Source organism: Rhodopseudomonas pseudopalustris (assembly GCF_900110435.1).
In the GTDB taxonomy this organism is placed as follows: Bacteria; Pseudomonadota; Alphaproteobacteria; order Rhizobiales; family Xanthobacteraceae; genus Rhodopseudomonas; species Rhodopseudomonas pseudopalustris.
Genome location: NZ_FODT01000012.1, coordinates 112,817 through 166,703, shown reverse-complemented (window position 1 = coordinate 166,703; position 53,887 = coordinate 112,817). Strand labels below are relative to the sequence as shown.

At 64.2% G+C, this 53,887-nt stretch carries 51 protein-coding genes (1 of these 51 only partly in view); 16 read left to right on the top strand and 35 right to left on the bottom strand.

From position 1 onward, the window contains the following. The first annotated feature begins 271 nt into the window (after positions 1 to 271). Positions 272 to 1,417 (top strand): GGDEF domain-containing protein, encoded by a 1,146-nt coding sequence (locus BMY71_RS20590; RefSeq protein WP_092685978.1) that lies wholly within the window; start codon positions 272 to 274, stop codon positions 1,415 to 1,417. Between the two features lie 178 nt (positions 1,418 to 1,595). Then, positions 1,596 to 2,474, top strand: a complete 879-nt coding sequence (gene yghU, locus BMY71_RS20585; protein ID WP_092685977.1) for a glutathione-dependent disulfide-bond oxidoreductase — start codon at positions 1,596 to 1,598, stop codon at positions 2,472 to 2,474. Between the two features lie 65 nt (positions 2,475 to 2,539). On the opposite strand, the gene BMY71_RS20580 is transcribed toward yghU, so the two are convergent. Next, complete coding sequence (locus tag BMY71_RS20580) at positions 2,540 to 3,037, bottom strand: MOSC domain-containing protein (RefSeq protein ID WP_092685976.1); 498 nt, start codon at positions 3,035 to 3,037, stop codon at positions 2,540 to 2,542. Positions 3,038 to 3,097: 60 nt separating this feature from the next. Continuing rightward, positions 3,098 to 3,508, bottom strand: a complete 411-nt coding sequence (locus BMY71_RS20575) for a hypothetical protein (protein ID WP_092685975.1) — start codon at positions 3,506 to 3,508, stop codon at positions 3,098 to 3,100. 250 nt (positions 3,509 to 3,758) lie between these two features. Between BMY71_RS20575 and BMY71_RS20570 the strand changes: the two genes are divergently transcribed. Next, positions 3,759 to 3,977: a porin gene (locus BMY71_RS20570; protein ID WP_244526121.1), complete on the top strand. Its 219-nt coding sequence runs from the start codon at positions 3,759 to 3,761 to the stop codon at positions 3,975 to 3,977. A gap of 78 nt (positions 3,978 to 4,055) precedes the next feature. Then, complete coding sequence (locus BMY71_RS20565) at positions 4,056 to 4,700, top strand: CPBP family intramembrane glutamic endopeptidase (RefSeq protein WP_080506366.1); 645 nt, start codon at positions 4,056 to 4,058, stop codon at positions 4,698 to 4,700. A gap of 25 nt (positions 4,701 to 4,725) precedes the next feature. On the opposite strand, the gene BMY71_RS20560 is transcribed toward BMY71_RS20565, so the two are convergent. The 3 genes from BMY71_RS20560 to BMY71_RS20550 form a co-directional block, all read right to left on the bottom strand. Next, positions 4,726 to 5,001, bottom strand: coding sequence for a hypothetical protein (locus BMY71_RS20560; protein ID WP_092685974.1), 276 nt, complete (start codon positions 4,999 to 5,001; stop codon positions 4,726 to 4,728). 360 nt (positions 5,002 to 5,361) lie between these two features. Next, positions 5,362 to 7,224 (bottom strand): potassium transporter Kup, encoded by a 1,863-nt coding sequence (locus BMY71_RS20555; RefSeq protein WP_011503334.1) that lies wholly within the window; start codon positions 7,222 to 7,224, stop codon positions 5,362 to 5,364. Between the two features lie 381 nt (positions 7,225 to 7,605). Further along, a complete protein-coding gene (locus BMY71_RS20550) occupies positions 7,606 to 8,475 on the bottom strand; it encodes a tetratricopeptide repeat protein (protein WP_244526120.1) in 870 nt (289 codons plus the stop codon). 758 nt (positions 8,476 to 9,233) lie between these two features. Between BMY71_RS20550 and BMY71_RS20540 the strand changes: the two genes are divergently transcribed. Together BMY71_RS20540 and BMY71_RS20535 are read left to right on the top strand one after the other, a co-directional pair. Next, positions 9,234 to 9,407, top strand: coding sequence for a DUF1328 domain-containing protein (locus tag BMY71_RS20540; protein WP_011503336.1), 174 nt, complete (start codon positions 9,234 to 9,236; stop codon positions 9,405 to 9,407). A 190-nt stretch (positions 9,408 to 9,597) separates the two neighbouring features. Then, positions 9,598 to 9,894 carry a hypothetical protein gene (locus BMY71_RS20535; RefSeq protein WP_011503337.1) on the top strand — a complete coding sequence of 99 codons (297 nt, stop codon included), beginning with the start codon at positions 9,598 to 9,600 and terminating at the stop codon, positions 9,892 to 9,894. A 131-nt stretch (positions 9,895 to 10,025) separates the two neighbouring features. Here BMY71_RS20535 and BMY71_RS20530 read toward each other — a convergent pair whose 3' ends face one another. The 3 genes from BMY71_RS20530 to BMY71_RS20520 form a co-directional block, all read right to left on the bottom strand. After that, complete coding sequence (locus BMY71_RS20530; RefSeq protein ID WP_011503338.1) at positions 10,026 to 10,646, bottom strand: GNAT family N-acetyltransferase; 621 nt, start codon at positions 10,644 to 10,646, stop codon at positions 10,026 to 10,028. 272 nt (positions 10,647 to 10,918) lie between these two features. Then, entirely contained in the window at positions 10,919 to 11,317 is a 399-nt protein-coding gene (locus tag BMY71_RS20525; protein ID WP_092685993.1) for a PaaI family thioesterase, read from the bottom strand. A gap of 244 nt (positions 11,318 to 11,561) precedes the next feature. Further along, complete coding sequence (locus tag BMY71_RS20520; protein WP_092685972.1) at positions 11,562 to 12,842, bottom strand: ArgE/DapE family deacylase; 1,281 nt, start codon at positions 12,840 to 12,842, stop codon at positions 11,562 to 11,564. A gap of 129 nt (positions 12,843 to 12,971) precedes the next feature. On the opposite strand from BMY71_RS20520, the gene BMY71_RS20515 reads away from it, so the two are divergent. Then, positions 12,972 to 13,235, top strand: coding sequence for a DUF6719 family protein (locus BMY71_RS20515; protein WP_011503341.1), 264 nt, complete (start codon positions 12,972 to 12,974; stop codon positions 13,233 to 13,235). 41 nt (positions 13,236 to 13,276) lie between these two features. On the opposite strand, the gene BMY71_RS20510 is transcribed toward BMY71_RS20515, so the two are convergent. Both BMY71_RS20510 and BMY71_RS20500 read right to left on the bottom strand, forming a co-directional pair. Then, positions 13,277 to 13,642 carry a hypothetical protein gene (locus tag BMY71_RS20510; RefSeq protein ID WP_041805352.1) on the bottom strand — a complete coding sequence of 122 codons (366 nt, stop codon included), beginning with the start codon at positions 13,640 to 13,642 and terminating at the stop codon, positions 13,277 to 13,279. 1,196 nt (positions 13,643 to 14,838) lie between these two features. Continuing rightward, positions 14,839 to 15,387: a CreA family protein gene (locus BMY71_RS20500; RefSeq protein ID WP_092685970.1), complete on the bottom strand. Its 549-nt coding sequence runs from the start codon at positions 15,385 to 15,387 to the stop codon at positions 14,839 to 14,841. 258 nt (positions 15,388 to 15,645) lie between these two features. Between BMY71_RS20500 and BMY71_RS20495 the strand changes: the two genes are divergently transcribed. From BMY71_RS20495 to BMY71_RS20485, 3 genes are all read left to right on the top strand, one after another. Then, positions 15,646 to 17,334 carry a L,D-transpeptidase gene (locus BMY71_RS20495; protein WP_244526119.1) on the top strand — a complete coding sequence of 563 codons (1,689 nt, stop codon included), beginning with the start codon at positions 15,646 to 15,648 and terminating at the stop codon, positions 17,332 to 17,334. Positions 17,335 to 17,558: 224 nt separating this feature from the next. Continuing rightward, positions 17,559 to 18,500 carry a polysaccharide deacetylase family protein gene (locus BMY71_RS20490; protein ID WP_011503345.1) on the top strand — a complete coding sequence of 314 codons (942 nt, stop codon included), beginning with the start codon at positions 17,559 to 17,561 and terminating at the stop codon, positions 18,498 to 18,500. 39 nt (positions 18,501 to 18,539) lie between these two features. Further along, a complete protein-coding gene (locus tag BMY71_RS20485) occupies positions 18,540 to 19,103 on the top strand; it encodes a dihydrofolate reductase family protein (RefSeq protein ID WP_092685968.1) in 564 nt (187 codons plus the stop codon). 3 nt (positions 19,104 to 19,106) lie between these two features. Here BMY71_RS20485 and BMY71_RS20480 read toward each other — a convergent pair whose 3' ends face one another. From BMY71_RS20480 to aspS, 3 genes are all read right to left on the bottom strand, one after another. After that, on the bottom strand, positions 19,107 to 19,559 hold the full coding sequence (locus BMY71_RS20480; protein ID WP_011503347.1) for a DoxX family protein: 453 nt from the start codon (positions 19,557 to 19,559) through the stop codon (positions 19,107 to 19,109). A gap of 143 nt (positions 19,560 to 19,702) precedes the next feature. Beyond that, a complete protein-coding gene (locus tag BMY71_RS20475; RefSeq protein ID WP_092685967.1) occupies positions 19,703 to 22,012 on the bottom strand; it encodes an NADP-dependent malic enzyme in 2,310 nt (769 codons plus the stop codon). A 52-nt stretch (positions 22,013 to 22,064) separates the two neighbouring features. Beyond that, complete coding sequence (aspS, locus tag BMY71_RS20470) at positions 22,065 to 23,837, bottom strand: aspartate--tRNA ligase (RefSeq protein WP_092685966.1); 1,773 nt, start codon at positions 23,835 to 23,837, stop codon at positions 22,065 to 22,067. A gap of 270 nt (positions 23,838 to 24,107) precedes the next feature. Here aspS and BMY71_RS20465 point away from each other — a divergent pair, with 270 nt between their 5' ends. The 3 genes from BMY71_RS20465 (at position 24,108) to BMY71_RS20455 (ending at position 27,798) form a co-directional block, all read left to right on the top strand. Continuing rightward, the gene (locus tag BMY71_RS20465; protein WP_092685965.1) at positions 24,108 to 25,586 is read left to right on the top strand and encodes a protein adenylyltransferase SelO; all 1,479 of its coding nucleotides are present in this window, start codon (positions 24,108 to 24,110) and stop codon (positions 25,584 to 25,586) included. Between the two features lie 113 nt (positions 25,587 to 25,699). After that, complete coding sequence (gene rnd, locus BMY71_RS20460; protein WP_092685964.1) at positions 25,700 to 26,878, top strand: ribonuclease D; 1,179 nt, start codon at positions 25,700 to 25,702, stop codon at positions 26,876 to 26,878. Further along, positions 26,875 to 27,798 (top strand): bestrophin family protein, encoded by a 924-nt coding sequence (locus BMY71_RS20455; RefSeq protein WP_011503352.1) that lies wholly within the window; start codon positions 26,875 to 26,877, stop codon positions 27,796 to 27,798. The genes rnd and BMY71_RS20455 overlap by 4 nt, the downstream gene beginning before the upstream one ends. 16 nt (positions 27,799 to 27,814) lie before the next feature. On the opposite strand, the gene ppx is transcribed toward BMY71_RS20455, so the two are convergent. The 4 genes from ppx to BMY71_RS20435 all read right to left on the bottom strand — a co-directional run bounded on the left by ppx (position 27,815) and on the right by BMY71_RS20435 (position 32,957). Further along, complete coding sequence (ppx, locus tag BMY71_RS20450; RefSeq protein WP_092685963.1) at positions 27,815 to 29,320, bottom strand: exopolyphosphatase; 1,506 nt, start codon at positions 29,318 to 29,320, stop codon at positions 27,815 to 27,817. A 12-nt stretch (positions 29,321 to 29,332) separates the two neighbouring features. Further along, on the bottom strand, positions 29,333 to 31,528 hold the full coding sequence (locus BMY71_RS20445; protein ID WP_041805353.1) for an RNA degradosome polyphosphate kinase: 2,196 nt from the start codon (positions 31,526 to 31,528) through the stop codon (positions 29,333 to 29,335). A 147-nt stretch (positions 31,529 to 31,675) separates the two neighbouring features. Continuing rightward, positions 31,676 to 32,353 (bottom strand): P-loop NTPase family protein, encoded by a 678-nt coding sequence (locus BMY71_RS20440; RefSeq protein WP_011503355.1) that lies wholly within the window; start codon positions 32,351 to 32,353, stop codon positions 31,676 to 31,678. 46 nt (positions 32,354 to 32,399) lie between these two features. Next, complete coding sequence (locus BMY71_RS20435) at positions 32,400 to 32,957, bottom strand: CDP-alcohol phosphatidyltransferase family protein (RefSeq protein ID WP_092685962.1); 558 nt, start codon at positions 32,955 to 32,957, stop codon at positions 32,400 to 32,402. Between the two features lie 101 nt (positions 32,958 to 33,058). Here BMY71_RS20435 and BMY71_RS24550 point away from each other — a divergent pair, with 101 nt between their 5' ends. After that, entirely contained in the window at positions 33,059 to 33,274 is a 216-nt protein-coding gene (locus BMY71_RS24550) for a hypothetical protein (protein ID WP_139202704.1), read from the top strand. A gap of 2 nt (positions 33,275 to 33,276) precedes the next feature. Here BMY71_RS24550 and BMY71_RS20430 read toward each other — a convergent pair whose 3' ends face one another. After that, positions 33,277 to 33,927: a phage tail tip lysozyme gene (locus BMY71_RS20430; RefSeq protein WP_139202703.1), complete on the bottom strand. Its 651-nt coding sequence runs from the start codon at positions 33,925 to 33,927 to the stop codon at positions 33,277 to 33,279. A gap of 72 nt (positions 33,928 to 33,999) precedes the next feature. Here BMY71_RS20430 and BMY71_RS20425 point away from each other — a divergent pair, with 72 nt between their 5' ends. Together BMY71_RS20425 and BMY71_RS24545 are read left to right on the top strand one after the other, a co-directional pair. Then, entirely contained in the window at positions 34,000 to 34,428 is a 429-nt protein-coding gene (locus BMY71_RS20425; RefSeq protein WP_092685960.1) for a hypothetical protein, read from the top strand. Further along, positions 34,415 to 34,762, top strand: coding sequence for a hypothetical protein (locus tag BMY71_RS24545; RefSeq protein WP_139202702.1), 348 nt, complete (start codon positions 34,415 to 34,417; stop codon positions 34,760 to 34,762). The genes BMY71_RS20425 and BMY71_RS24545 overlap by 14 nt, the downstream gene beginning before the upstream one ends. A 70-nt stretch (positions 34,763 to 34,832) precedes the next feature. Here the strand turns inward: BMY71_RS24545 and BMY71_RS20415 are convergent, their stop codons facing one another. The 17 genes from BMY71_RS20415 to BMY71_RS20335 form a co-directional block, all read right to left on the bottom strand. After that, positions 34,833 to 37,763: a hypothetical protein gene (locus BMY71_RS20415; RefSeq protein WP_092685958.1), complete on the bottom strand. Its 2,931-nt coding sequence runs from the start codon at positions 37,761 to 37,763 to the stop codon at positions 34,833 to 34,835. Beyond that, positions 37,760 to 39,202 (bottom strand): hypothetical protein, encoded by a 1,443-nt coding sequence (locus tag BMY71_RS20410; protein ID WP_092685957.1) that lies wholly within the window; start codon positions 39,200 to 39,202, stop codon positions 37,760 to 37,762. Before BMY71_RS20410 ends, BMY71_RS20415 begins: the two co-directional genes overlap by 4 nt. A gap of 1 nt (position 39,203) precedes the next feature. Further along, entirely contained in the window at positions 39,204 to 39,845 is a 642-nt protein-coding gene (locus BMY71_RS20405) for a hypothetical protein (protein ID WP_139202701.1), read from the bottom strand. A gap of 44 nt (positions 39,846 to 39,889) precedes the next feature. Then, a complete protein-coding gene (locus BMY71_RS20400) occupies positions 39,890 to 40,654 on the bottom strand; it encodes a hypothetical protein (RefSeq protein ID WP_092685955.1) in 765 nt (254 codons plus the stop codon). Further along, positions 40,654 to 41,106, bottom strand: coding sequence for a GNAT family N-acetyltransferase (locus BMY71_RS20395; RefSeq protein ID WP_092685954.1), 453 nt, complete (start codon positions 41,104 to 41,106; stop codon positions 40,654 to 40,656). The genes BMY71_RS20400 and BMY71_RS20395 overlap by 1 nt, the downstream gene beginning before the upstream one ends. Continuing rightward, a complete protein-coding gene (locus BMY71_RS20390) occupies positions 41,107 to 43,185 on the bottom strand; it encodes an autotransporter outer membrane beta-barrel domain-containing protein (RefSeq protein WP_092685953.1) in 2,079 nt (692 codons plus the stop codon). Beyond that, complete coding sequence (locus BMY71_RS20385) at positions 43,182 to 43,889, bottom strand: phage adaptor protein (protein WP_092685952.1); 708 nt, start codon at positions 43,887 to 43,889, stop codon at positions 43,182 to 43,184. The genes BMY71_RS20390 and BMY71_RS20385 overlap by 4 nt, the downstream gene beginning before the upstream one ends. An 11-nt stretch (positions 43,890 to 43,900) precedes the next feature. Continuing rightward, positions 43,901 to 44,398 (bottom strand): hypothetical protein, encoded by a 498-nt coding sequence (locus BMY71_RS20380; protein ID WP_092685951.1) that lies wholly within the window; start codon positions 44,396 to 44,398, stop codon positions 43,901 to 43,903. Positions 44,399 to 44,463: 65 nt separating this feature from the next. After that, positions 44,464 to 45,129, bottom strand: coding sequence for a hypothetical protein (locus BMY71_RS20375; protein WP_139202700.1), 666 nt, complete (start codon positions 45,127 to 45,129; stop codon positions 44,464 to 44,466). A gap of 70 nt (positions 45,130 to 45,199) precedes the next feature. Continuing rightward, the gene (locus BMY71_RS20370; protein WP_092685949.1) at positions 45,200 to 46,279 is read right to left on the bottom strand and encodes a phage major capsid protein; all 1,080 of its coding nucleotides are present in this window, start codon (positions 46,277 to 46,279) and stop codon (positions 45,200 to 45,202) included. Positions 46,280 to 46,296: 17 nt separating this feature from the next. Next, on the bottom strand, positions 46,297 to 47,289 hold the full coding sequence (locus tag BMY71_RS20365; protein WP_092685948.1) for a hypothetical protein: 993 nt from the start codon (positions 47,287 to 47,289) through the stop codon (positions 46,297 to 46,299). A gap of 75 nt (positions 47,290 to 47,364) precedes the next feature. Then, positions 47,365 to 49,602, bottom strand: coding sequence for a hypothetical protein (locus BMY71_RS20360; protein WP_092685947.1), 2,238 nt, complete (start codon positions 49,600 to 49,602; stop codon positions 47,365 to 47,367). Next, complete coding sequence (locus tag BMY71_RS20355; protein WP_092685946.1) at positions 49,603 to 51,249, bottom strand: terminase large subunit domain-containing protein; 1,647 nt, start codon at positions 51,247 to 51,249, stop codon at positions 49,603 to 49,605. Positions 51,250 to 51,255: 6 nt separating this feature from the next. Next, positions 51,256 to 51,606 (bottom strand): hypothetical protein, encoded by a 351-nt coding sequence (locus BMY71_RS20350; protein WP_092685945.1) that lies wholly within the window; start codon positions 51,604 to 51,606, stop codon positions 51,256 to 51,258. Next, the gene (locus BMY71_RS20345; RefSeq protein ID WP_139202699.1) at positions 51,607 to 52,236 is read right to left on the bottom strand and encodes a hypothetical protein; all 630 of its coding nucleotides are present in this window, start codon (positions 52,234 to 52,236) and stop codon (positions 51,607 to 51,609) included. 1 nt (position 52,237) lies between these two features. Then, entirely contained in the window at positions 52,238 to 53,089 is an 852-nt protein-coding gene (locus BMY71_RS20340; RefSeq protein ID WP_139202698.1) for a hypothetical protein, read from the bottom strand. Further along, positions 53,086 to 53,887, bottom strand: the 3' portion of a protein-coding gene (locus BMY71_RS20335; protein ID WP_139202697.1) for a carbohydrate-binding protein. The gene runs 452 nt beyond the window's last position; only the last 802 of its 1,254 coding nucleotides appear in the window; its start codon lies beyond the right edge, outside the window; it ends in the stop codon at positions 53,086 to 53,088. Before BMY71_RS20335 ends, BMY71_RS20340 begins: the two co-directional genes overlap by 4 nt.

Below are 53,887 nucleotides of genomic sequence, written 5' to 3'. Positions count from 1 at the left end.
TGACCGTGGTGACTACGCTCGTGTGCTTTTTTACTATGCACACGAGGCCGCGGACGCGTCGTGCGTCCGGCGTTCCGCACGCCCTCTTCTTCGAGGGCGGAACGTTCCTCGCAAAGCCCGGGCGCAGATGCGCCGCGGAAATGCGAAGGCATGAGTTCTTGAAACGCGGCCGAATCCGGCATTCACCTCACCTTAACGATACCACACCCAGGCACCATTCAATTCACCCACTTGCGATTGGTTGTTAGGAACTCCCCGACATGGTGCCGGAATGCCCTACACGGTGTTCTCCAGATTCCTGCATCCCGACCCGCGGATTCGGCGCGAGCTCGTCGATCTGCTGCACACCTCGCTGCCGCAGGTGACGGCGATCAGCCTCACCTCCGTCACCGGCGCGGTGATCCTCGCGACGATCACCGGAGACCTGGGCTACGCTGTGATCTCGTTCTTCATTCTGGTGACGGCCACGGCCCGGATCGTCGCGCTGCTGCGCTACGAGTCTCACGCGGCGGAATTCTCCGATGCCGATGTGGTGCGGTGGGAGCGGATGTACGGCGCCGGCGCATGCGCCTTCGGTCTCGCGCTCGGCGCACTGTCCTATCGTTCGCTCGAACTCGACGATGCGCCCGGCGCCTGGCTGGCGTTCGGCCTCTCGATGTCCTACTGCGTCGGCATGGTGTCGCGTGCGGCGATCCGCCCCTGGATCATCCTGACCGCCGCGGCGACCTTGCTGCTGCCGACCATCGTCGCCGGCCTGCTGCGCAGCGAGGTGGCCTACCAGATCGGCGCCGGGATGCTGGTGTTCTTCTGGCTGACATTGCGGGAAGCCTCCAAGCATCTCAGCGAGGCCTTCGTCGAGCGGCTCGAGGACAAGCATCGCCTGGCGCGCCAGGCGACCCATGATTTCCTCACCGGCCTGCCGAACCGCGCCGCATTTCTCCAGGCGCTCGCGACCATCGAGGGCACTTTCACCATCATCGCCATCGACCTCGACGGGTTCAAATCGGTCAATGACCGTCACGGTCATCACGCCGGCGACGAATTGTTGCGTCAGGTCGCGAAGCGGCTGGCCTTGTGTACCGGCGCTGACGGCATCGCCGCGCGGTTCGGCGGCGACGAATTCATGCTGCTGAAGTCGATCACAGCCGGCGACGACGGGCGCGCCGAGGCGCTCGATCTGGCGCGCAGGGCCGTGATCGATCTCTCGATGCCTTACCGGTTGTCCGACGTGCCGGTTCGCATCGGCGCCAGCGCCGGCATTCTGGTCAGCGACCACGCGCTTGCGGCCGGCTCGACATCGCAACTGCTGGAGCGGGTCGACCGCGCGCTCTACAAGGCCAAGCGCGCCGGCGGCGGCACCGCCTGGTCGGACGCCGAGCCAGAGCCCGAACCCGAGCTCGAACGCCGCGCGAGCTGACATCCCCGCCCAAGGCGTTCAGGCACGGCGACGGACCATGGCCCGCGCATGGCCAGCATTCCCGCCCGCACGCCCCTTGCCATTTGCCGCCCACGCGCCAATCTCTGCCTCCCGCCCCCAAGACAGTCAGCTCAGCGACCGTTCGCACAGCGACAGTCCGCACAGCCCGGAGCCCCGCATGACCGACGCCCCCTACACGCCGCCCAAAGTCTGGATCTGGGACAAGGAGAACGGCGGCAAATTCGCGTCGATCAATCGGCCGGTCGCGGGCGCGACGCACGACAAGGAATTGCCGGTCGGCCGACATCCGCTGCAGCTCTATTCGCTGGCGACGCCGAACGGCCAGAAGGTCACGATCCTGCTCGAGGAGTTGCTCGCGGCCGGCCACAAGGACGCCGAATACGACGCGTGGCTGATCAAGATCGGCGACGGCGATCAGTTCGGTTCGGGCTTCGTCGCGGTCAATCCGAATTCGAAGATCCCCGCGCTGCTCGATCGCTCCGCCTCGCCGCCGATCCGCGTGTTCGAATCCGGCGCGATCCTGCTGTATCTCGCGGAGAAGTTCGGCGCGTTTCTGCCGACAACGCCGGCCGGCCGCGCCGAGTGCCTGTCGTGGCTGTTCTGGCAGATGGGCAGCGCGCCGTATCTCGGCGGCGGCTTCGGCCATTTCTACGCCTACGCGCCGGAGAAGTACGAATATCCGATCAACCGTTTTGCAATGGAAGTGAAGCGGCAGATGGACGTGCTCGATCGCCGCCTCGCCGAGACCGAATATCTGGCGGGCGCGGACTACTCGATCGCCGACATCGCGGTGTGGCCGTGGTACGGCGGCCTCGCCAAGGGGCTGCTATACGGCGACAGCGCCAGCTTCCTCGACGTCGAGAGCTACAAAAACGTCCAGCGCTGGACCAAGGCGATCGGCGACCGGCCGGCGGTCAAGCGCGGCCGCATCGTCAACCGTGTCACCGGCGATCCCGCCAGCCAGCTCCACGAACGCCACGACGCCAGCGACTTCGACACCAGCACGCAGGACAAGATCGCCGCGAAGACGGCGTAGGTGCGCGGCGCGTCAGAATAATAAGCTGGAGCTCCGGTTCTGATTCGATCGAAACCGGAAAAGCTCTAGATGCGTTCGACGCGATCGCCGATCCGGATCACGCCGCCCTCGAGCACGCGGGCGGTGAGACCGCCGCGGCCGCGGACGGCATTGTAGCCGCCTTCGCCGAATCCCTCTTCCATCCGACTGCACGGCGCGCAGTCCCCGGCCCCTTCCAGCAAGGCTTCGCCGATCCGAAACCGCTGCCCCTTCAGCGCCACCAGATTGATGCCGCGCGTCACGAGATTTCGCCGCAGCAATTCCGCAGCGACGTCGTCGCGGCCGAGGAACGCGGCGATCGCGGCCAGATCTTCGGCCGCGATCAGCGTCACCTGTCGGGCGCCGTTGGTGGTGGTGCGATAGCGATCGCCTTCGACGCCGCGGCCGGCGATCAGCGTCGCCTGCTGCGTGATCCGCATCGGCGCGCGACGCGCCGGCCGCAGCCCGATCCAGTCGAGCCGTCCCGGCCGCATCGGAGCGGCGATCAGTCGGCCGAGCGGCGTATCGGGTGCGAAAGACGTCATGCGGTCAGCGACAAGGCCGCAGCGCGGCGGTTGTTCCCGCGGTGCAGACGGCGCAGCCCGTCAGCTCTTCGGCAGCTTCGGGACCGACTCGGCGAAACCGTTGAAGCAAGCCAGCCGCTCGTCCTCTTCCTTGGTGAAGCGACAGTCGGCGACCGCCTTGGCGGCCTTCTGCTTGGCGCCGGGCTTCACCGCTTTCGGCTTCGGCGGGAAGATCGCGTCGTAGCAATCGAGTCGGCCCTTGCTGCCGTCCTCGATCTCGAGGCAGGCCTGCAACTGAACCGCGATCGACTGCTTGCCGGGCTTGGCCGGCTTGGCGTCGGCGTCGGTCGTGGCGATCTTCTCGCCGCGCGGCTTGACCTGCACCAGCGGCCGGTCGCCGACCATCGGCGGCGGGGAGCTCGGCGCGCTCTGGCTCTGCGCCAGCGCTGCGGTCGAAGCCAGCAGCGCCACCATGACAACCATCGTTCTCATCGAGATCCTCGTCGAATGTCGTCGAATGCGCTCGCCCAGCGCGGACCCGTGCGCATTCTGAGCGGCTGTTCAAAAGCGATCGCTTCCTCAAACCGGAGCGCGACGGCGCCGTCAAGCGCATTGGCCCGCGCACCCCGCGGTTTCCACCGCAGGCCACGCTCAGCGGCGAGATTGCGGCGGGTTTGGGGCGAACCGGCCGCATCCACCGCTGGAAAGCAGGCTGCTTCTGCGATAGTCAGGCGTCATGAGAATGTTGCTGATCGCTATCATCGGCGCTGCGCTTCCGGTTGCAGCAATGGGCGACGATAAACGTCCGACCAAGCCGCTGCCGGCGCCCGCGCCGAAACAAGCCAAGGGTAATCCTTGCGCCGCCTTCGGCGCCGGCTTCGCCCAGGTCGAAGGCAGCTCGACCTGCGTTCGAATCGGCGGCGCGCTGGAGGTCGGTGTCGGCGGCAGCAGCCGGCGCTGAACGGCCGGCCCGGACGCATCACGCAGCGCTGGCGCGGTTGTGACTGGCATGATTGCGGCGAATGCCAATGATTGCCGCATGACAGTTCTGCAACATCAGCGCCCGCCGCCGACCGACATCCCCGCCTGCGCCGACACCTGGCGGCTGGCGCCGCTGGCCGGCCTCGCTTTGCTGCTCGCTGCCCCCGGCATCGCCATCCACCTCGGCCTGCTTCCCTTCGCGTATCGGGTCCACGCGCTGTTGCTGGTGTCCGGCCTGTGCATCGGCCTGTGCGTATGGGCCGGCGTCTCTTTCTCGGAGCTGGGCTTTGGCAAGCCGCACCAATGGAGCCATTGGCTCGGCTGCGCGGCCGTCACGCTCGCGATCGCCGCGGTGATGCTGCTGCAGACGCAGATGTTCACGTTCGAAGCCAAGCCGCCGGCATGGCTGAGCTTCGCGCCGTTCTACGTGCTGGTGTCGAGTCCGTGCCAGGAAGTGGTGTGCCGCTCGATCCCGAAGCTGATCACCGACAGGCTGCAACGCGGCGGCTGGGCCTATGTGCTTTACTCGGCAGCGATGTTTTCGCTGATCCACCTCTGCTACGGCGACCCGGCGCTACTGCTCAACACGTTCCTGCTCGGCCTGGTGTGGGGCGCGGCCTATTTGTGGATGGCGAACATCTGGCCGCTGATCGTCTCGCACGCCGCAATCGGCACCCTGGCCTTCGCACTCGGACTGGCCTGAGCGCGAAGGCATTGTCGCAGCAAGGTCAGCGACCGCCGACCAGCGCCGTCGCCGGCAAACGCTGCAGACAGTCCTGATAGCCGACGCTGCTGAGCGCATACTTCGCGCGGCAGCCGCTATCGTAGCGCACCGCCACCACCGCCGCCGTCGTCATCGATGCCGACGCCTGCATCGGGTCGCTCTGACGAACGTTCTTGGCGTGAACGTTCTGCTTGCCGGCTTCTTCAGCGCTGGCGCTGAGCATCAACGGCGGCGCCAGGCAGGCAAGAACAACGGCGCCGGTCAGAATCGTCTTCTTCATCGTGTAGTCTCCATCTCGTAGTGGACTTGCGTGGTTGCCGTGTGGCGCGACACGCAACGCGGGGGCATTCCGATGACTACACGCAGTCCGCTGACGATTCGCTGACGGAGACTTCGCGAAATCGAACTAATTTAGCTTGTTAAGCAATCATTAAATCGAAGGCGGTTGCGTTGCCCTCGCATCTCGTCGCGAAACCGCAGGTTCCATCACCGCGCAAACCTGCGACGCATCGATTAGAGCGTCGAGCGAAGTGGAAACCGGTTCGCGTGAAGAAAACGCGTCAGAACAAAAAGTGAGAGCTCCGGTCTGATTCTATCAGAACCGGAAAAGCTCTTGTCCGTATCGCCGGCGTGGCAGTGATCAGATTTCGAGCTGCGTACCGAGTTCCACAACGCGGTCGGTCGGGATCTTGAAGAAGGTCGTCGCCCGCGTGGCGTTCAGCGTCATGAAGCTGAACAGCCGCTCGCGCCACAACGCCATGCCGGGATTGAGGCTCGGCACGAAGGTCTCGCGGCTCAGGAAGAACGACGTCGACATCATGTTGAACTCGTGTCCGAACTGTTTGCACAGCACAAGCGCCGCAGGCACGTCCGGCGTCTGCATGAATCCGTAGCGGATAATCAGACGATGGAAGCCGTCGCCGATATCGGTCATGTGCACGCGTTCGCTGTCCGGCACATAGGGCGTCTCCGCGGTGGTGACGGTCGTCAGCACCACGCGTTGATGGACGGTCTGGTTGTGCTTCAAATTGTGCAGCAACGCCGGCGGCACGCCGTCGGTCGCGGCGGTCAGAAACACCGCGGTGCCGCGGGCGCGCGACACGTTGGGTCCGAGCGCGCGCAGCACCACGTCGAGCGGCACCGCCTGCTTCTTGAGCTGCTTGCGCACGAGGGCGCGGCCGCGCCGCCATGTCGTCAGCACGGTGAAGGAAATGAAGCCGATGAACAGCGGGAACCAGCCGCCCTGCGCGACCTTGATGATATTCGCCGAGAAGAATGCGATGTCGACGGCCAGCAACGTGCCGACCACCGTGATCACCAGCGCCATGTTCCAGCGCCACAACAGCGCCATCACGAACGACACCAGAATGGTGTCGATCATCATCGTGCTTGTGACGGCGATGCCGTAGGCAGCCGCCAGATTGCTGGAGGACTGGAAGCCGACCACCAGCGCCATCACCGCCAGATACAAGGTCCAGTTGGTGAACGGCACGTAGATCTGCCCGGCCTCTTCGCCCGAGGTGTGGACGATCGTCATGCGGGGCAGCAGGCCGAGCTGGATCGCCTGCCGCGCCACCGAATAGGCGCCGGAGATCACCGCCTGCGATGCGATGACGGCGGCGAAAGTCGCCAGCGCGACCAGCGGCACCACCATCCATTCAGGCCCCATCCGGAAAAACGGATTCTGGATCGCGGAGGGATCGTGAATCAGCAACGCGCCCTGGCCGAAGTAATTCAGCAGCAGCGCCGGCAACACGAGGCAGAACCAGGCCAGCCGGATCGGGAAACGGCCGAAATGGCCCATGTCGGTGTAAAGGGCCTCGCCGCCGGTGACGGCGAGCACCACCGAGCCGAGCGCGTAAAAACTCATCAAAGGATGGCGGAACACGAACTCGAACGCGTAGGTCGGACTGATCGCCTTGAGCACGCCGGGCGCGTTGATGACGTTGACGATTCCGAGCACGGCGAGCGTGATGAACCATAGACACATCACCGGACCGAACAGCCGACCGACCAGGCCCGTGCCGCGCGACTGAATCGCGAAAAGCGCGGTCAATACGACCGCTGTAATCGGGACGACGTAAGGGCGCAGATCCGGCGTCACCACCTCGAGCCCCTCGACGGCGCTGAGCACCGAGATCGCCGGGGTGATCATACTGTCGCCGTAGAACAGCGCCGCGGCGATCACGCCGAGCATCATCAGCGGATAGTGCACGCGCCGGCCGCGCGTCAGCTCCGTCACCAGCGCCAGCAGCGCAAGACTGCCGCCCTCGCCGTGGTTGTCGGCGCGCATGATGACGATCACGTACTTCACCGTAACCAGCAACATCACGGTCCAGAACACCAGCGACAACACGCCGAAGATGTTTTCCGGGTTCACCGGAATCGGATGATGTCCGGAAAACGTCTCTTTCAGCGCGTAGAGCGGACTGGTCCCGATGTCGCCGAAGACGACGCCGACGGCGCTGACCAGCAGTCCGACACGGTTCTTGTGCTGGCTCATTGTCTACCCCCTGGGCCACGCTTGACCCACGTCTGGCGCGATTCAACCGGTCGGCCCGGACGCGAGGCGCGGCGCGCAACCGCATCGCCGACACGAGACGAATGGCGCGTCGCCGAGACCTTTCGGCCGGCGTCCGACCCCGGTGCCGTGCTTCTATTCATAGTGGCCGCGCCCTGTTGTTGACCTGGATCGGACAGGCTGACGTCGCCGGCCGCTCCAAGCGGTGATCCAATCATCGATTCGATACAAGATTGTGGGTCAGGCCGGATGACGCCGGACCGCTAGATCAAGAGGACGCATCGTCGAATCGCCATTCTGCTCTCGATTTCTGTTTGAGCCTGATCTGTCACGAAACCGACATCCACTTTTCGGGATCATGCTCTAGAAGCACAGGTTGCTCACAAGCTTCCCCTGCTTGTCCTTGATCACGAACGGGCAATCCGCCCGTTTCAGCGCCGCGGCGGCGTCGGAATTGCCGAGCGCGGCCGCCTTCTCGTAGAACCCCTTGGCTGCGGCTGTGTCCTGCGGTCCGCCGCGCCCGGCCTGGGCGAAAGCGCCCATTCGTTCCAGCGCGCCCGCATGCCCCTGCGCCGACGCCTTCTCGAACAGCGTCCGGGCGGCGACGTCGTCCTTCGGACCCCCGACGCCTTCCGCCAGCATCATGCCCAGCTGATACTGGGCTTCCGCGTTGGTTTCCGCCCCTTTGGCCAACAGCGCCCTGGTCTTGCCGGGGTCGGACGTCGTTCCGCCGCCGAGCGCCGCGAGATTGCTGACGCCGCGCGGATTGCCAGCGTCCGCAGCGCGTTCGAACAATTGCCGCGCCCGGCCGTCGTCCTTGGCGACGCCGGCGCCGGTCGCATAAGCGACGCCGAGCTCGACCATCGCCGAGCTGCTGCCCTTGTCGGCCGCCTTGCGGAAGGCGGCGATCGCGTCTGCCGATTGCCCGTTCGCGGCATAGGCACGACCGAGCGCGTATAATGCGCGGCGCGAACTGCCGGCGGCCGTACGACAATATCTGATCGCGGTCTCGATATCCGCCGGGGCGATGTCGGCGACGCCCCTGACGCCGGAGGGCTTGTCCGGATCGGCCGGGTCGGCCGCAATCCGGTCGCACAGCACGAGGTCCGCGGACTGCGCCAGCGCCGGCGCCGGCGCTGCGGCGCCCGCCAGCAGCAGCGGCACGACAAGTCCTCTGGCGATTCCCTGGGTGAACCCCTGGGCGATCGAACGCACGCCTGCAAATCTCGTCATCGGTCTGATTGTCCCTTTCAGCGTCGCGCCAGCTTCAGTGACGCCGCTGAGACGGATGTGATGCTGGCCCGCCAGCACGACGGCTCCAGCTCTGCCCCGTCGCCGTCACGATGCCCCCGAAAAGCCGATACCACGTCCCCGGCCGCCAAAGATCGGATGCTTATCCTTGGCCGGCGTGTGTTCCTGATCGAGAATTTGGCCTTTCCGGCGGCAAGCGGCGGACCTCTATAGCGTTTTCGAGCGAAGTGGATACCGGTTCGCGTCAAGAAAACGCGTCAGAACATCAAGCCAGGGCTTCGTTCTGATTCAATCAGAACCGCAGCCCTGGGCGCCAAATTTATAGAAGAACGCGTCGTCGCCGAGAATTCGCCCATCGGAGAATAGAATCATCCCCGTCAGGCCGGCTTCCACGCCGGTCCGATGCTGGCACATCCAAAAGGTGATGCATTTGCGCGTCGGATGTTGCGAGCCGCACAAGCGGAATATTTCGCCGGCGCACAACCGCTGCTACTCAAATGCGAACGCGCCGCTCAGGTCGGGCACGAATGTGATCAGGAGCAAGAGCAACGCCAGATTGCAGGCGGTCAAGATCAAGGCAGGTGGCAGGCATCAAGAGCTCCGACGATTGCGCCCGATCGATCGTGCGAGCCGAGTGACGACCGTGACTGCCGTCACGCTCAATCATCGGCGGCCGCGACGCTTGGAACCAAGGTAGACGTTCCTGGTTCATGCAGCACTCTTCACGAAGGACGATATCAATGACGATCTTGAAATGGGCTCTGATCTTTCTGGTGATTTCGGTGGTCGCCGGCATCTTCGGCTTCACCGGCGTCTCCGCGGCCTCCGCTGATCTTGCGCGCATCCTGTTCTATATCTTCGCTGCGATCTTCATCGTGCTGCTGATTCTCGGCTTCACAATCTTCCGGGCTTAGCGGGTTCGCGACGGGTTGACGCAGCCCTGACGTCCGCACGACGCAGGGCTGCCATAACCCGCATTTATGATTGATCTGCCGCAATCGCGGCGCGGCCGATTTCGACCAAGGTCTTGCCCGCACCGCCGATTCCATATTGCATTGCAACATCGGCTCCACTACGTAATTCCGCAACAAATGGGGCGGGTCGATGAGCGAAGATTGGAATACGAAGTACGGCGTCCGCCGCGTGCGGCGCGATCCTCCGACCTTGGAGGAAGCCATCTTTGCCGCGATGGGCATCACCGACGATCTGGAATCGCAAGCCGAAATCGCCGCGTCGCTGATGGGTCTGCCGGTCGAGCAGGTGCAGAGCGAGGTCCGGAAGGCCGGCCGCGCGGCCGCGCGCACGACCCGGGTTATTACTGGCGAGCAAGGCAGCCAACGATCGGTGGTCGTGGAGCGCCGGGTGTCGCGCCGGGTGATTGGTAACGACAAGCGGATCTGAGGGCGTCGCGGCGTTGTGAACGCTGCACTGCGCTTTCATGGACCACAAAGAAAACGCCGCGGGCATCAGCACGCGGCATTGGCATTTTCAGGGTAGCTGAATCGGTTTCTGGGTAGTTGAATCGGCAGGCATCAGGCTGCGCGATTGATGCCCGACATCTTGAGAAACAGACTCCAGCACGCGTGATTGAAATCGATCAGCGCGCTCGCCGCGCCGGCCGGGATTTCGATCGTCGGCGCATCTGTACGCGAGACTTCCTGATTGAGATCGATCGTACCGGTGGACTCACCCTGCCTGAAGGTCAGGTGAGCGCCGAACTTATTCGCGAGCGCGCGCATCGCCTGATTCTGCGATCCGGTGGTGATGCGCAGATTCTCGTAGCCGAGCGAACGCGCCACCTCCATCAACTGCTTGAACAAGATGCTTCCGATGCCCTTGCGTCGGAGGTGACCTTCCACGCTGAACGCGATTTCAGGCAGAGGATCCATGGAAAGATCGGGCTGATGCAATTCGGCCGCCGCATGCACGGCGCCGTCTTCAGCGAAATAGGCGATGATGATGGTGCCGTCGCCGCCGCACTTCATGGCATAGCGGTCGATGAAACCTTCATCCGCATAGCCGTTGAAACGATCGCGCCGGCTCTCTGCGTCCAGCCGCAGCAAATGGTCCCTCAGCAGCGGCAGTTCCTGGTTGATCAGCGACCTGATCGTCCCTTTGGACCCGGTGAGATCGGCGATGAGAGCGTCATACATTGATTCACATCTCCTTTGGGGACGACCCTCAAGGAGGCGTTCGATTCCCTAGACCAAAGGTATATTGTGCAACGCACAATATTTTTCAAGATCAAATGGCGGGCACGCCAGGGAAAACGACTGGCTTACCGCCATCGAACTTTGCAAAAACATCAATAAATCCAAGCTGCTTAACAAACCTTGAGCGAGCGCAAATTGACGCACCCGAAAGGTGCGTGTGCACCGCACTCTAGGGATGATACGAAGGCACGCTGGGCAATCGGCAACAGGTGTCAGAGCACCATCTGCGTCTGCGTCACCAGCGCGACCAGCCTGCCCTCCTCGGTCTCGATCCGGGTCTGCCAGACCTGGGTCCGTTTGCCCCGGTGCACCGGCGTGGCGATGGCGCGAACGGTGGTCCCCGCTTTGGCGGCCGCCACAAAGTTCGTCTTGCTCTCGAGCGTGGTCGTGCCTTTGGCGTCCGTTGGAAGATTGACGAAGGTCGCCGCGGCGCCGACCGTGTCGGCGAGCGCCATCACCGCTCCGCCATGGATCGCGTGGCCGAGGGTGCAGAGATCAGGCCGCACCAGCATGGTTGCGACGACGCGGTCCGGCGTGGCTTCGGCGAAGCTGATACCCATTGAAGCAGCAAACGGCAGCGGTTGCGAATTGATCAGCTCGAGCGGCGTCATCATCCCTCCTCGCGGCCCACTTGCACGCCGTGCGGCGGTGCGGGCTCGGTGTTAGTCCGGTGTGTCTTCGAACGTCGGCGGAACGTGCGTGCTTCGCCCGCCGAACACAATGACCTGTCAGGTCATGGCCCTCTATAGCGTTTCGAGCGAAGTGGATATCGGTGGATAACAGCTCGCGTCGAGAAAACGCATCATAACATCAAGTGAGAGCTTCGGTTCTGATTCAATCAGAACCAAAAAAGCTCTAAGTCGGCTCGACGCCGCACCACTCGGCAATGAACAGTGCGGTGGCCTTGGTGGATTGCCGCAGCGATTCGAGGTCGACGTATTCATTGAAGCCGTGCATCGCCGCGCCGCTGGCGCCGAAGCACAGGCTGGGGATGTTGTAGTTCAGCCCGTAGAACCGCGTGTCGGTCAGCGCGGTGAACACGAGATCCGACACCGCGCCGCCATAGACCGCATTGTAAGCCTTGCCGAAGGCTGCTTCGGGCTCGGCGGAATCCGTCAGTTCGTACCCGTCCGACAGAAAGCCCGACCACTCCACCTGCGGCGGATTGTTCGACAGAAACCGGTGATCGCGCGCTGCGGCCGCAACGCAAGCGAGGATCTCGGCCTGATGGTCGGCGACCGACCAGCCCGGCAGGATCGCGATCCGGCAGTCGACATCGCACCACGCCGGCACGCTGGAAGCCCAGTCACCGCCCTTGATGATGCCGGGATTGAAGTTGATCGGGTGCACTACGCCCTTGAAATGGTGGTCATCCGCCGCGCGCTTATTCCACTCCGCCTCGAGTGTCTCCAGCGCATGGATCAGATGATAGGCCGCCGTGATCGCGTTCGAGCCGGAGCCGGCTTCGAACACATGGACCGGATGGCCGCGCACCTTGAGACGAAACCAGATCACGCCGACCTGCGAGCGCACCATCTTTCCGCCGGTGGGCTCCGGAATGAAGCAGCAATCGGCACGATAGCCGCGCTGCAACGTCGACAGCGCGCCGACGCCCGTGCTCTCCTCCTCGATCACCGATTGGAAATGGATGCGCCCGGTCGGCGCCAGCCCCGCGGCCTTGATGGCGTCGAGCGCGTACAGCGCGCCGATGGTGCCCGACTTCATGTCGCACGCGCCGCGGCCATACATCCGGCCGTCCTTCACGACCGGCGAAAACGGCGGCGTGTCCCACATCTCCAGCGGTCCGGTCGGCACGACATCGCAATGTCCCTGCAGAATCAGCGAGCGGCCCGCGTTGTTCGCTGGACGGTAGGTCCCGACCACCGTTCGGGCCTTGGAGAAGTCGTGCGCGATCGGACCGTAGCCGCGCAGATCCTTCAAATCATCGAGGTCGATGTACCAGTCGTCGACCTCATAGCCGCGCTGCCGCAGCAGATCGCCGATCATATCCTGGCAAGGGCCTTCCGCGCCGCGCGTACTTGGGATCGCGACAAAATCTCGCGTGGCGGCAAGCTGGGCATCGAAGCCGGCATCGACGGCGTCAAGGATTCGGCGTTGGCGATCGTTGACACTCATACGGCGGTTGCTCCGTCTTGTTGTTGATCCGGCGAACGCGATCAAACCACAGATTGCCAAAATTTCCAGAGAGTTTGGTTGGGCCGTCGAATCACGCCATCGTCGGACCCGGCCCACGAAGGAGACCAGATGCCCTACGCTCGCTATGCCCGCCTGCCCTGTTCCGTCCTGATGTTGACGGGCGCCGTCGCATTGCTCTCGCTGGCGGGCCCTGCGGCTGCGCAGCACGTCTCGCGCGAACAGGACATCATCGATTTGCGGCTGGGTCAGAAAGTCCTGGTCGATGACGGATCGTGCCCCAACGGGCAGATCAAGGAAGTGATGGGAGCCACCCTGACCGAAGCAGGCGTCACCCGGACTGTTAAATGCGTGGCGCGCCTGCAGCGGCGTTGAACGGGCCGGATGGGTGAGATTGCCCGCGTGCGGCTATCCGGCTAATCGGCCGGGTCGAACATGCATTGCAGCGCCGGCTTCGCGATCAGCGTGAATGTCGCGCTGATCAGCGATTGCTTGGACGCAGGCACCCACTCGCTCTCGATCGTTGGCACGCCGCTTTCGCGCATTCCCCGCAGCAGCGCCTCGCGCAGGTCGCTATCCGGCACCACTGCAGCGGCGTGGTCGTGAAGACAACCGCAAACGGCGTCTGGATGCGCCCAGCGGCCCGCCATATGCCCGGTGCACTGGCGGATGAATTCCGTCCTTGGATCCTGAACCGCCAACAACGAGCGCGCCTGTGCCTGCGCGCTATTTCCTGCCATCAGCAAGCCTCCCAGCGCGACCGCACAGATACGGGACATCATCGACAGCCGACCAAGGCTCAAGTCAATCACGCGAGCAGCCCTATGTCTCGGCCACGATCATCGGCGCCCTGTGCGGCCGTCCAACCGATGTAAGAGAAAGCTCCGGCGCCCGGCAATCCGCCTTCGGAGGAGCCCGCAATCGACGGTCCGGCAAGCACGAACGCACAGGCGAGGAGCAGGCTCAGGATTCGCATCGACGTATCTCCGGATCGGACTCGGGCAGCGCGACCGCCATGATCTGTTGGCAGGCAGCTTGATAACCAAACGCTGTTTCCGGACGTCTGCTTCCTAACGGAAAATGGTTTCGTCGCCGATCCGATTGTTTCATCGCGGGGCGGAGCCATGAAACACAACGGAAGAAACGCGTTTTGTTTCAACAATCCGGTTCCGAAGGTCTTCCAGGTGATTTTGGGCGGCAAGCCATTCGGGCGTCAAACCATTCGCCCCAGTGCGAAACCGAGGCAAAATAACGCGGGCTGACATCAGAATGTCATTGCCGGAAGCTAATCAGACTACAGCCACGGCTGGGGCCGGAAAGTCCGGTGCTCCTGTGGCCTATTACTTCATGGGACTCGTTGCCACAGCCGTGGCGCGATCTGCAAGATTGTGTTAGCTTGCTTTCATCACGCACTTGGTACGAAGCAGCGCCGAGCGTTCCAGAAGCGCTGAAGCCGTATCGGATCATGGCTGTTGATTTGCTGGCAGTCACGACGAGCTGCCTGGGCCGATCTTGCGCGAATGCGCGGCCCGAGGCGTCGCCCCGATACATCACATCAGCCGTTCCCGACAACGGTCGTGCAACGATTTCGGTCGGCTCGCGTTGAAGAGGCTAGTGGAGGAACGTCGATGATAAACGATCCGCGTGTGAAAAGCGTGAAGACGGGCAGCGACCATGCTGTTGCGGGTCGCTTGGTTTCGGCCGTGACGACGTCGCGGAAGGCTGGACCTCCCGGGGAAATGGCTTTGCAGAGCTTATTCGGCCATCATGCAACACAGTCGATGCCACAGGGATTGGTTCGATTGGTCGGCTATCGCGACCCGTCGCGCCCATCAAGTGTGGAACTGCCGCGTACGAATCCGTCGAGATAATTTCGGCCCACGAGGCTCTCGACCTCAATCGGATTTTCGAACGCAATCGAACAACAGCGGAGCAAGAGGATTTGGCGGTTGCTCCGCTGCTGTCGAGTTCGCCGGAGTTACTTGAAGAACTCGCTGCACTTCTGGACCGCGGTATCGGATGCCCCCCACGGCATGATCGGCACCGATGACGTGGAGTTCTTCGGAGATCCCTCAATCAACCGGTCCGAGTAGACCATGTAGACCAGCACATTGCGTTTAGTGTCACAGCCCCGGACGATCTGCATTCTTTTGAAAAACATCGAGCGGCGCTTGCTGAACATGTCATCGGCCTGCTCGAGCTTATCCTTGAATCGGATCGGGCCGATCTGACGGCACGCCAGCGAGATGTCGGAGACTTCGTCCGCCAGGCCGAGCCATCCCTTGAACCCGCCCCGCTCCGGCACCGTGAAGTGGCAGGCGACGCCTTCGATCTCCGGATCGTCGATCCCATAGGTCGCGAGCTTGTCATTGGGACTGAGCAGCTTGAACACCGTGGAACGTCGGAAGACCAGGTCCGGATCATCGGCCGCTGCGGCAGATGCACATGACAGCGCGGTCACGGCGAGCGCAGCGAAAGCAGCGCATTTCAAGCGGTTCAGGACGGGTGTGGCGCGGCGAAGTCTCATCAGAATCTCCGTAAGCAGGCTGGCTGTCAGCCATGTGGGGGGCGACGAACCGTTGCGAAAGATGCCGGCGCACCCCGACTCTCGTTTAACCTCCTGTGAAGCTTTTTTGTTAAGGTTTGAATCAAATGCGCGGGCGAATACCGCGCCGACGCTGGTGAACGCGTATCGCGCCTGCGACACTAATCTGAGATTTCGTTCAATAGATTCGGGGACCACCGCGTGCGCCTGGAACAATCATCGAATTCGCCCGGACCTTCATTGCGCACCGGTAAGAGCGAGCTCAGCCCCGCAATCGTTTCCAGAGCTGCAATACGCGCCGGGATCCTGACTGCCGCAGGCGTCTTCGCTCTAGTCCCCGAAGCCAACGCCACGACCTGGTGGTGGCCGGAAAACGACAATGCAGTCTATGCCCCCGCTCAGCCGCCCCAAAAGCGGTATCCGCGGAAGCATCACCAACTCGACTCTCGACAGGAAAAGCTGATCGAGAAGCAGGCGACGAAACCGCAAGGGCCGTTGCTGATTTCGGTGTCGATCGATCAGCAGAAGCTCCGCGTCTACGACGCCAATGGCTTGCTTGCCGAATCGCCCGTGTCCACCGGGACCCGTAGCCACGCCACGCCGATGGGCGTCTTCAGCGTCATCCAGAAGAACAAATGGCACCGCTCCAACATCTACAGCGGCGCGCCGATGCCCTACATGCAGCGGATCACCTGGTCCGGCATTGCGTTGCACGCTGGCATGGTGCCGGGATACCCCGCATCTCACGGCTGCATCCGAATGCCGACGGCGTTCGCCACGAAGATGTGGGGTTGGACCCGAATGGGCGCACGAGTGATCGTCACGCCCGGCGACATTACGCCGACCAACTTTACGCACGCACTGCTGCTGACCAAGAGGCCCGCGCCCCCGGAGGCGCCGATGGCCTCCGATCCGCAGACGCCGACCAAATCGTCGAAATCCGACAAGGCCGGCGCGACTGAGCCGGCTAACGACTCGACATCCGCGCAACCTCCCGAGTTGCGCGCCAGCATTTCACTCGATGAGCCACGGGCTTCGGTGAAAACCGCCGACGCCAGCGCGACAAGCCCAAGCGGGAACGTCGTTCTGTCGGACTCCTCGAGGCGCCAGGACTCGTCAGAGCCGTTGGCTGCTCCCATGACCACCGCCAGCGCCGATGCACCTGCCGAATCGAGCGGCGGCGTCAGCAAGGACGACTCCGCCGACCGGACCGCCGACGCCCCGCCCCTGAATGACGTTTCCAAAGCAACCGGCGCCGAGCCGGATGCCGTCGACCCTTCGACCACCGCGACGATCGAAAAGGCGGCCGCGCCAAAGGCCGACGAATCCAAGGCTGTTGCCGCTGAAAAGGCGTTGCCTTCCAACGAGAAGACGCCGTCTGTTCAGACCTCGGATAAGCCCGACGGAAGCCCCGATGCGGTTCAGAGCAAGGACCAGTCCCGCGCCACCGATTCTGCCGAGAAACCCGCAGCCGAACTGCCCGTCGCCAAGCGCGGCGGCGGCCAGATTGCCATCTTCGTCAGCGGCAAGGACCAGAAGCTCTACGTCCGGCAAAACATGACCCCGCTGTTCGACGTGCCGGTCGCGATCGCGCCGAGTGACCGCCAGCTCGGCACTCACGTCTTTACCGCTGAACTGGCCAAGGACGACAGCATCCGCTGGACAGTAGTGTCGATGCCGAGCTCGCGCCGGACCGAAGACCAGAGCAACTCCCGCCGTCCCAAGAAGAACTTAGCGACAGAGGTGAAGGCTTCGTCTGAGACCGATAGCCCTGCCGCCGCGCTGGATCGACTGACGATCCCGCCGGAGGCAATGGCACGGGTCGCGGAAGCCATCACCACCGGCGCATCGCTCATCGTGTCCGATCAAGGCATCACGGCCAGCGGTGAAACCGGCCAGGGCACCGATTTCATTGTCCGGTTGCGGTAACCCGCCTCCTCCCGATCAATTGCCGGCCAAGCCCCCGGAAGCTGGTTGGTCGATTGTGTCGGTCAGCTGCGCAAGCCAACTGTGCGAATCTGCGGGCAACTCGTCGCGGACGAAGGATTAACGTTGCCCGGGCCGCTTTCATGCCTCTAGTTTGACGGCAATATGCGGCAGCGACTGCTGTGGCCTTTTGGCCGGCAGTGGACGACGGCGGAAGGACAACGGATATGCGGATCGCGACGGGTCTCCTGGTTGCAGGTGCAGTTTCTCTGAGCGCGCTCGGTGCGGCATGGTCCCAGGCGGCGCCGAAAACCAATGGCGCCACCGCTCAGCCGGCTCCCCCGCAGGCTGCTCCAGCTCCGGCGCCTGCTCCCGCTAAACAGGCTTGCGCCAATCCCGACGCGCTGGGCGTCGGCCGCGTCGTCGAGATCGACACCACTGGCGGTCCGGGATTCGGCTTCGAACACTTCAAGCAGCTCGATTTCCTGCGCGACAAGGAAGTCGTGCTCACCTTCGACGATGGCCCTTGGCCGAGCAACACGCCGGCGGTGGTGAAGGCGTTGGCCGACCAATGCACCAAGGCTATCTTTTTCCCGATCGGCAAACACGCCACCTATCACCCCGAGATCCTCAAGCAGGTTGCGGCGGCCGGCCACACCATCGGCTCGCACACCTGGTCCCATGCCAATCTCAGCAACAAGAAGCTGACCGAGCAACAGGCCAAGGACGAGATCGAAAAGGGATTCGCTGCAGTGAAATGGGCGATCGGCACCGCGCCCTCGCCATTCTTCCGCTTCCCGGCGCTGCAGCACCCTCCGGCGCTGGTGACATACCTCGGCACTCGCAACGTCGCGATGTTCTCCTGCGATCTGGACTCGTTCGACTTCAAGGCCCGGAAGCCCGAGCAGGTGATCGACACCGTGATGAAGAAGGTCGACAAACTCGGCAAGGGCATCATCCTGATGCACGACTTCCAGAAGAGCACGGCGGAGGCGTTGCCCGAACTGCTGCGGCGCCTGAAGGCCGGCGGCTACAAGGTCGTGCAGATGAAGGCCAAGGCGCCGGTCCAGACGCTGCCGCAATACGACGAGGAACTCGTCAAGAGCGCCGCACTGCCGACCGTCAGCGCGCGTCCGGTCAGTTCCGTGGTGCAGACGATCTCCGAGTGATTGGATAGCAATCTTGCGTTCTCATCCCCTGACGAACCGATGACGGGCGCGCCGACGCTCCGGATCGAAGGCTTCGTGATTGTCTCTGCCGAGGGCAACCTGGCGGATGACGATGGCGTTATGCCGGATGCGCTGAAGTTCCAGGGCGACCAGCAGTTCTTCTCCTCCTCGCTCGACCGCGCCGCGCTGATCGTCCACGGCCGCAACTCATTCGAGGATCAGCCGAACTCGCCGCAGCGCAAGCGCGTGCTTGTGACACGGCAGATCGAAAGCGTGGCGCCGGACGACACCAACCCCAACGCCGTGCTCTGGAATCCCGCCGGTGCGTCATTCGAGCAGGCCTGTGCGAAGGCCCAAATCGACGCCGGCATGGTCGCGATCATCGGCGGGCCGGACGTCTTCGCGATGTTCTTCGATCGCTACGACACATTCTGGCTGTCGGAAGCGCTGAACGTAAGCCTGCCCGGCGGCCAGCCCTGCTTTCCCGGCGTTCCGGCGCAGACGCCACAACAGCTCCTCGCCGCCCATGGGTTGACCGCGGCGGAACGGATCGTGTTCGACGCCGGCCAAGATGTCGGCGTCACACCGTGGCGACGAAGCTGAACCTTACACGTCGTTATAAGCCGGCTCAGCAGGCCTCGCTCCGCGGCCGATCCCGGCGATGATGAACAGCCCGCCGATCAGCGACAGGTTCTTCAGCGCATGGATCAGATTGTTCTGCGCGTCGACGCCGGTCTGGTTCCAGAAATCGTGATAGTAATAGATCGTCATCGCAACGAACAGGATCAGGATCAGCGCGAAGAAGCGCGCGCCGAAGTTCAGCGCGATCAGGATGCCGCACAACAACTCAGTGGCGCCTGCCGCGATCGCCAGCATCTGAGCGAACGGCATCCCCCCGGCGAGGCCTTCGAGCTGGGAGGTGTAGGTTGTCAGCATCTCCGGAATGACGATCTTCTGCGTCATCTGGGTGGTCGCGGCGATGTCGAGCAGCTTTGAAGCCCCGGAGAAGATGAACAGCACCGAGAAAAGGAAGCGCCCGAGAGCTATGAAGGCAGGCATTTTCGACCCCACTGGCAACGGCGAAAGCGGCGCAAACGCGCCGCAAGTATGAAGGGTCGCCCTGTGGTTTTCAAACGGTCAAACAATAGGCCGGCGGCTTACGCACCGCCGGCTGTGCAATTATTCACTTCGCTCGAAACGGCTCAACCGAACAGCGTACGCTGATGCCGCCCGGCCCGCTCCTGGGCTTCGACCACGGCGACCGCGGTCATGTTCAGAATGCCGCGCGACGTCACAGACGGCGTCAGGATGTGTGCCGGCCGCGCCGGTCCGATCAGGATCGGCCCCACCGGCAACGCCTCTCCCACCACCTTGATCATCTGGTAGGCGACGTTCGCAGTATCGAGGTTCGGCATGATCAAAATATTTGCGCCGCCTTCGAGCCGCGAATGCGGCAGGATCAGTTCACGCGCGGTCTGCGAAAGCGCCGTATCGCCCTGCATTTCGCCGTCAGCTTCGATCTCGGGATGACGCTCCGCGAGCAGTGCGGTTGCGCGGCGCATCTTCATCGACGACTCGGTCGGATAGCTGCCGAAATCCGAGTGAGACAGGAAGGCGATTCTCGGCTTGATGTTGAAGCGCTGCACATGGACTGCGGCAAGCGCGGCCACCTCGGCCAATTCCTCTGCGGTCGGATTGGGCCGCACTTGGGTGTCAGCGATGAAGATCGCACCCCTGCCGGTGATCAGCAGCGCCAGCGCCGCATAGTCCGAGACGCCGGGCAGCGAACCGATCACATCGCGCACATGGCGCAGATGGTTCATGTAGCGGCCGTCCAGACCGCAGATCATCGCGTCGGCTTCGCCGCGCGCCACCGCGAGCGCTGCGATCACCGTGGAGTTGGTCCGCACCACGGTGCGGGCCGCCGCCGGCGTCACGCCGGCGCGACCGGCGATGTCGATATAGGACTGCACGTAAGAGCGATAGCGTGGGTCGTCCTGCGGATTGACCAGGTCGAAATCCTCGCCGGGCCGGATCGACAGACCGGATCGCTTGATCCGCGCCTCGACCACCGACGGCCGGCCGACCAATATCGGTCGCGCCAGCTTTTCTTCGAGGATCACCTGCACGGCGTGCAGAACCCGCTCGTCCTCGCCTTCAGCGTAGATCACCCGCACCGGCTGTGCCTTGGCCTTGGCGAACAGCGGCTTCATCACGAGTCCGGACCGGAATGCGAAGCGCTCGAGCTGGGCGTAGTAGTCGTCGAACGAGGTGATCGGCCGGGTCGCAACGCCGGAATCCATCGCCGCCATCGCCACCGCAGGCGCGATGCGCAGGATCAGCCGGGGATCGAACGGGCTCGGGATCAGCGATCCCTCACCGAAGCCGAGCACTTCGTCGGTGTCGAGGCCCGCCGCGACCGGATCGGCCGGCGGATCACGCGCGAGTTGCGCGATCGCATCGACCGCAGCGACTTTCATCTCCTCGTTGATCGCGGTCGCGCCGACGTCGAGCGCGCCGCGGAAAATGTAGGGAAAGCACAGGACGTTGTTGACCTGGTTCGGCAAGTCCGAGCGACCGGTGCAGATCAAAGCGTCCGGACGCACCTTGCGGACCTCGTCCGGCATGATCTCCGGCGTCGGATTGGCGAGCGCCATCACCAACGGCTTCTCGGCCATTTGCATGACCATCTCTGGGGTCAGCACTTTCGGCCCGGATAGACCGAGGAACACATCAGCGCCGCCGATCACTTCGGCGAGGGTGCGCTTGTCGGTCTTCTGCGCGTAGACCGCCTTCCAGCGGTCCATCAGCACGGTGCGCCCCTCGTACACCAAGCCTTCGAGGTCACAGACCCAGATGTTCTTGCGCTCCGCGCCGAGCGACACCAGCAGGTTCAGACACGCCAGCGCAGCGGCGCCGGCGCCGGCGGTGACGATTTTGACCTCACTGAGTTCCTTGCGCTTCAACAGCAGTGCGTTCTTGACCGCAGCGCAGACGATGATCGCAGTGCCGTGCTGATCATCGTGGAACACCGGGATCTTCATCCGCTCCTTGAGCTGCGCCTCGATCTCGAAGCACTCCGGCCCCTTGATGTCCTCGAGATTGATGCCTCCGAAGGTCGGCTCCAGCGCGGCCACCGTCTCGACCACGCGCTCCACCGTGTCGGCGGCGATCTCGATGTCGAACACGTTGATGTCGGCGAATTTCTTGAACAGAACCGCCTTGCCTTCCATCACCGGCTTGGACGCGAGCGGGCCGATATTGCCGAGGCCGAGCACCGCCGTGCCGTTGGTGACCACCGCGACCAGATTGCCACGCACCGTCAGCGTGGCGGCCTGACCCGGATCGGCGGCAATCGCGTTACAGGCGGCGGCGACGCCCGGCGAATAGGCCAGCGCGAGGTCGCGCTGGTTGGCCAGCGGCTTCGACGCGTGGACCTCGAGTTTGCCGGGACGCGGCAGCCGATGATAGGCCAGCGCCGCAGCTTGAAGGTCTTCATAATTGGACGCCATGCATTCTCCCGGCGGCTTCGTCGTCGGCATCGGACCGTCGCGTCGACCGTTATCAGTTTTCTGGCAGATTGAGACGGATATGCAGCTCGCGCAACTGCTTGGGCGTCACCTGTGACGGCGCTCCCATCAGCAGGTCCTCGGCTCGTTGGTTCATCGGGAACAGCGAGATCTCACGCAGATTGTTGGTGCCGCATAGCAGCATGACGATGCGGTCGACGCCGGCGGCCATGCCGCCATGCGGCGGCGCGCCGTATTGGAAGGCGCGGTACATGCCGCCGAAGCGGTCCACCACTTCCTGCTCGCCATAGCCGGCGATCTCGAACGCCTTCACCATCGCCTCGGGGCGATGATTGCGGATGCCGCCGGAGGCGATCTCGAAGCCGTTGCAGGTGATGTCGTACTGGAACGCCTTGATCGTCAGCGGATCCTGACCGAGCAACGCATCCATACCGCCCTGCGGCATCGAGAACGGGTTGTGCGAGAAGTCGACCTTCTTGTCGTCCTCGTTGTACTCGTACATCGGGAAGTCGACCACCCAGGCGAGCGCGAACTGATCCTTGTCGATCAGGTTGAGCTCCTCGCCGACCTTGGTGCGGGCGAGCCCGGCGAACTTCACGAATTTCGACGGATCGCCCGCGACGAAAAACGCGGCGTCGCCCGCCTTCAGGCCGAGCGCGGCGCGGATCGCTTCGGTGCGCTCGGGGCCGATGTTGTTGGCCAAGGGACCAGCGCCCTCGCCGCCTTCTCGCCACATGATGTAGCCGAGGCCGGGCTGGCCTTCGCCTTGCGCCCAGGAGTTCATCCGGTCGCAGAACGCGCGGCTGCCGCCGCCCGGTCCCGGGATCGCCCAGACCTGATTACGCTCTTCTTCGAGCATCCGCGCGAACACCTTGAAGCCGGAGCCGCGGAAGTGCTCGGAGACATCCTGCATCTCGATCGGATTGCGCAGGTCCGGCTTGTCGGTGCCGTATTTGCGCATGCTGTCGGCATAAGGAATCCGCGGCCACCCCTTGGTGACGCGCTTGCCTTTGGCAAAATCTTCGAACACGCCGGTGATCACCGGCTCCATCGCAGCAAAAACATCGTCTTGCGTGACGAAGCTCATCTCGACGTCGAGCTGATAGAACTCGCCGGGCAGCCGGTCGGCGCGCGGGTCTTCGTCGCGGAAGCACGGTGCAATCTGGAAGTAGCGGTCGAAGCCCGACATCATCAGCAGTTGCTTGTACTGCTGCGGCGCCTGCGGCAGCGCGTAGAACTTGCCTGGATGAATCCGGCTCGGCACCAGGAAGTCGCGCGCGCCTTCCGGCGACGATGCGGTCAGGATCGGCGTCTGGAATTCGAAGAAGCCCTGCTGCTTCATCCGCGCGCGCATCGAGTCGACGATCGCGCCGCGGGTCATAATATTCTGGTGCAGCTTCTCGCGGCGCAGGTCGAGGAAGCGATAGCGCAGCCGGACATCCTCGGGATATTCCTGCTCGCCGAACACCGGCAGCGGCAATTCGCCGGCCGGACCCAACACTTCGATCTCGGTGATGAACAATTCGATCTTGCCGGTCGGCAAATCGTCATTGTCGGTGCCTTCGGGGCGGCGTCGCACGCGTCCGTCGATCCGCACCACCCATTCGGCGCGCAGCTTCTCGGCGTCCTTGAACGCCGGCGAGTCGGGATCGGCGACGCACTGGGTCAGGCCGTAATGGTCGCGCAGGTCGATGAACAGCAAGCCGCCATGGTCGCGGATGCGATGGCACCAGCCGGACAGGCGGACGGTCTGATCGATATCGCTGTCGCGGAGCGCGCCGCAAGTATGGGTTCGGTAACGGTGCATGGAAATCCCGGGAAAGCCGTCTAGGGGCAGAATCGAGCGTCCGCAGCCTTGCGGAGAGCGTCAGGGTTTACCCGAGCGAACCCATCGCGGCAACCAAATGCGGCCTTCGGTCGGCCGCATTCCAACGCCTTGACGCCCGACGCTGCCGGTCTGGGCGAGCTTGGCGACGCCGGTCCTTGCTAACGATCGCAGGAAGTCGGCAGAAGATATTGATGCGGGACGCTTTCCGGCTGATTGTCAGGGCAGCGAACCATTCCTATCTGGTGCCGGATGACAGTCCATTTCCCGTTTGACAACAGCTACGCGGCGCTGCCGGAAAACTTCTTCGCGCGGGTGGCTCCGACCCCGGTCGCCGCCCCGCGGCTGATCAAGCTCAACCGCCCGCTGGCCGAGCGGCTCGGGCTCGATCCGGACTGGCTGGACAGCCCCGAAGGCACGGAAATCCTCGCCGGTGCCCGCCTCCCGGAGGGCGCAGCCTCGATCGCGATGGCCTATGCGGGACACCAGTTCGGGCAATTCGTGCCGCAACTCGGCGATGGCCGCGCCATCCTGCTCGGAGAGGTAATCGACCAGGACGGCGTCCGCCGCGACATCCAGCTCAAGGGCTCCGGCCGCACGCCGTTTTCGCGGATGGGCGACGGCCGCGCCGCGCTCGGCCCGGTGCTGCGGGAGTATATTGTCAGTGAGGCGATGGCCGCGCTCGGCATCCCGACCACCCGCTCGCTCGCCGCGGTCCTGACAGGCGAACGCGTGGTGCGCGACCAAATTCAGCCCGGCGCGGTGCTGACGCGTGTCGCGTCGAGCCACATCCGCGTCGGCACATTCCAGTTCTTCGCCGCGCGCGGCGACCGCGAGGCGGTCCGGGCGCTGGCCGACCACGTCATCGCCCGGCACTATCCGGAGGCGGCGCAGGCCGACGCGCCCTACCTGGCGCTGCTTGAGGGCGTAATTGCGCGGCAGGCCGATCTGATCGCACGCTGGATGATGATCGGCTTTATCCACGGCGTGATGAACACCGACAATTGCTCGATCGCCGGCGAAACCATCGATTACGGCCCCTGCGCCTTTATGGACACGTTCGATCCCAAGACGGTGTTCTCCTCGATCGACCACATGGGCCGCTACGCCTTTGGCAACCAGCCGCCGATCGCGCTGTGGAACCTGACCCGGCTCGCCGAGTGCCTGGTGCCGCTCCTGTCCGCCGACGAGGACAAGGGCGTCGAGATCGCCCAGACCGTGCTCGGCGGCTTCGCCGAACGCTTCAATGCCACCTATCTGGCGGGGCTTGCGGCCAAGCTCGGCCTTTTCACCACCCAGGCGGACGATGCGCAGCTCTCGCAGGATTTTCTGGCCGCGATGGCCAAAGGCCGGGCCGATTTTACCCTCACCTTCCGCCGGCTGAGCGACGCCGCCATCGATCCGACCGAACTCGGCACGGTCCGGGCGCTGTTCGACGATCCTGCCGCCTTCGACGACTGGGCGCCGCGCTGGCGGCAACGGGTAACGGCCGAGCCGCAGGACGGCGCAGCCCGGCAGGCGGCGATGCGGGCGGTCAATCCGGCCTACATTCCGCGGAACCACCGGGTCGAGGCGGCGATCCGCGCCGCGGTCGATAAAGACGACTTCGGGCCGTTCCACGAACTGCTGACGGTGCTCACCAACCCCTTCCGGGAACAACCGGAATTCGACCGCTATGCGGACCCGCCGCAGCCCCATGAACGCGTGCTCGAAACCTTCTGCGGAACTTGATCGCCGCCCTTCGAGCGTGTCTAGTGCTTCGGATTCGATGGCTTTTTGGGCGACGACGCAGTGCCGGTCAATCACGCCCCGACGCCACCATTTCCGGAACGTGACAGAGTTTGATGGACCTGATTTCCACCACCGAGCAGCTCGCTGACGTCTGCACCCGCCTCGCCAGCCACCCCGTCATCACGGTCGACACCGAATTTCTGCGCGAGACGACCTATTATCCCCTGCTCTGCGTCGTGCAGATGGCAAGCCCCGATGAAGCGGTGGTGGTCGATACGCTGGCGCCGGGCATCGACCTCAAGCCATTCTTCGACCTGATGGCGAACGAGAACGTCCTGAAAGTCTTCCATGCCGCCCGTCAGGACATCGAAATCGTCTGGCACCGCGCCGGGATCGTGCCGCACCCGATCTTCGACACCCAAGTCGCGGCCATGGTGCTCGGCTATGGCGACAGCATCGCTTATGACCAGCTCGTTGAGCGCATCACCGGTCACCGGCCGGACAAGACCCATCGCTTCACCGACTGGTCGCGCCGGCCTCTGACCGACGAACAGCTTCACTACGCCGTCTCCGACGTGACCCATCTGCGCGACGTGTTTGCCGCGCTCGACGCCGACCTCAAGAAGCGCGACCGCAGCGATTGGGTCAGCGAGGAGATGGAAATCCTCACCTCGCCGAAAACCTACGACTTCCATCCCGAGAGCGCTTGGGAGCGGCTGAAAACCCGGGTTCGCAAGCCGAAGGAGCTTGCGGTCTTGATGGAGGTCGCTGCCTGGCGCGAACAGGAAGCCCAGACCCGCGACGTGCCACGCAGCCGCGTGCTCAAGGACGATGCGCTTGGCGACATCGCAACCCATGCACCGACTTCGCTGGAACGGCTTGCAACTCTCCGCTCGCTGCCGAAGGGGTTCGACCGCTCGAAATGGGGCACGGAGATCGTCGCCGCGGTCCAGCGCGGTCTGGCGCGCGACCCGCAGACGCTGCCGAAGATCGACAAGCCGCGCAACAATTCCAACGGCTCCTCCATCGTCGAGTTGCTGAAGGCGCTGCTGAGGATGACCTCGGAGCGCCACGCTGTCGCGGCCAAGGTGATCGCCACCGTCGACGACCTGGAGCAGATCGCGTGCGACGACAATGCCGACGTCGGGGCGCTCCGCGGTTGGCGGCGTGAACTGTTCGGCGATGCCGCCTTGGCGCTCAAGCAAGGCCGCCTCTCGCTCGCGATCGAAAAAGGCAAAGTGGTGCGGGTCGACCGCACCGCGGACGCAGGACGGCCCGTCGCAGATCAATGATCGTTCGTCAGCCGCCCAATCTGTTCCAGCTGTTCTTTCTGGTTCGGGGCTCAGTAGTACAGCGGATCTATCCGCAGGCCTTGGCCATCGCTGGACTTTCGGTCGCGGTGGTCTGGACGCATCATGCCTATCCAGGGCTGGTCGCCGATTTCAACAGCGCACCGTTCGCCGTGCTCGGGATCGCGCTGTCGGTCTTCATGGGCTTTCGTAACAGCGCCTGCTACGATCGCTGGTGGGAGGCACGTCGGCATTGGGGCGAACTGATCTGTCTCAGTCGCAACCTGTCGCGCCAGACCTTGATCCTGCAACAGTCGGGCGACGGTACCGACCTCAGCCGACCGACGCTGTTGACGCTGGCGATCGCCTTTGCCCAATCGCTGGTTCTCCACCTCCGCCCCGGCGGCGACACCGACAAGGTCGAGCGACGCCTCACGCCCGAGATTCTGGCGCGCTACAACACCAGCCGCAATCCACCCGAGGTGTTGCTGGCGGCCATGCAAGCCGAAATCGCCGCGCAGCATCGCAACGGTCAGCTGCGCGACATCCCGTTCCAAATGCTCGACCACACCATCGGGCAAATGGCGATGGTGCAAGCCGCCTGCGAACGGATCCGTTCGACGCCAGTGCCGTTCGGCTACACGCTGCTCCTTCACCGAACGGCTTATGTGTACTGCTTCCTGCTGCCTTTCGGCTTCGCCAACACGCTCGGCTGGTTGACGCCGTTCGCCACTGCGCTGGCGGCCTATACGTTCTTCGGACTGGATGCGTTGGGATCCGAGCTGGAAGAGCCGTTCGGACAGCTCCCCAACGATCTGCCTATCGGAGCACTCGCCGACACGATCGAACTCAACCTGCGTGAGGCGCTCGGTGAAACCGACCTGCCCGCTCTGCCGCGCCCTGTCGACCACATCCTGATCTGAGCGGCGGCGGCAAAGCTCAGCGCCGCACGATCGTCCCGGCGCGGCCGACCATCCGGCCGAGTTGCTTGAAGCGGCTGCCGACGCGGTCGGCGACCAGGTCGACCAGCTCGTGTTCGAACACCAGCATCAGCTTACGGCCACTGCTGCGGAAATGCGTCGCCGGCAGCACGCCAGGCCGCGCCGCGCTGATCAGATGCGCGACCCGGAATGCGGCGCCGAGCAGCCGCGCGCGCTCGTCCATCGCCGGCGTCACCAGTTCGCGGACCGGTCCCGGCGGTTCGTTCTGCTCGCTGAATCCGGCATAGCGATAGAACACCGACAGCGCCATGAAGGCGCGTTCCTGGTGGGTCACGTCGCCGAAATTGCCGTTGGCGATCAGCGCCAGGGTCTGCTCGCCGCGATGATCGGGATGGACCCGCCAGCCGATATCCGACATCAGACAGGCAGCACGGCGCAGCCGTCGATCGTCCTCGGTCTCGCGCACCTTGGCGACGCGAAACAACCGGTCGGTCCATCCGATCAGTTCCTCGGCGTGGCGCGCCGAGCGCGACAGCAGCGCATTGAGGTCCTGTGCCGCGCATATCAGGCCGTCCTTGGCGCGCTCTGCGACCGGCAATTGCTCGTACAGCAATCCCTCGCGGACCCCGTAGGTCGAGAACACGATGGCCTTCGGTTTGGAAGCTTCGATGACGTATTCGAGGACCAGCGCCGCGTAGGCGAGCAACGGCCGCCTTGCATCGGCAACGAGGTCGATATCGGCGAGTTGATCGGTCGAGGCCAGCACGCGCAGCCGCTTGGCGAAGCGGAGCGCTTCCGCCGCCGGTATCGAATAGCCGTGCATCACTTTGAGCGAGTAGCCGCTTTGCGCGATGTGAATGCGGGCGAGCGCGCGCCAGGTGCCGCCGACCGCGTAGAAAGAGCGCCCGCGCGCGGCCTTCAACGGCAGCGCCCCCGCAAGCGCATCCTTGGCGATACGCTCGGCGCGCTTCAGTGATTTCTGCGAGGCGTCCTGGAGCGCCAGGCTGCCGAGCGGCAGCGTCACGCCCTTGCGAACCTGACTGCCGCGGACATCGATCAATTCCAGCGAGCCGCCGCCAAGATCGCCGACGATGCCGTTCGGCTTGTGCACGCCGGAGATCACGCCGAGCGCCGACAGCTTGGCCTCGCGCGGCCCCGACAAGATTTCGATGGTCACGCCGCAGATCTGCTCGGCCGCCGCGATGAATTCCAGCCCGTTGCTGGCGTCGCGGCAGGCCGCGGTGGCGATGGCGTAGACCCGGCTGACCTTCATCACCCGGATCAGCGCACGGAACCGCCGCAGCGCAGTCAGTGCCTTGTCTACGGCATCGGCCGCGAGCAGACCGGTGCTTTGCACCTCACGGCCGAGACCGCACAATGCCTTTTCGTTGAAAACCGTGATCAGGCTGCGCGCCAGCGACTCGTAGACCACGAGACGCACCGAATTCGAGCCGATATCGATCACGGCGACGCTGGTTTCGCGCCTGCGCGCCTGCCTGGTCAACGTCCCAGGTCCTCAAGAGGGCTGGTTGCGCTCCGAGCGACGCGTGAGGCGACGTGGCGACGATTCCTTGAGGGACTTTCCACGGCCGGACAGACTCGGATTGGTCATGAAGTAGTTATGGACGTTGAAAGGCTCCTCACCTTTCGCGGCCTTCATACGCGTCGACGACCCGTCCGGCAACAATTGCCAGCTTTGCTCGGTATCTTTCAGGTTCGCCACCATGATCTGTTCGAGGACTTGCTGGTGCACGGTAGGGTTGAGCAACGGGCACAACACCTCCACCCGGCGATCAAGATTGCGGGGCATCATATCGGCGGACGAGATGTACACCGCCGCCTTGGCGCTCGGGAGGCCGTGGCCATTGCCGAAGCAATAGATCCGGCCGTGCTCGAGGAACCGGCCGATGATCGATTTGACGCGAATATTCTCCGACAGGCCGGGAACGCCGGGGCGCAGGCAGCAGATGCCGCGAACCACCAGCTCCACAGGAACCCCGGCCCTGGAGGCCTCGTACAGCGCGTCGATGATCTCCGGGTCGACCAGCGAGTTCATCTTCAGCCAGATTGCCGCCGGCTTGCCGTGGCGTGCGAACGTCGTCTCGCCACGGATGTGGTTGAGCATCGTTCTGCGTAGCGTGATCGGCGACACCGACATCTTCTCGATATCGGTCGGTTCGGCATAGCCGGTGATGTAGTTGAACACCCGCGCCACGTCGCGACCGATGATCGGGTCGGAGGTGAAGAACGAAAGGTCGGTGTAGATGCGCGCTGTCACCGGATGGTAGTTGCCGGTGCCGGTGTGGACGTATGTGGTCAGCCCGGAATCTTCGCGCCGGACCACCAGCGACAGCTTGGCGTGTGTCTTCAGTTCGAGGAAGCCGTATACCACCTGCACGCCGGCGCGCTCGAGGTCGCGCGCCCAGCGGATGTTGGCTTCCTCGTCGAACCGAGCCTTCAGCTCGATCAGCGCGGTCACCGACTTGCCGGCCTCGGCGGCTTCCGCCAGCGCTTTCACGATCGGAGAATTGTTGGAGGTGCGGTACAGCGTCTGCTTGATCGCCACCACATTGGGATCGCGCGCTGCCTGCTGCAGGAACTGCACGACAACGTCGAACGATTCATACGGATGATGGACGATCAGGTCCTTCTGCCGGATCGCCGCAAACACGTCGCCGCCGTGATCGCGCACCCGTTCCGGGTGACGCGGCACATAGGGTGCGAATTCCAGGTCAGGGCGATCGAGCCGCGTCAATTGCGACAGTTCGTTCATCGCCAGCACGCCGTCGACCAGGGTCACCTCATCGTCGGAGGTGGCGAGCGCATGTTGCACGAAGGCGCGCAATTCCTCCGGCATCGAGGCTTCGAGCTTGAGCCGGATCACCGAGCCGTGGCGCCTGCGCTTCAGCGCGGTCTCCAGCAACCGAACAAGGTCCTCGGCTTCTTCCTCGATTTCCAGTTCGGAATCCCTGATCACCCGGAACGCACCCTGCCCCTTGACGACGTAGCCCGGGAACAATTGGCCGATGAACAGCGAGGTCGCCTGCTCCAGCGTGATCAGCCGCACCTCTTTGCCGGTCGAGGGCAATCGGATGAAGCGATCGATCTTTCCAGGCATGCGGATCAGCGCATTCATCGACTTGCCGTCGGTGACCCGCGCCAGCTGCAGCGCCATGGTGAAGCCGAGGCTTGGAATGAACGGAAAAGGATGTGCCGGATCGATCGCCAATGGCGTCAGCAACGGGAAGACGTGGTGCAGGAAGTAGTCGGAGAGCCAACTATGCTCAGTCTTACTGACGTCGCGACCGTCGAGCAGCACGATGCCGACCTCGGCGAGCGCGCTGCGCAGATCGCGCCAGATCGCCTGCTGGTCGCAGCCGAGCTTCGAGATCGCGTCGTTGATCAGCACCAGCTGCTCCGCCGGCGTCAGCCCGTCGGGACTCCGCTCGACGATGCCTTCGCGAACCTGGGCCTTGATGCCGGCGACGCGAACCATGAAGAACTCGTCGAGATTGTTCGCCGAAATCGACAGGAAGCGGACTCGTTCGAGCACCGGGTGGCGCGGATTGACCGACTCTTCGAGGACGCGGCGATTGAAATGCAGCCACGACAACTCGCGATTGATGAACCGTTCGGGCCCAGCAGCGATCACGGACGCCGGCTCGGGTCCGCCCTTTTTTTCTTCGATGACAATGGCTTGTTCGGCGTCCATGAGAAATCGGTCCAGTGCATTACGGGCGTCGTGCCGGGATCGGCGGTGCGGCCAGACAATGCTGCACGCACAAGACGTTTCCATGACATTGAGAGACCTGGCGAAGATGTCGTCAAGCCGGACCGACAGCCAGGATGCCGCAGGGACTCAGTCTTCGCGCAGGAGTTCGGCGGCGAGCGCGCGCGTCACCGGACGGCCGAGGCGCAAGGCCTCGGTGTCGAGCCGCTCCACCGCCTGGCGCGCGGCGGCAAAAGAGCGATCGATCCGGTTGGCGAGGTAGCCGACCAGATTGGCGTCGATGCTCATCTGGCGATCGGCGCAGAACTTGACGATCAGCGCCCGAAACAACGCGTCGTCGGGCGCCAGCAGCGAGACGACAGGAACCGCCCGCAATCGCGACCGCAGATCGCGCAACTCGGCCGGAAACGCCGAGGGCGCCAGCCGCGCCGTGATCAGCACATAGGCCTCGTCCTCACGCGCCAGATTCATCAAATGGAACAGGGCGCGCTCGTCGAAACTACCGGGAGTCAGATCTTCGACCACCAGAGCACCGGTAGCGAGTTCACCGGGTACGTTCGCGGGTGTCAGTGCCTGGGCCGATGTCGAACGCGCCCCCGCCTGCTCGGCCCAGATCGACGCCAGATGGCTCTTGCCGCTCCCCTCGGGGCCGACCAGCAGCATGATGCGGTTCGGCCAGTCGGGCCAGCTTTCGATCAGCTTGAGTGCGGCGGTGTTGGCGGTGCCTTCGAGGAAATCCTCGCGCGACAGGCTCTCGGCGTGCGGCAGGTCCAGAGCCAATTGACGGGGTTGTACGCGGACTGCCACGGGGTCGCTCCATGCCGGCCCGCTCTGCGCGGCCGGCCGACGCGTTTCAGCGGCGAGGCTCGATCGTGCTCATATGCCGCGTCCACTCAATGAGATAGAGGGAGACCGAAACCAAGGTCAAGAGCGTGACCGAAATCATGAGGATAAGGTCGTAAGGCGCCGGCTCAATGTCGAAACCGAGAGCGCCGAGCACGACCGCCGCAAATCCAACCTGTGCTACGGTATTCAGCTTGGAGACCATCAGCGGTTTCATCGGTACCGGCTTGCCGAACAGCCAGGAAATGATCACCGCCCCGACGATCATGATGTCGCGCGACACAACGAGGATCACCAGCCAGCGCGGGATCGCCCCCCAGATCCCAAGCGAAACATAGATCGAGACCAATAGCGCCTTGTCGGCCAGCGGGTCCAGCAACGCACCGAGCTCGCTGCTCATATTGAAGCGCTTGGCAAGAAACCCGTCGACCGCGTCGCTGACGCCGGCAATGACGAACACCGCGAAGGCGATTGCCATTTCATTCGACGCAATTGCCCAGACAATGACCGGCACCAGCAGGATGCGGCCAATCGTAATAATATTCGGAATGCTATTAGACAACGACATACATTTCATACGTTAGCCGACGTAAGTGTTTGATATTGTATCGCTTGCGTCGGCGAATTTGACAAGCTAGAACGGCATACATACAACTTTGGGGCGCATTTTTGGGCACGAGTACCGGAATTGGAAGCGTCGGCTATCAACTGCTTCGCGAATTATACTACGGTTTGGCTATTGGCTTTTCGTGGAATGCGGTGTGGCTCGACGAGAGCGAAACTTGGGTCTGGCGGCGGTTCAACCGCAGCACCGGCCGCATCGAGACAAGGCCGGCAACAGCCGAAGAGCAGACCGCGCTGCAAGCCTGGTGGTCGATCAAGTAAGGTCAGCCGAACATGGCGCCGAGCCCGCCGCCCAGCAGCGCCTTCCTGCGCTGCTGGTCTGCGGCCTGAGCTTCGGCCTGCTCCCGGTTTGCGCTCCCCGCGAACGCCGCGGCGAGATTGTCGAATGGCGAAGCCGACATTACGGCGGCCGGCGGCGCGCCCCACACGGTCGCCGCGGGTGTCGCGAGCAATCGCGAAGCAGGTGCGTCGGCCGTCACTGCCGGCGCGCCGCCGAACAGTTCCTGCGCCTTCCCGAACCTGTTCGCCCAGCCGTGCCCGGCTTCCGGGTTAGCCGCCGTGTAACCTGCGGGGCGCTCGTACATCATGCCGGCGCGCGTGGCGCTGCGGACGTCGGTCGAGGCGCGCAGCGCGTCGCCCGCCCGCTTCTCGGTCGTGTTCAGCTCGCGATCGAGATAGCCGAGTTGCGTGTCGAGGCTGTTCGCGTCCTGGCCCGTTTCGCGCGCGAAGTTGTAAAGGCCCGACAGGCGATCGCCGCGCCACTGAAAGACGCCCTTCGCGGTGCCGTTGTCGCCGACCGCGTCGGTTCGCAAGCCGCTCTCTTGAATGCCGTGGCCGACGAGCGCCGCCGCTTGATGCGGCTGATAGCCGCGCTTTAGCAGCCACTGCATCGCGTATTGGACACTATCGGCCATTTTGTCTCTTTACTTTAGCATACAAGCGACATACCACAATACGGAGAAACTCAACCGCAGAAGGTATCACCTATGCCTGACAGTGACAACGTGCTGAGGCCAGTATTCGGGAAGCGCGCGTTCGCGATCGACGCGGACTTCGATGGTGCGGAGGCCGAATGCGTCACCGCCGCAACAGAACGTGTTTTTTCGGATCCGCCACGCGAGATCGAGCCTTTGTCAGCCATTGACCCTACGACGTGGACCGGCAGAACGTCGCCGCGCGAGTATGTTGTAGCGCGAGTAAGAAACTTGCTACCGGTTGATGAACAAGGGTGTGTCTACAGATACGTCGTGGTTCAGCATATCGTTGGTGGCCTGCCCACCCAGGACCCGTGCGTCATGAACGGTTGGTTTGCGCGCTACTCCGACGCGGCGGCGTGCGCTAAGCTGCTGATCGAAAAACTACCTAAAGGTTGGGTGACGTACATCATGAAGTTGCACTCCGTTGTCGAAGCGTAAGCCCCTAACCGTCGCTCTGATAGCCCGCCGCTTTGGCGTCAGCGAAGCGGCGGTATATCGCATCATCCGCGTTGCCCGCGACAAGCAGTCTGATCATCTTTGGCCTGTCCGTGTGCTTGCGGAGCGGCAAGGGTTCAGTAAGGCGCTAACCACGAACGTTCTGATGGCGTTAAGGCGCGACGGCGATTCGGCGTTGCGAGAGCTGCGCCGCGGGGTTAGCGGCGCGGCTAGAGCGAACCTGTGCCGCACCATCCTGGCCTCCCGCGACCCGGACGTGAAAGCCGCGCTTGCGGAAAACAGGCGGATGCTTAAAAAGATCGCCTCCGGGGTCTGACGAGGCATGTCCAAGGCGCAAGCCCAAAGCTCGCCAGGGCCGACGTAGCCGGCGTTTCTAGCCCCGGAGGCTACTTCTTCGTGATCGCGTCTTTTATCGGGTCTTCCTCCCCCGGCGGCTTCGCCGTCAGGATCTCGGTCAACGTCGAGGCTTCATTGCCGAGGTAGGTTTTCGCGGTTCGCGCGAGCGCCGCCCGGTTCGCCGGGTTGCCCTCGCTGAGCAGCCGCGCGGCCAGCTCGGGGTCGAGCAGTGCACGATCGAGCAGCTTTTCAATCGCCTCGCCCTGCGCGCCGCGCACGGCGCGCCGGGCGACAACCGAACCAAGCGCCGTCAGCATGAAGCCGAGCGACGTCTGCCCGCGCTTGTAGGCGTAGAAACGGCTCTGCAGCGTCTCGGGCGTGAGCACCTGAGAAATGCTTTGCGCCGTCCCCGACGTGTTAGGGACCCTCGTGCGCGATCGCAAGTCCACGTTCTGCAGCTCGTCGGCGATACGCCGAACATTCGACAGGTGCTCCGGGTCACCGCGGTATAGCCGCTCGGCGACGGCTGCGTTTCCTGGCTCATCTAGAAAATTCTTCAGCTTGTTCGGCATCCATGGTTGCGTTCCGTCGAGTGTGCGCGTCGTCTCGCCGTTAGAGCGCGTTTTCGACTGCATCAAATCCCAAAACGACTTCCGCGCGCCGGCTACTGCCGCCGGATCGTTGTTTACGAAGCTCAGCAGCTCGTCCATCGCGGCGCCGGGTTTATTTGATGCGAGGACACCCTTAAGCGCGTCTTGCGATCGCTCGTCGCCATACTGCAGGTAGCGGCCGATGGTCCCGCGGCCGGGCGTATCGGGCGTGCCGAGGTCACGCACGAGCCCGGTTTCGGCTTCCTGCGCGCGGGTCAGCGCTGCGCGAAGCCCGGCCGCATTGTCCAGCTCTTGGCGCGTGCCGTCGAACCGCTGGTCCGACAGGATGGTGCTGTACCGCGTCAAATAGTCGCGAAGCTGATCCGGTCGATCGAGCAGCTTACGATCGCGAACGTCAGCGAGGATCTGATCGCGCACCGACGACACCACGCGTTCGTCATTGCCGGCTTCGCGCATCAGCGCTCGGAAGTCATCGATTCGCCCTTCGTCGGCCTGCACGAATTTCTGAGCGACTGCGCTGTCAGGTTGGCGGTATACGCCCTCGGTGCGATCGAGCGTCTGCGCGATCGCTGTCTGTGGTCGAGTGAAACGGTCGTGGTAGTCGACCGTCGCGGCGCGCGCAGCCTCGTAGTCGACGCGCAGCTCGGGCGGCACGGCGTTGTCGAGGTAGTTGTCCAGCGCCGTGACGTGTTGGTCGATGATACGCGCCTCGTTGGTTCGGCCCGCCGTCAGCGCTTCGCGCGACGCGTCCGTGAGCGCGCTGCGCAGGCCGGTGACTTCCCGGATCGGCTGCACAATCGTCTCGGTGACCGGTTCACCCTGCGCGTCGAGCCGTGGCGGGTCAACCGGGCGCTCGCCCGACAAACGCTGCGGGATTTCTACCTCCGGCGGTCGGAACCTCTCAGCCTCCGCGGTGGACAATCCCCGCCGCACTCCGGCGAAGTCACTTGCGAGCGGCGCCATATCGACATGCGCGCTGCTCCGGTTGATCGGCGTCCAAGCCGCCGCAAGCATGTCGCGAGCTTGTTCGCTGGCCCCTTCCAGCGCCGCGCGAATGTTCGCGCCCCGCCCTTCACCGACCAAAACGGGGTGCAGGCTCTGCGTTGCGCGTTCGAAGTCGTCGGCGGCGTTCTGCGACTGCACGCTCGCGTCCATCAGCCGGCGATCGCGCTCCAGCCCCAGTTCGGCGCGCAGGTCCGCCGGGTTGCCGTCCGGCGCGTTCCGGTTGATTGCCCGATCGACGGCCGCTGCGTTTTCGGTGCGGCGCGCGGTGAAGCGCATGGCGCTCGGGCCGGACTGACGGCCATATTCGAGATTGGCCAGCCCGGCGTCGCCGGTGCGGTCGGCGACGCCGTCCTTGAAGCCCGGTATCACCGCGTCAACCTGGGAGCCGCGCGTGATCGCGTCGACGAGCGGCTGCGTATCGACCGGCTTGCCTTCCACCTTCGGCAGCGTGTCGGCGTTGTTGGCGATGCGATCGACAACGGCTTCCGTGACGTTCTTGTTGCTGAACTTGTCGGGCTGGAAAATCGCCTGGGCGATGTCCTTCGCGGGGCCGCCAACCATGCGCGCCGCGCCGAGCCCGGCCGCGCCGCCGACCGCCCCGAGAATGTCCGCGGTGTTCGCCCAGGCGCCGTGCTCTTTCGCGCCGCCAGCGCGCGCCGCTTCGCTGGCGACGGCCGCGCCACCGCCAGCGGCAGCGGCCGTCGCCATTTCCTTGCCGGCGAAGCCCGCGGGGTTGATCGCCGCGGGCTCGACGAACATCCGCGCCAGCACCGGCAACTCGCGCGCCGCCTGCACGCCCATCCTGCCGGCGTGGATCGCCGCGCCGACCGGGAGCGCCGCAGCGCCGATCTCTTCGGCGCCGCGCGTCAGCATTCGCTCGGTGGCCGTGCTCGGCGGCCGGACGTCAGGGATTGCACCGTTGAGCCGCAACAGGTCGTCGAGCTGCGCCGAGCCGCCGACCGGCTTCTGGCTCACCGGCAGGCCGGTCCAGGACAAGCCCGCATTCACGAGGTCCACAGGCAGGCCGACGATTTTCGATAGGCCGCGCCGAATGCCTGCGGGCACATACGCCGCCTGGTCGGCGACGTTCGCGAGCGTCGTCCCGCCGCCCATGATGGCTGACTTGATCCGGTCCATGGTTGACGGCACCGGCGGGTTGGCCGCAGCGCTCAGCGCCGCAATGTCGGCCCCTGCGTTCGCATCCATGACTTCCGGCTGCTGCGCGAGCGTTCGGTTCGCGTCGGCGCCAACGCTCGACAGCGAGGGGCCGGCGAACCGCTTCTGCATCGCCGCGGCCATCGTGCCGCGATCGGTGCCGTCCGGAAACTCGACAATACTGCCGTCCGGCGCTTCAACCTCGATCATTCAATCTGCCCCGTTGCCGGATTGAAGCGCAGACGCTGCGGCGCACCCGACGCAGCGGCGGGCGGTGCGGCCGTGGGCGCGGGCGCGCCCTGCCCGATCCTCGCTGCGGTTGGCGAAGACGGCGCCAAGATGTTGCGCCGCCGCTCAATGACCGTGTCGAGCGCGTCGAGTGTCGCGAGCGTACGTTGCGCGTTGCCGGTCAAGCCGCCGTTCCCGAGTGCCCGCGCGACTTGCTGATAGCGATCGTTCGAGATCCGGCCGTTCGGGTCGAGCACCTTCGCGACTTGCGCCGTCAGAAGCGTTTCGAGCATGTTTGTCGCCGGAATGCTTGGGTCGAAATTCGCGAATTTCGCGACGATCTCGGGCGGCACATTGCCCGCAGCGATATCCGCCTTGATGCTCTTCATGTTGGCGTCCAGCAGCTTGCCAACTTCACCGCCCGCAGCGATCACGTCTTGCACCGTGCCGCGTATCGAGCCGACGAGGCCCTGCGAGCCGGGGTTCGTCACGATAATGCTGCGGAGCTGCTTCGACGTGTCTTGCGCCAGCGCAAGATCGACAAGCATACCGTCTACGTTGTTCTGCGTGCTGGCCCCGAGCCCCGTGCTCTGCTTGTCGCCCTGTAGGTTGGCCGAATAGGTCTGCGTACCTGGCGGCAGCTCTGCGCCGGTCTGCGTCTCCTTCCACTTCCCGGTGTCGCGGTCATACGCCGCCGTACCGGTGCGGCCATCCGGGGTCTTGAAGTTCGCAGTTTGCGCCGGCAGCGTATCCCGCTCGTAGGGGGTCTTGCCGACAGCGTCCGGCGTGAAAGTCACTACAGGCTTTTCGTCGGCCCCCACTACGTTCGTCGTGCCGACGCCCTGCATGACGATCGCGCGCTGTTCGTTCGGGCGCAGCCCGCCGATGATCGCGGCCTTCACTTCGCTGTCCGTCGGCGGCTTCGGCGCGCCTTCCACCACACTGCCGTCCGGCCGCACCGCGCGCTGACCTTGGTTGACGGTGACGTTGCCGCCGAGCGACTGCGGCAAGCCCGTGGCGGCCTGCGTCTGCTGCGGCAGGACGACAGTCTGGCCATCGCTCACGGTGATCGGCGTAGCGTACAGCCGCGACAACGCGCCATCGCTATTGATCCGCGCCACGTCCCGTTGCGCGCCGGCCGAAACATCCTGCCCCCGCCGCGTCGTCGCGTTGTTCTGATCTTGCGCATAAAAGCTCTGCACCGGCGCGTAGTTGCCGACGGCGATGTTCTTCCGGTCGAAATTCGGGTCGGTCGGGTTGGCGAACAGCTCTGCCAGCCGCGCTGCCTTCTCGCGCTCGGCGGCGCCCCTCACGTAGCCGAGCGTATCGCTGCCGCTCGGCGTTGCGAACGCGGACGCGAGATTGTCGAACGCGGACGCAAGCCCCGGGTCGAAGTAGTAACTGTTCCGCCTGATCGCCATGTCAGTGCCCGTACGTCAGGAAAGGTGACGCCCCCGAAGCGAAAACGCCCGACTGCGCGCCAGCCGTTGCCGCTGCCGGCGCGAGGGGTGCGAAGGTTCCGGACAGCCCTGCAGTCAGCCCGACCTTGCCGAGGCCGGCGAGCAGATCGGCGAGGCCTTTGTTCTGATCGCCAGCATGGCCGGCGGCGTCGAGTTCGAGCGCCTGCACGCCGGCCGATCCCTTCTTGTAGCCGCCGATTTGACCGATCGCGCCGGCGTCGCGCGCCTGCCCGCGGCTGATCGTCCCGAGCAGATCGCCGAAGGCTTGCAGATTGCCGCGCGCCTCGCCCTGTTGAAGGCCGAACATCCTCGCGATTTCCTGCCTGTTGCCGATCTCGCGATTGACGACGTCGGACGACGACGCCGGCAGCGCTGTTCCGGGCGTCACCTCCCCGCCGCCGACCGCGGAGCGGAACATGTCGGACAGCTTCTTCGCGCGGTCCACCATTTGCGTGTCGAAACCCGCGTAGCGCGCCAGCGCGCCGCTGTTGATGCCCGCGGCTTCCGTATCGAGCGCCTGTTGCCGCGTTCGCTCACCGTTCACCGCGGCAAGCCGCGCGCTGTTGACCTCGTCCTGCGCGTTGCCCGCGAACATGGACGACAACAGCGTTGTCCCCGCGCCAGCGCCTGCAAGCAAAAGCGGAAGCATCACGACACCTTTACGGAGCTGCCGGACCCGAACAGTCCGGTGTTGAACGGGGCTTTAACCACACCGCCGCTATACGCCTGCGCACGCTCGGCCGCCGCTTGGGCCCCGAGCGCGCTCGTGAAGTTCGCGAAAACTGAGCTGAGCGGGCTGAACGGCGTCGGCTGAGATAACGACTGCGCACGAGAGAGTGCGCTATTCACGGCCCCCTCGGTGTCGCCCGAGGCGGTCAGCATCTTGATCAGGTCGGCCCGCGCCGACTCGACATTCGACCGCGTTTCGTTGGCCGCGGCGTTCGCATTGTCGTGAACGCCTTGCCGCGCGGCGTCGAACGTTCGCTGAAATTCGGCCTCTTTTTCGGCCCGTGTAGAGCTGTCGAGCAGGTTCGAGCGCGCGAGCGAGAAGGTCAGTTGCTTCCGCGCCTCGCCCGCCTGTTGGTCAAGCTGCGGCAACGCGTATTTCAGGTACGCGTCGCGCCGGCCGTTGTAGAAATCATCGGTGAAGCCCCCGAAGCCCCCGTTGTCGAATGGAGCTGCTGGCGCGGCTGGCGTGGGGCCGCCCGCGGCTCCCCCGGTCGCAACGAAGGCTTTCGCGTCGCCGATCGACATCTGCGGCGCCGGCGCGGCGATCGGTGCATAGGGAGTACCGTCAAACATCGAATTGATGCGCGCGGTGCCGTCGCGGATCTTCGCTTGTCGCGCTTGCTCGTCCTGCCGCGCCTGTGCCGCGATCTGCGCCGAGTTGTCGCCGCCACCCTTCTTTGCCATCACGCGCCCCGCTTTCGCGTGACGAAGGCCCCCACGCGCTCGAAACCGAAATGGCCGAGCAGCCTTGTGGTTCTCTCCGTCGTCAGCCGGTTGTCGTTGCCGCCGGTGCTCTTGACCGCGCCGAGGCGGTCACTCCAGCGGCAAAACTCAGCTATCAGAAGCGCGGCGGCCCGAGTGCCGCGATAGTCGGGGTGCACGAACGTACCACACAGCGTTGTGAAAATGCCATCCGAGAAATCAAACGCCGATATCGTCGCCTGAAGGACGCCGGCCACCCTCCCGCGGTCATCGCAAAAGAAGAACGTCGGGGCGGCCGTGTCGAGGTACCGCCTGAAAGTCGCAGCCGCCGCCTGCTCGCTGAAGGGCTCGTCCGGATAGCTTTCCGCCATGGCCATTCGCGCCAGCTCGACAAACGTGCCGAGTTCTTCTTCGAGAGGCAGCCTAACGAACACTCAGTCCTCCCCCTGAATAGCGAAGCGGATAGCCGCCGCAGCAACTTTCTTGTAGCCCGGCCCGGCGCCGACGAACCGAAGCGAGATGTGAGTTGAGGCCGCGCGGTAAGTGATCGTCGGAACGCCGTACGTCGTGCGCGAAACGGTTGCGATCTTCTCGGACGCCAGCAGGTTCGTCGGATCTAGCCCGGCCTCGACGCGCCAGTCTCCGACGCACGCCACGTCGATAGCTGTGAAGTCTTTCGTCCGTGCGGGCACATCCGCGTCAAGATAGGGCGTCTGCAACTCCGGGGCCGTGTCGTCATAAACAAGCGCCGCGCCGAGCCCGCCGTAGCTATAGATCGTGTCTCCGGAGCGGATGAACACTTTCCGTTTCAGCACCTGGGCGTCGTTGATCTTGAACGGCGCACCGTTGCCGGCGGGCCTGTATGTCGACCACGCGCTGATTTTCGAGCCAGTGAAGAATGACAGAACGAAAATCTCGTCGGGGAAGAGCAACCAGAAACGGCCGTCGGACGGCTCGATCAGGCCGATAACCTCGCTCCGCTGCTTCTCTGACAGGCTCTGCAACTTCGCCACGACAAGGGGGTCAACCGGAATGCCGATATCCGACGTTGACGCGGCGTTCGACGCGTCGCGTGACCGCAGGGACCGAACGCCGCTCTCATCGAGGAAGAACAGATCATTGTCGCCGAATTGCGTCACGCTGCGCGGGAAGCGCGTGCCCATGTTGTTAAGGGTTTGAGCCTGCTTGTTGTTTGACGGGTCAGGGTCGACGTACCAGACGAGAATATCCCGGTTCGCGAACACAACGACGAAATTCAGATACTTCCCGAGCGCCTGAAGCGTCTCCGCGCCGGACGTCTCCGTCGACATATCGATGAAGCCGGCGCCGGTGTTGGTCGTCTGAAAACCAGTCGGAACCTTGACGCCAGAGAAGAATAGGCTGGGGCCACCAGTAACATACACTTTCGAGCCGACTGTCTTCGCGAAGGTGCCCGACTGGAACACTGCCCCCGGGGCCAGGCCGTTAGCCAGCACGATCCCTGACGAAGGAGAAACGACGAGCCCGCGGGCGAGCGTCGGCGTCACAGTGTAGCCGTTCGATCCGACACCCGGCGCCACGGCCAGGACATTGACCCGCGCCCCCACGGCCGTCGCCGTGTAGTCGGGCGTCGAAGAGTAGTTGTTGACCGCTTCGGCGATGGCCTGCGCGGTGTCCGCGTTGCTGCCGCGCCAGTCGACCGCGTCCCCGATGATCGACACGCCGTTGACCGTCAGATCGACCAGGGCCGACGGGAGCGCGATCTGGCCGCCCGACATTGTGCCGACACCCGTCACTGTCGCGTCGCCGCTAACTGTGACCGTGATCGGGAGGCCGTTCGCGACGGTGTTAGCGGCGGCCGACGCAATCAGGACCGTGACCCCGCTCGACGTCGCTGTGTAATCGGGGTTTGTGGCCGCCGCGTTGATCGCCGCGGCGATGGCCGCTGCCGTTGTTGCGTTGGCCCCGGTGTGTTGGACGGACCCAACGTGCAGCGCGACACCGTTTATCGCGACGGACAGGCGGTTGCTGACGCCGGCCGTGCCGCCGGACACCGTGAACGATCCGGTTGCGGGCGTCGCCGCTTGAATGCCGCCCGCGACGATCGTGAACGACGCCCGCGCGCGGCCGTCCTGCCAATCTGTGACCCGAGCGCCGTCGTAGAAGTGGTATTGCGACCCGTCAACATACTCCGCAACGACGTATAGCTTGCCGGCGAACATGTCGGCCGACATGACCCGGTGAAGCGCTGTTGCCCCGTCCGGATGCTGCAAGCGTTGATACGTCACACCCTTCGGCATGGCTGGCGCCGCGGCGTGGCCGAACACGTGGAGCCCCGTGCGGCCTACAGCCAGGCCGACGGTCTGCCCCGCCGGCAAGGTGTACTCCGGGACGAAAGCGGCGCGCTGCTCGAACTCGCCACCGCGGGTTATGTGGCCGTCAACGGCGCGGATCGCGAACCCGCCGGGCAGTGCCTCCGGCATACGCCGAGCGTCCAGGCCACCTTTGAAGTCGCGCAGCCAGATCGTGCTCATGCGTTGCTCGGCGGCCGGTATTGCCCGACGAACATGCGCCGCGGCTGAGCGATATCGCCGAGCCCGAACACCTTGAATTCGCGACGAGGCGTCAGCTCACCTTTGAGCCTCGCCAGGCGCTTGTTCGCCATGTTGAGCGCGACTTTTCCCGCCTCTGTCATCCCGAGGTGTTTCGCCGCGGCGTACAGATAGATTAACTGATCGTCGATATCGCAACGGTCGCTGCCGGCCACGAGCGGGCGCAGCGGGCGGATGCCCCCAACCTTGATGTAGCCCTCTTGCGAAGCCAGCACGCCGTTAGCGTCCGGCACCGGCCAAATCTCGATCTGCTCGCCTTCGTAAATGCGCCAGCGCCGCGCGGGCGACGCGCGCTGATCGAGCGCGCTGTCGTGCGCCGCATAGTGATCAGCGTCGATGCCGGCGTCCAACCTGCGCCATCGGCCGTCAACCTTCACCTCGATCAACTCAATGCGGTCGATCAGCATGTCGTTCTTGACGTCATAGAACCGCTGACCGGCTTGCAACTGATATAGACGCTCGATGCGCAGGTGCGGCCATGTGAAGTCCTCCCACAACCATTCCTGCGTCGACTGGAGCAGCGCGACCTGTTGATCGCGCGCCCCGGCGTTATGCGCGGCGCTCGGTGATGCCTTTATCTCGACGCGGAACTTGTCGAGAAGTTTCGTCAGTGTGACGTCGCGCATAGTTCTGGCCTTCAGTCCATGATGCCTTGACCGTCGTCCATGTCACCGATCCCGTCGTCACCATCGTCGGCCTCGCCGCCGCTTTCCCCCTGCGTCGCGGGTTGCGCCTTTGCCGGCTGCGGCGCCTTCTTGCTTCGTCGCCCCTGCGCTTTATCGGGCACGACTTCGGCCGGCTCTGCGCGGGGCTTCGCCCGGCTGGTCGGCTTGAAGAAGCTCTCGTCCAGATCCAGCTCGTCGAGGCGCTCGAACACGCGCGCCGCGACGCCGGGAAATAGGTTGTCGACAACCGGCTTGTCATCGGCGAAGCGCGCCCGGCCGTAAATGCCGATAAGACGCTCGCGTTCCTGCCGGTGTGTGCGATCGGTCTCGCCGGTCGGCTCAACATCGTTGACGGCCGCCTCCCCGTGGATAGCGCGGAGCACCGCGATCTCCGCGGCGGTGACGCCCCATTTCATGACCGTGTTGCCGTCGTCGCCGCCGATCGACAGCAGAATATTTGCGGTTTCCATATCGAAGCCTCCGAAGGTTTGGGCGCGGTGAAGTGAGTAGCGGGGCCGAAGCCCCGCTGTCGCGGTTAGTAGTTGAAGTCCTGATTGAGACGGACACGGACGAACAGCACGCCCTCACCTTCGGCGAAGGCGGTCACACCCGACGCCTTGAGCGACAGCTTGCTCGCCGGCGTCAGCTTGTTGTTGCCGGTGATCGCCGAGCCGGCGATGACCTTGCCCAGCGGCGTAGCGGCGGCCGACGTCAGCGCGACGACGCCGCCGGTCACGTCAGTCGTGTCGATCTCCAGGTTGAGCGACGCAGCCTTCCCCGCCGTCGTTACGGGGTCGGTCGTGACGAACTCGGCGTATTCGAGTGCGCCGAATACGCCCGGGCGCATTTCCGTGACGACGTCGCCGTTAGCGACTTTCGCGAGCTTGAGCGGGAATTGCAGGAAGATCACCTGATTGCCGTCCTGCTGGTCGGCGTTCACCGCCAGCCGCGTTCCGGCGGGCCAGGTGTAGCCGCTCTGGTTGGTGATCGTGATGGCCGCGGCGCCGAACGAAAACGCGACGCCCGCGCCGGCAGCGATCTTGTCGTTGTCGTTCAACATGACGTAATGACCGGAGCCGGCGTTGCCGGCGTTGTAGTTGTTCTGCGACGTTCCGGCCGGGTAGCCGATATCGACGGTGGCGTTGTTGGCGACAGCGCTCGCGAGCACCATCGCGTTCGAAGACGATCGGTTAGACGGCATAGCTGGTGATCCTTGATTTGAGAGGGACGCGTATCGACGGGCGCACCGGCGCCCGCCGTATCACGCTGTCTTACTTGATATCGTACACCGCGGACGTGTTGAGCTGCTTGGCGATCAGCACGCAGGTCGTAGAAATGCCGTTGTACATCACCATGCGGTCATACGGCCGGGCCGGCTTGTGCTTGCTCATGCGCTTGCCGTTCAGGTAGAGCAGCCGCAAACCGGTGCGCCCCATGTCGAGGACATACATGCGCTTCGACAGGCCGATATCGTCGAGCGTCGGGTCCCACTCGATCGGGATCTGCTTCCATTCCACCGCGCCTTGGCTTCCGTCGACCTTTCCGCCGAGCCCGTTCGTGGTGTAGTAGCCGTTGGCGCGCATTTCCTTGCGGTACGCCGCGATGAAATCCGAGCCGGCGAACAGCTTGTAGCGCGTCGAGCCCTTGCGGTACTTCGAGAGCAACAGCCATTCTTTCTCCAGGAACTCGATCAGAGCCCCACCGTTGGCCGTTGCCGACGTGATCGCGTCCTGCCCGCCGGCCAGCCCGTTCACGACGGTCGCCGCCCGGTTGCGCCAGTACGGGTTGGCGACGCGCGACAGACTGCCGGTCATGCCGGCGGCGGGCACGTCGAGGATGATCGACTGAATGCCGGCGAAGGCTTTCGCGTCGGTCGAGCCGTCGCTGTGCAACAGACGATCGAAGCTGAACGCGAAGTCCTCGCCGAGCGTTTCGTTCTTCTCGTCGAGAAGGTTGGCGAGCGCGTGATCCTCGCGGCCATCCATCGGGCTCGTCGACACTTCGCCGTCGTCCTCGACGATATCGATGCCGTCGATCTTCAGCTCGGTATGCGTCACCTGCTGGCCGATGAAGTGCTCTTTCCACGGGAATTTCGCCCGCTTGATGCCGACCGGATTGTAGTAGCTGAGCTGGTCGTCGCCGGTGTAGCCAGAAAGCGAACCGCCGCCCTGGCCCGACTTGACGCCAAAGCTCACGTAGTCCTTGCCGCCCGAGAATTTGCCGGCTGCAGCATTGAATGCCTGCAGCATCGGCTTGTTCGCGACGTTCTGCACCCAAACCTTGCCCTTATCGATAAAGGCTTCGAGCGTAGCATTGTTGATGTTCGCGATTTCTTCCGCGGTAAACGCCATTGGTCCGTGACCCTGATTTAGTTCGTGACGCGCCGATTAGCTCGAACAATGTCGAGCGTTGACTTCGGCGCCTCGCGAACAGTGCCTGCCTTGACCCCGCCCGTTACGGGACGCGTGGCTGGTCTCTTCTGCGACTGCTGCGCGGCGGCCGGGAGGACGAACGTTGAATTGACGGCGTCATAGGCCTTTTTGAGCTGGGCCTTGACGCCGGCTGCGTCCCTCGGCTTGCCTTCTGCCATCTGAAGAAATGCCAGTTCCCGGAAAAGCGCGGGCTTTTTTGCAGCGAAGTTCGGGTCTTTGGCGGCGCGGTCCGCTTCCCACGTGTCGGCGGCGCCGGTCAGGTCTCGAACGCGCTGGGCGTCCTGGTCCCTCTGTTGCCGCTGCTGATCGAAGCTCTGCCGGCTCTCGTGCGACTTCGACTTCGCACGCTCGCGACTGATCTCCATCGCCGTATCGTGGGTTAACTCACCCTTTTCGACACGCTGACGCAGATCGTCCGGCAGGATTTCTCCGGCCGCGACAAGCAGATCCTGCAACCACGGCTTCAGCTCCGCGAATGCGCCTGCCGGGTCCACCTTCGCACGAGCGAAGGCGGCAAGGGCGTTGGCGGCTTCGTCCGCCGAGAGGTTGTTCGTGTCGAGATAGCTCTGCACGTTGCGATAACGGACAGCATCTTCCCGAAGCGAATTCTTCTCGGCGATCAGCGCTTGAAAACGTGGGTGCTTGTTGAACGGGACGTCGGAATAATCGTCCGGTTCAGTGGTAGCAGGTGCGCCGGTGTCTTCCCCGGCTTCGTTGACTTCGGCTGACGAGGCCGCATCGGCTGACACTTCACGATCGTTGACCACGTCACGGACAACATCGAGAAGGCCAGCGTCTTCGTCGGTCGCGTTGGACGAGGTCGCGATTTCGCCCTCGCCGCCCTCGGGCGGGTTGGTCGAGGCGTCCAGGGTTTGGCCGTCGGACGAGCCCGGCTCTTCAACGTCGTCCGTCAAATTCGAGATTTTCATAAACCCCTCTACGGTTTGGTGCAGCAAAACGTATCCCATTGACCGCGTTGTATCAAGTCATTGAATACAAACAGATCACACGCGGTTATTGCCCATTGGCGCCTCACTGCCCGGTTGGACTTCCGACGGCCCCTTCGGCGCGTTGCTAGCCCCCGCCGCGCCCTGCGCGCTCGGGTCGTTTACCGCGCCGGCTGCGCTGGGCTGCGCGTTCTGGTTGAGGGCCGCTATCGACGGCATACCTTCAACGAGCGCCTCGGTCAGATCCATGCGGTCATCGAGGCGGCGCAACGTTTCCTTCGCGAGCCAATACGGCTTGATCGAACCCATCTGGATCAGCAGCGGCAGTATCTCCCTCCAGTTCTTGATCTCGATTGCCTGGTTCGGCTTGCCCATCGAGCCGGCCTCGATCTCAAGATAGATTTCGCCGGCAATGTCAGCGAGCGACATCTGCGGCCAGACCGCACCCGGGCCGACGATCTGCTTTACCTGCTCTTCTGACATTTCGCGGAGCAGTATCTGCCCGGCCGCGCGGGCCAGGGTGGACATGAAGCCGTCAAGGTCGTCCACGCTGGAGCTGTCGGCCGTGCTGGTGCTGCCGGCGGCGATCGCCGCCTCGGTAGCGCTCGAACTCGACACGCCGCCAAGCTGGGCTTCCTGAGCGCCGACGACGAGCTGGGCGTCACCGAAGCTCTCCCCCGTGTCGTAGAGGTTCGGGTCGACGCCGGGCACTGGCATAGCCTGCAGCACCTTTGAGATATCGGTGCCGGGGTCCATGTTGAGCCCGATCGCGTCGTAAGGTTTCATTTTCGAAATCTTTTTGACGTCTTCTTCCTCGAACACGCCGTTCGGGAAAACCCAGCGTGGCCGCCGAGCTTCCCGGTGCTCGCGTTTGCCCTGCCGCGACCTGTTGTGCTCATTCTGCATGTCGCTCAGCAGGTGCACGTCCGACGGCGGGAAAAGTTCGTCCTCACTCTCGACCGCGTTGAAGGTCAAAGCAAACACCGGCCAGAAGTCTTCAACATACACGTCCGGCGCTGCCGGCTCGCGCAAGAACGCGTCGTGGCCGTCCGCCACGAAATAGACCAACCCGCTCGGCTTGTCGTAGTGCTTCCACACACGAACGAGGCCGTCGGACGGGCCAGGCGTCATGTCGCCGCCGTCCTCGTCGAACACCACGCCGACAGCCTCCCGGTAGGCCTTGCCGTCGGCCGTGTACGGGGCGAACTTCTTCAAATCGACGTCGAACAGCTCGCGGACCTCGTCGACGGTGTAGTCGTACTCGAGCGTGAGGTGGCGCGCGCCGATGAAGCCTGTCAGGGTTTTGCAGAGCTGGTCGGGGATCACCTTCGTCGAGCGCGGGTAGTCGAAGATCAGGCCCTCGCGCATGACGATCTCGGGCTCGCTCTGGAGCGCCGCGACTGACGCCTCCAGCTCGGCCATCTCCGCGTCTGCGCTCTCGATCTCGCCTTCAGCCGCGCGCTCGGCGAGCGTGCGCAGATGGCCGAGGCGCGCCCGCGCGTCAGCGAGCCTCTCGACGATACCCGGGCGCGGGCCGTATTCCCGCTGAAACCCCAGCTCGACGTAACCAACGCCCGTCGTGCATGTCCGCCGCACGAGCTGCTTGGCGCCGGTCTTGAAGTCGACCGGCTTCTGCTCCTTGAGCGCCTTCGCGTAGAGGATCTCCAGCGTCTTGCCGATTTTGTCGAGCTGTTTCCGCCGCTCCAACCCCTGTTGGAAGTCCTCCAGCAAGGCGCTCGCCGCCATCGCTTCCGGCGGCGGCTGGTAGGGCTCCAGCGGCGGACCGCCGTTGTGACCCATCATCACCGCCGCGCCGAGCGGGTCTTGCACCGCTGCGGCGACGAGTTGCTGTTGCGCCTGCGCGTGCATCTGCTCGGCGATCGCGCTCTGCTGCATGACTTGCACAGCCTGCGCGAGCGTGTCGGGCGTCTCATCCCACAGCGCAAACTCCAACCGCTCGGCGCGGCGCGCGGTCGCCTTCGGGTTCTTCGCGTAGAGCGTCGCCGTCTTCTGCTTAACGTGGCGCCCGGCGATGTTCGCTTTGTAATTATCCTCGCTCCAATTTTCGTCGCGGCCCCACATCGCGACGAACATAGCGTGCCTCATCCGCTTGAAAGCCGGAGCGTGCTTCAGCTTGTCGGATTTGATCTTCCTTATGATCTTGTTGACCAGCGCGCGTTCGCTCTCGGCTGGCGTCTTCTCTTCGCCGCGTGCATCCGCCTCCGGCTCGTTGTCGTCCGGCACGTTGTTCGTCAAGTTGATCGGCGCCACCGCGTCACCGTCGAGAAGAGACATCTAAAATCCTCCGGCCGCTTGCTCGGCCTCACGCTCTTTCGTCCACCTGTCATGCTTCTTCATCCACGCCATCGTGCCGTACGCTGGCTCGCCCGTCTTCGGCTTTGCAACGCTTGGTTTGGTCTGGCTCTGCATCCCGCGCCCGATCAGGCCCAGCACGTCAGCCCATTCGTCGTGCAGCCCGTTCGGGAACGCGAGCAACTCGTTGATCGCTCGCTCTACCCAAGGCTCACCCTTCGGCCAGAACACCTTGCCCATCGCGAAGCGCCCGGCGATCGCCTGCGCGCCGGCTACCTTGTCGCCGATCGTCGGCACCTCGCGGATGTTGATGTACGTCTCGCGCTCCATCATACGCTTGCGCAGGAACGGCCCGATCGACTTCGTGATATGATCCCGCCCGGCCCACCAGAGCAGGGGTTTGTGAGCCTGCGCCATGTCGAGCATCGCTTCGACGACAACGTTCGTCGGCTGCTTCCGCCAGTAGCAACTCCGCACGTAGATATTGCTTTGCGCGTCGATGCTGAACGCGGCAAGCAGCGTCGGATCGTTGCGTTGGTTCTGGCCGAGCGCGTGATCCGATGCGCAGTAGTTGCGCAGGTTTTCCGGCAAGTCTTCGGGGCGCCAATAACGGACATCGTCGCGCTTGAACAGATCGCCGTCCAGAACGCTCGGCCTCCCCTGGTAAAGCGCGGAAAACCCGAGCGGGTCCAACGCTTGCTGCTGGCGCAGGAAGTCGAGATTGAATTGATCCGGGCCGTCCGGCCACAACGCCTCGCCCGGCTCGCGGCCGAGCGGATCGCCCTCTTCGGCGATCGCCGGCATACTGATAATCTTGATGCCCTTCGCGATTTCGCGGTTGTAGTGCGGGTTCTCCGGGTCTGTGAGCCGGCCAATCGGGTCGTCCGAGTGCCAGCGAGTGAACGTCAGGATGACGAGCTTCCGGCCCTGCCGGCGCGTCAGCGCAACACGCGTCAACCAGTTCCACGCCTGATCGCGGATCGCCTGGCTGGAGGCCTCCTTGTCGTCCTTGATCAGGTCATCAACGATCAGGATATGCGCGCCGCGGCCGGTCAGCGCGCCGCCGCGGCCGACGAAGAACAACAGCCCGCCCTCGGTCGTCTGCAGCCGGTCCTTGGCCGCGCCGCCGCGCGTCAGCTTCACGTTCGGAAACACTTGCTTGTAGGCGGGGGAGTGCATCACAGCGCGGACATTCGCGCCGAAGTCGGCGGCGAACTCGTCACTGTATGTCGCAACGACAACGTTCTCGCGCGGGTGGCGGCCCGCGTACCACGCCGGCAGCTTTCGTGACACCTGCTCGCTCTTGCCGTGCCGCGGCGGCTCGACGAGGATCAGAAACGGGATGTTCCCTTTCTCGACCTCTTCGATGGCGCGCGCTGTGGCGTCGTGATGCCGGGCGTTCTTGTAGCTCGACCGGTCCGGGTCGTTCGGCGCTTCCGGATCGGGCGACGTGTACTTGATGAACGGCATAAAGCGGTCGCGCGCTTCGAGCGCCTTGGCCTGGCGCCGCAGCAACATGACCTGGCTACGAAGTAGCGTTTCCTCGCGATCCTCGGGCGTCTTGTGCGCCGGATCGACGAAATCGAACCGCTTTCCTGTCTTCGGGTCTATGGCGGTTTTCCGCGGCATTGGCAGTTACTTCGCCACGATCATGGTCTTGACGCGGTCCCACAACGTAAGCACGCCGACAGCGATGCCGAAGAGCATCGCGCTTATGAACCAGCCGACCTTGCCGAGCAGTCGCGACGCCGAGATAAACGAAATGCTGTATTTCAGCAGCTCTATGTCGTCCTTCGACGCGCGCTCCAGCCACTCCAACGTTTCGGGCTTGGCGTTGCGCAACAAGTCCTTCGCCTCCGGCCGAAGGTCAAACCAATCGTCGGCCGCCTCAAGGATGTTCGCCACGCGCTGGTCTGTCAGGCAAACGAGAAACGCCTTTTGTGCCTCTGTTAGTTCCGTCAGCTCGGCTGGCAGCGCACTCGACATTTATCTGACCTTTCGCGTCACTGCGGACGCTATCGCCGAAGCGACGCCGCCGATCGGTTGGCCGGTGATCGCGGTTTGCCGCTCGTTACTGCCGGTCCACACGTGGACGCCGAGCACCCCGAAACGCACGCCCCACCACACGGTCAAAACCGTCGCCGCAGCCAACAGATCGGCGACCTTGCCGGTCCAGATGCACCACATCATGAGCGCGGCCCACGCTGGGCACTCGACCGTCAGCTCGTAGGCCATGATCGTTCGCCAATGGCCCCACCACTTATTCGGTGAAGCCGCCATAACCCGGGCTTCGGCGCGGATCGTCTCGTTGACTTCGCCGATCTGCGTCTTCGCGACGTCGGCTTGCGCCTCGATCACGCGCGCCAGATAGTCCCACTTCGCCGCGGCGTCGCTGTTGGCTTGCGCGAAGGCCGATCTCGCCGCCTCCGGATCAGCCTCGATCGTCGAGCGAACCGTCGCCTCGGACACGTTCGGCGCGAGCCCGAGCGCGCGCTTGAGGATCTGGCCCGCCTCGCCGGCGAGGCCCGGGACGCCGAGCGCCGCGCCGAGCACCGGCGCGCCGAAGTCGATCGCAAGGCCGACAGCCCACCCCCAACTCCCAAGATTGACCGCCATGTCAGGCCACCACTTCCTGGGCGGGCTTCCGCTTCCGCGCCGTTTTCTTCGCCGCTGGCTTCCGCGCGCGCACCGCTGACTTACGAGCTTGCTTAGGCGCCAGCTCTGCCTCGGGCGCCGACGGCAAGCTGAACGCATCGTAACGCGCCTGCGCCTCCGATGCGGTCGACGCGAGCTGCGGCCGCGCGGCAGCTTTTCGCTTCCACAACCGCCAAACAGCCGCCGCGCACACGGCCGCCGCGACGGCCGCCGCGACGGCCGCCGCGACGATCAACCACGCTTCCCAGCCCCAGCCCTCGTGCGCGCCTTTCGTCACCGTGGCCGAGACGGCCGCCGTGGCCGTGGCCGTGGCCGTGGCCGCTGCAACGGTGGTCGTGGTCGCGCCGACGCCGAGTTTCGCGGGGTTGGCCGCGAAGACGCGGCGCTGCGCCTCGATCCAGTCCGCATCGGGTGCCGGATATGGCTTTCCAGCCTCATGCCACGCCTGAGCTTTCAGGAACGCAACCCCCGAAGGCCCGCTCCAAAACGCATCGTTCATAACCGTGTTTTCGGTCAGGCCGGGGACGCGAGCCTTGCAAAACGCGATGTAAGACGGCACCTCGTTGTGACCCGACCAGATCGCGATGGCGTCGGCGAAGCGCTTGTTGCGATAGTTCTTCGACGTCCGCCATAGATCAAGTTGCGCGCAGATACCTTGAACGTAGGTCGGAAACACGGCGATGTTGTTGCCCTGCCCTTTGCCGTCGTTCAGCGTGACGGCGCGCTTTTGTGCGCCCCACTTGATAGCAATGGGGCTTCCCCACATCGCTCCCGGGTTCTTGTAGCGGATCGACGCCGGCTCTAACTTTCTCATAGCTTCATCTCCGCATTCAGGAAGGTTGTCGGCTGCATGTTGTTGTGAGCCGCGCCACCACCGCTCTCCGACGTGGTGAACGAATAGGTGAAGTAATGCTGGTGATCGATATTAGCTGGCGTCGTGTCGTAGACTTGTAGTTCTTGCAGCCACCACGTATAGCCGCCGCCGTCTGCGGTTCCGCCTCTGAAAGGCCTGTTGTAAGCGTGGGAGTGCGAAGTATTTCGATCCATAGTATCGGTGTAGCCGGCGCCGCCGCCGGTGTGCGAATGCGACGGCGCTTCCTGAAGGGTCAACAGATGGTTCTCGGCCCCCACGACTGCCCCCATCGCGCGCGGCGTAAGCCCGGCTCCGGAGCCGGCGACGCCGATGGCGCGCCCGAGCGTCTTCGGGAGCACAAGCCTGCGATGAGCGGCGTAGTCCGCTTCCGCCGACACCCCGCGCGCGACTACGCTGCCGCTGCTATTCTGCAGTGTCAGGCCAATCGGGAGGGCGTACATCAAGGCGAACAACGCCCAGGTGTCACCGTTTGCGCGGGTCGTAGCGCCCGAGGCCCCGTCGCCGATCGAGCCGTCGTTGATCATGATCCAACCGGCCTCGGCCACGCTCTGGTACGTCAAGCGCACGCTGCCGGTGCGCCACGCCGCGCCGCCGACGGTCGTATCCACATAGCGCTTCGTCGCCGCGTGCAGCGCTACCGTCGGGTCCCCGGCGAGCGTCAAGGGGCCGGTCAACGCACCGCCGGAGCGCGGCACGCCGCCGATATTCGCGAGCGCCGCCGCCGGGTCGTCGACGTCG

What these genes read in the sequence shown, in the direction of transcription:
- BMY71_RS20590 (WP_092685978.1), top strand. Translation starts at nt 272, where the DNA reads ATGCCCTACACGGTGTTCTCCAGATTCCTGCATCCCGACCCGCGGATT.
- yghU (WP_092685977.1), top strand. Translation starts at nt 1,596, where the DNA reads ATGACCGACGCCCCCTACACGCCGCCCAAAGTCTGGATCTGGGACAAG.
- BMY71_RS20580 (WP_092685976.1), bottom strand. Translation starts at nt 3,037, where the DNA reads ATGACGTCTTTCGCACCCGATACGCCGCTCGGCCGACTGATCGCCGCT.
- BMY71_RS20575 (WP_092685975.1), bottom strand. Translation starts at nt 3,508, where the DNA reads ATGAGAACGATGGTTGTCATGGTGGCGCTGCTGGCTTCGACCGCAGCG.
- BMY71_RS20570 (WP_244526121.1), top strand. Translation starts at nt 3,759, where the DNA reads ATGTTGCTGATCGCTATCATCGGCGCTGCGCTTCCGGTTGCAGCAATG.
- BMY71_RS20565 (WP_080506366.1), top strand. Translation starts at nt 4,056, where the DNA reads ATGACAGTTCTGCAACATCAGCGCCCGCCGCCGACCGACATCCCCGCC.
- BMY71_RS20560 (WP_092685974.1), bottom strand. Translation starts at nt 5,001, where the DNA reads ATGAAGAAGACGATTCTGACCGGCGCCGTTGTTCTTGCCTGCCTGGCG.
- BMY71_RS20555 (WP_011503334.1), bottom strand. Translation starts at nt 7,224, where the DNA reads ATGAGCCAGCACAAGAACCGTGTCGGACTGCTGGTCAGCGCCGTCGGC.
- BMY71_RS20550 (WP_244526120.1), bottom strand. Translation starts at nt 8,475, where the DNA reads ATGACGAGATTTGCAGGCGTGCGTTCGATCGCCCAGGGGTTCACCCAG.
- BMY71_RS20540 (WP_011503336.1), top strand. Translation starts at nt 9,234, where the DNA reads ATGACGATCTTGAAATGGGCTCTGATCTTTCTGGTGATTTCGGTGGTC.
- BMY71_RS20535 (WP_011503337.1), top strand. Translation starts at nt 9,598, where the DNA reads ATGAGCGAAGATTGGAATACGAAGTACGGCGTCCGCCGCGTGCGGCGC.
- BMY71_RS20530 (WP_011503338.1), bottom strand. Translation starts at nt 10,646, where the DNA reads ATGTATGACGCTCTCATCGCCGATCTCACCGGGTCCAAAGGGACGATC.
- BMY71_RS20525 (WP_092685993.1), bottom strand. Translation starts at nt 11,317, where the DNA reads ATGACGCCGCTCGAGCTGATCAATTCGCAACCGCTGCCGTTTGCTGCT.
- BMY71_RS20520 (WP_092685972.1), bottom strand. Translation starts at nt 12,842, where the DNA reads ATGAGTGTCAACGATCGCCAACGCCGAATCCTTGACGCCGTCGATGCC.
- BMY71_RS20515 (WP_011503341.1), top strand. Translation starts at nt 12,972, where the DNA reads ATGCCCTACGCTCGCTATGCCCGCCTGCCCTGTTCCGTCCTGATGTTG.
- BMY71_RS20510 (WP_041805352.1), bottom strand. Translation starts at nt 13,642, where the DNA reads ATGATGTCCCGTATCTGTGCGGTCGCGCTGGGAGGCTTGCTGATGGCA.
- BMY71_RS20500 (WP_092685970.1), bottom strand. Translation starts at nt 15,387, where the DNA reads ATGAGACTTCGCCGCGCCACACCCGTCCTGAACCGCTTGAAATGCGCT.
- BMY71_RS20490 (WP_011503345.1), top strand. Translation starts at nt 17,559, where the DNA reads ATGCGGATCGCGACGGGTCTCCTGGTTGCAGGTGCAGTTTCTCTGAGC.
- BMY71_RS20485 (WP_092685968.1), top strand. Translation starts at nt 18,540, where the DNA reads ATGACGGGCGCGCCGACGCTCCGGATCGAAGGCTTCGTGATTGTCTCT.
- BMY71_RS20480 (WP_011503347.1), bottom strand. Translation starts at nt 19,559, where the DNA reads ATGCCTGCCTTCATAGCTCTCGGGCGCTTCCTTTTCTCGGTGCTGTTC.
- BMY71_RS20475 (WP_092685967.1), bottom strand. Translation starts at nt 22,012, where the DNA reads ATGGCGTCCAATTATGAAGACCTTCAAGCTGCGGCGCTGGCCTATCAT.
- aspS (WP_092685966.1), bottom strand. Translation starts at nt 23,837, where the DNA reads ATGCACCGTTACCGAACCCATACTTGCGGCGCGCTCCGCGACAGCGAT.
- BMY71_RS20465 (WP_092685965.1), top strand. Translation starts at nt 24,108, where the DNA reads ATGACAGTCCATTTCCCGTTTGACAACAGCTACGCGGCGCTGCCGGAA.
- rnd (WP_092685964.1), top strand. Translation starts at nt 25,700, where the DNA reads ATGGACCTGATTTCCACCACCGAGCAGCTCGCTGACGTCTGCACCCGC.
- BMY71_RS20455 (WP_011503352.1), top strand. Translation starts at nt 26,875, where the DNA reads ATGATCGTTCGTCAGCCGCCCAATCTGTTCCAGCTGTTCTTTCTGGTT.
- BMY71_RS20445 (WP_041805353.1), bottom strand. Translation starts at nt 31,528, where the DNA reads ATGGACGCCGAACAAGCCATTGTCATCGAAGAAAAAAAGGGCGGACCC.
- BMY71_RS20435 (WP_092685962.1), bottom strand. Translation starts at nt 32,957, where the DNA reads ATGTCGTTGTCTAATAGCATTCCGAATATTATTACGATTGGCCGCATC.
- BMY71_RS20430 (WP_139202703.1), bottom strand. Translation starts at nt 33,927, where the DNA reads ATGGCCGATAGTGTCCAATACGCGATGCAGTGGCTGCTAAAGCGCGGC.
- BMY71_RS20425 (WP_092685960.1), top strand. Translation starts at nt 34,000, where the DNA reads ATGCCTGACAGTGACAACGTGCTGAGGCCAGTATTCGGGAAGCGCGCG.
- BMY71_RS20415 (WP_092685958.1), bottom strand. Translation starts at nt 37,763, where the DNA reads ATGATCGAGGTTGAAGCGCCGGACGGCAGTATTGTCGAGTTTCCGGAC.
- BMY71_RS20410 (WP_092685957.1), bottom strand. Translation starts at nt 39,202, where the DNA reads ATGGCGATCAGGCGGAACAGTTACTACTTCGACCCGGGGCTTGCGTCC.
- BMY71_RS20400 (WP_092685955.1), bottom strand. Translation starts at nt 40,654, where the DNA reads ATGGCAAAGAAGGGTGGCGGCGACAACTCGGCGCAGATCGCGGCACAG.
- BMY71_RS20390 (WP_092685953.1), bottom strand. Translation starts at nt 43,185, where the DNA reads ATGAGCACGATCTGGCTGCGCGACTTCAAAGGTGGCCTGGACGCTCGG.
- BMY71_RS20385 (WP_092685952.1), bottom strand. Translation starts at nt 43,889, where the DNA reads ATGCGCGACGTCACACTGACGAAACTTCTCGACAAGTTCCGCGTCGAG.
- BMY71_RS20380 (WP_092685951.1), bottom strand. Translation starts at nt 44,398, where the DNA reads ATGGAAACCGCAAATATTCTGCTGTCGATCGGCGGCGACGACGGCAAC.
- BMY71_RS20375 (WP_139202700.1), bottom strand. Translation starts at nt 45,129, where the DNA reads ATGCCGTCTAACCGATCGTCTTCGAACGCGATGGTGCTCGCGAGCGCT.
- BMY71_RS20370 (WP_092685949.1), bottom strand. Translation starts at nt 46,279, where the DNA reads ATGGCGTTTACCGCGGAAGAAATCGCGAACATCAACAATGCTACGCTC.
- BMY71_RS20365 (WP_092685948.1), bottom strand. Translation starts at nt 47,289, where the DNA reads ATGAAAATCTCGAATTTGACGGACGACGTTGAAGAGCCGGGCTCGTCC.
- BMY71_RS20360 (WP_092685947.1), bottom strand. Translation starts at nt 49,602, where the DNA reads ATGTCTCTTCTCGACGGTGACGCGGTGGCGCCGATCAACTTGACGAAC.
- BMY71_RS20355 (WP_092685946.1), bottom strand. Translation starts at nt 51,249, where the DNA reads ATGCCGCGGAAAACCGCCATAGACCCGAAGACAGGAAAGCGGTTCGAT.
- BMY71_RS20350 (WP_092685945.1), bottom strand. Translation starts at nt 51,606, where the DNA reads ATGTCGAGTGCGCTGCCAGCCGAGCTGACGGAACTAACAGAGGCACAA.
- BMY71_RS20345 (WP_139202699.1), bottom strand. Translation starts at nt 52,236, where the DNA reads ATGGCGGTCAATCTTGGGAGTTGGGGGTGGGCTGTCGGCCTTGCGATC.
- BMY71_RS20340 (WP_139202698.1), bottom strand. Translation starts at nt 53,089, where the DNA reads ATGAGAAAGTTAGAGCCGGCGTCGATCCGCTACAAGAACCCGGGAGCG.